Source organism: Candidatus Binatia bacterium (genome assembly GCA_036493895.1).
Taxonomy (GTDB): Bacteria; Desulfobacterota; Binatia; order UBA1149; family CAITLU01; genus DATNBU01.
Genome location: DASXOZ010000009.1, coordinates 1 through 43,085, shown reverse-complemented (window position 1 = coordinate 43,085; position 43,085 = coordinate 1). Strand labels below are relative to the sequence as shown.

At 66.8% G+C, this 43,085-nt stretch carries 32 protein-coding genes; 14 read left to right on the top strand and 18 right to left on the bottom strand.

The window, feature by feature from the left end; translation table 11 throughout:
* Positions 1-167: 167 nt before the first annotated feature.
* Entirely contained in the window at positions 168-842 is a 675-nt protein-coding gene (locus tag VGK20_01390) for a Coq4 family protein (GenBank protein ID HEY2772682.1), read from the bottom strand.
* 275 nt (positions 843-1,117) lie between these two features.
* On the opposite strand from VGK20_01390, the gene VGK20_01385 reads away from it, so the two are divergent.
* The 4 genes from VGK20_01385 (at position 1,118) to VGK20_01370 (ending at position 7,841) form a co-directional block, all read left to right on the top strand.
* Positions 1,118-2,866: a sulfatase gene (locus VGK20_01385; GenBank protein ID HEY2772681.1), complete on the top strand. Its 1,749-nt coding sequence runs from the start codon at positions 1,118-1,120 to the stop codon at positions 2,864-2,866.
* A 231-nt stretch (positions 2,867-3,097) separates the two neighbouring features.
* Positions 3,098-3,847: a hypothetical protein gene (locus VGK20_01380; protein HEY2772680.1), complete on the top strand. Its 750-nt coding sequence runs from the start codon at positions 3,098-3,100 to the stop codon at positions 3,845-3,847.
* 83 nt (positions 3,848-3,930) lie between these two features.
* Positions 3,931-5,463, top strand: a complete 1,533-nt coding sequence (gene lnt, locus VGK20_01375) for an apolipoprotein N-acyltransferase (GenBank protein HEY2772679.1) — start codon at positions 3,931-3,933, stop codon at positions 5,461-5,463.
* Positions 5,464-5,594: 131 nt separating this feature from the next.
* On the top strand, positions 5,595-7,841 hold the full coding sequence (locus VGK20_01370) for a M12 family metallo-peptidase (protein ID HEY2772678.1): 2,247 nt from the start codon (positions 5,595-5,597) through the stop codon (positions 7,839-7,841).
* 41 nt (positions 7,842-7,882) lie between these two features.
* On the opposite strand, the gene VGK20_01365 is transcribed toward VGK20_01370, so the two are convergent.
* Both VGK20_01365 and sodC read right to left on the bottom strand, forming a co-directional pair.
* Positions 7,883-8,875, bottom strand: a complete 993-nt coding sequence (locus VGK20_01365; GenBank protein ID HEY2772677.1) for a nitronate monooxygenase — start codon at positions 8,873-8,875, stop codon at positions 7,883-7,885.
* Positions 8,876-8,998: 123 nt separating this feature from the next.
* Positions 8,999-9,565 (bottom strand): superoxide dismutase [Cu-Zn] SodC, encoded by a 567-nt coding sequence (sodC, locus tag VGK20_01360; GenBank protein HEY2772676.1) that lies wholly within the window; start codon positions 9,563-9,565, stop codon positions 8,999-9,001.
* A gap of 73 nt (positions 9,566-9,638) precedes the next feature.
* Here sodC and VGK20_01355 point away from each other — a divergent pair, with 73 nt between their 5' ends.
* Positions 9,639-11,201, top strand: a complete 1,563-nt coding sequence (locus tag VGK20_01355; protein ID HEY2772675.1) for a glycogen/starch synthase — start codon at positions 9,639-9,641, stop codon at positions 11,199-11,201.
* A 44-nt stretch (positions 11,202-11,245) separates the two neighbouring features.
* Here the strand turns inward: VGK20_01355 and VGK20_01350 are convergent, their stop codons facing one another.
* The gene (locus VGK20_01350) at positions 11,246-12,268 is read right to left on the bottom strand and encodes a medium chain dehydrogenase/reductase family protein (protein ID HEY2772674.1); all 1,023 of its coding nucleotides are present in this window, start codon (positions 12,266-12,268) and stop codon (positions 11,246-11,248) included.
* A 215-nt stretch (positions 12,269-12,483) separates the two neighbouring features.
* On the opposite strand from VGK20_01350, the gene VGK20_01345 reads away from it, so the two are divergent.
* Together VGK20_01345 and VGK20_01340 are read left to right on the top strand one after the other, a co-directional pair.
* Positions 12,484-12,873 (top strand): c-type cytochrome, encoded by a 390-nt coding sequence (locus tag VGK20_01345; protein ID HEY2772673.1) that lies wholly within the window; start codon positions 12,484-12,486, stop codon positions 12,871-12,873.
* Positions 12,874-12,987: 114 nt separating this feature from the next.
* Positions 12,988-14,619 carry an amidohydrolase family protein gene (locus VGK20_01340; GenBank protein ID HEY2772672.1) on the top strand — a complete coding sequence of 544 codons (1,632 nt, stop codon included), beginning with the start codon at positions 12,988-12,990 and terminating at the stop codon, positions 14,617-14,619.
* Positions 14,620-14,666: 47 nt separating this feature from the next.
* On the opposite strand, the gene VGK20_01335 is transcribed toward VGK20_01340, so the two are convergent.
* Together VGK20_01335 and VGK20_01330 are read right to left on the bottom strand one after the other, a co-directional pair.
* Positions 14,667-15,893: an MFS transporter gene (locus tag VGK20_01335; protein ID HEY2772671.1), complete on the bottom strand. Its 1,227-nt coding sequence runs from the start codon at positions 15,891-15,893 to the stop codon at positions 14,667-14,669.
* A gap of 54 nt (positions 15,894-15,947) precedes the next feature.
* Entirely contained in the window at positions 15,948-16,328 is a 381-nt protein-coding gene (locus VGK20_01330; GenBank protein ID HEY2772670.1) for a VOC family protein, read from the bottom strand.
* Between the two features lie 56 nt (positions 16,329-16,384).
* Between VGK20_01330 and VGK20_01325 the strand changes: the two genes are divergently transcribed.
* Complete coding sequence (locus VGK20_01325; GenBank protein ID HEY2772669.1) at positions 16,385-17,557, top strand: DUF1343 domain-containing protein; 1,173 nt, start codon at positions 16,385-16,387, stop codon at positions 17,555-17,557.
* Between the two features lie 141 nt (positions 17,558-17,698).
* Here the strand turns inward: VGK20_01325 and gloA are convergent, their stop codons facing one another.
* The gene (gene gloA / locus VGK20_01320) at positions 17,699-18,076 is read right to left on the bottom strand and encodes a lactoylglutathione lyase (GenBank protein ID HEY2772668.1); all 378 of its coding nucleotides are present in this window, start codon (positions 18,074-18,076) and stop codon (positions 17,699-17,701) included.
* 537 nt (positions 18,077-18,613) lie between these two features.
* Here gloA and VGK20_01315 point away from each other — a divergent pair.
* Positions 18,614-20,860 carry a hypothetical protein gene (locus VGK20_01315; GenBank protein ID HEY2772667.1) on the top strand — a complete coding sequence of 749 codons (2,247 nt, stop codon included), beginning with the start codon at positions 18,614-18,616 and terminating at the stop codon, positions 20,858-20,860.
* A 244-nt stretch (positions 20,861-21,104) separates the two neighbouring features.
* On the opposite strand, the gene VGK20_01310 is transcribed toward VGK20_01315, so the two are convergent.
* Positions 21,105-21,695: a SprT-like domain-containing protein gene (locus tag VGK20_01310; protein HEY2772666.1), complete on the bottom strand. Its 591-nt coding sequence runs from the start codon at positions 21,693-21,695 to the stop codon at positions 21,105-21,107.
* A gap of 249 nt (positions 21,696-21,944) precedes the next feature.
* Entirely contained in the window at positions 21,945-22,592 is a 648-nt protein-coding gene (locus VGK20_01305) for a DedA family protein (GenBank protein ID HEY2772665.1), read from the bottom strand.
* 441 nt (positions 22,593-23,033) lie between these two features.
* Here VGK20_01305 and VGK20_01300 point away from each other — a divergent pair, with 441 nt between their 5' ends.
* A complete protein-coding gene (locus VGK20_01300; protein HEY2772664.1) occupies positions 23,034-23,249 on the top strand; it encodes a hypothetical protein in 216 nt (71 codons plus the stop codon).
* 528 nt (positions 23,250-23,777) lie between these two features.
* Entirely contained in the window at positions 23,778-25,214 is a 1,437-nt protein-coding gene (locus VGK20_01295; protein HEY2772663.1) for a coniferyl aldehyde dehydrogenase, read from the top strand.
* A 105-nt stretch (positions 25,215-25,319) separates the two neighbouring features.
* Here VGK20_01295 and VGK20_01290 read toward each other — a convergent pair whose 3' ends face one another.
* The 8 genes from VGK20_01290 to VGK20_01255 form a co-directional block, all read right to left on the bottom strand.
* Positions 25,320-26,657, bottom strand: a complete 1,338-nt coding sequence (locus VGK20_01290; protein ID HEY2772662.1) for a hypothetical protein — start codon at positions 26,655-26,657, stop codon at positions 25,320-25,322.
* A 456-nt stretch (positions 26,658-27,113) separates the two neighbouring features.
* A complete protein-coding gene (locus VGK20_01285; protein HEY2772661.1) occupies positions 27,114-28,442 on the bottom strand; it encodes an amino acid permease in 1,329 nt (442 codons plus the stop codon).
* A 122-nt stretch (positions 28,443-28,564) separates the two neighbouring features.
* Positions 28,565-32,554 (bottom strand): FG-GAP-like repeat-containing protein, encoded by a 3,990-nt coding sequence (locus tag VGK20_01280; protein HEY2772660.1) that lies wholly within the window; start codon positions 32,552-32,554, stop codon positions 28,565-28,567.
* Between the two features lie 245 nt (positions 32,555-32,799).
* Positions 32,800-33,336, bottom strand: coding sequence for a nucleotidyl transferase AbiEii/AbiGii toxin family protein (locus VGK20_01275; GenBank protein HEY2772659.1), 537 nt, complete (start codon positions 33,334-33,336; stop codon positions 32,800-32,802).
* A complete protein-coding gene (locus VGK20_01270) occupies positions 33,333-33,551 on the bottom strand; it encodes a hypothetical protein (protein HEY2772658.1) in 219 nt (72 codons plus the stop codon). Before VGK20_01270 ends, VGK20_01275 begins: the two co-directional genes overlap by 4 nt.
* Positions 33,552-33,602: 51 nt before the next feature.
* The gene (locus tag VGK20_01265) at positions 33,603-34,757 is read right to left on the bottom strand and encodes an acyl-CoA dehydrogenase family protein (protein ID HEY2772657.1); all 1,155 of its coding nucleotides are present in this window, start codon (positions 34,755-34,757) and stop codon (positions 33,603-33,605) included.
* Between the two features lie 89 nt (positions 34,758-34,846).
* Complete coding sequence (locus VGK20_01260) at positions 34,847-36,034, bottom strand: acyl-CoA dehydrogenase family protein (GenBank protein HEY2772656.1); 1,188 nt, start codon at positions 36,032-36,034, stop codon at positions 34,847-34,849.
* Between the two features lie 242 nt (positions 36,035-36,276).
* Entirely contained in the window at positions 36,277-36,822 is a 546-nt protein-coding gene (locus tag VGK20_01255) for a TetR/AcrR family transcriptional regulator (protein ID HEY2772655.1), read from the bottom strand.
* Positions 36,823-37,009: 187 nt separating this feature from the next.
* Here VGK20_01255 and VGK20_01250 point away from each other — a divergent pair, with 187 nt between their 5' ends.
* The 3 genes from VGK20_01250 to VGK20_01240 all read left to right on the top strand — a co-directional run bounded on the left by VGK20_01250 (position 37,010) and on the right by VGK20_01240 (position 41,838).
* Positions 37,010-39,661: a DUF3604 domain-containing protein gene (locus VGK20_01250; protein HEY2772654.1), complete on the top strand. Its 2,652-nt coding sequence runs from the start codon at positions 37,010-37,012 to the stop codon at positions 39,659-39,661.
* A gap of 193 nt (positions 39,662-39,854) precedes the next feature.
* Positions 39,855-40,820 (top strand): peptidylprolyl isomerase, encoded by a 966-nt coding sequence (locus VGK20_01245; protein ID HEY2772653.1) that lies wholly within the window; start codon positions 39,855-39,857, stop codon positions 40,818-40,820.
* Positions 40,792-41,838, top strand: coding sequence for a HupE/UreJ family protein (locus VGK20_01240; GenBank protein ID HEY2772652.1), 1,047 nt, complete (start codon positions 40,792-40,794; stop codon positions 41,836-41,838). The genes VGK20_01245 and VGK20_01240 overlap by 29 nt, the downstream gene beginning before the upstream one ends.
* A gap of 77 nt (positions 41,839-41,915) precedes the next feature.
* Here VGK20_01240 and menH read toward each other — a convergent pair whose 3' ends face one another.
* Positions 41,916-42,719 carry a 2-succinyl-6-hydroxy-2,4-cyclohexadiene-1-carboxylate synthase gene (gene menH / locus VGK20_01235; protein ID HEY2772651.1) on the bottom strand — a complete coding sequence of 268 codons (804 nt, stop codon included), beginning with the start codon at positions 42,717-42,719 and terminating at the stop codon, positions 41,916-41,918.
* Positions 42,720-43,085 lie beyond the last annotated feature (366 nt).

The window sequence follows — 43,085 nt, the reverse complement described above, 5'->3', positions numbered from 1 at the left end:
GGTGCCTGACCCCATTCCTCTGGTGCCTGACCCCATTACACATCGGAATAACCCGCATCGCGGCCGGGTGAACCGGCCGCGATGCGGCGCCTTCGCACGCGGCAGAGCCCCGCGCGTCGGCGCGACCGCCGCGCGCCGCAGCGGTCAGCGGTTCGAGAGTTCAGCGCTCAGCGGGTGGCCACCGCGGCTTCCGAAAAAAACGGCGAGTAGACCGGCACCTCCGTGATCGAGAGGCAGCGGCGCACGTCCGACAGCGGGAGCTGCAGCAATCCTTCCCAGTCGGCACCGACGAAAGATCCGGCGCGCCGTCCCCGACGCCACGCGCGCCAGACCAGGCGCACTCCGTCGCGGTGACCTTCCATCCACAGCTTGGTCATCGCGGCGAGCACGACGAAGCCGACCCCGTAGTTGCGTGTCTGCGCGAACGTGAACGCGAGCAGCGCAACTTCGCCGAATATGTCGCGATCGTAACCGGTGACGATGTGCCACAGGTCGTGCGTATCGCGCAGGCGGTTGCTCAGCACTTCGGCCCGCCGGTCGAGGAACAGGTTGGGCTCGATGATGCTGCTGGCCTCGACGAGCCCTTCGGCATCGATTCCCTCTCGATCGAGGAAGCGAGCGTATTCGCGTCCGAGGGTGCCGTCGGGAAGCCCGCGCAGGTGCTCGCGTGCCTTCAGCACGTCCAGGATGTCGCGCTTCTCATCGAGAATCCGCGCAGCCTGGGGGTCTCGCAGCGTGCGCTGGTAGAGGCGCTCGTAGCTCTCTCCGGTGAGCGCGCGGATGATCTGGAAGACCAGCGCCGTATCGTCGGGGTTGTCGATCAGGGCGCGCATCGCGCGCATGGCCGTGGAGGGTTGAATCGATCTCGGAGCTACGCCTCGTTCACTCATCATCGTCCTCGTCCTTCCCTCCCCCGGAGGAATGGATTCACCCAGTCGAAAAGGCGCGATTTCCGACTGCCGCCTGCACATTAAGAGCAACCTACAATCATGTCAATAAAAAAAGCGAAGTATTTGCACCCCGACTGCGGTGGTCGCTCGAGGTGAGTGACAACGCGTGCGCGCCTGAGCGCGAACTTGTCTGCGGGCGACACTTCCAGCAGACAGGCGCTCCTGCGATGCGCCGTTACCGTTGCATTCCGACACTCGCCGTCGTCGCGTTGCTGGCGACGTCCTGTGAACGTCCCGCCGCCCTGCCGGCGCCGCCGGTCCGGAAAGGGTTCCCGATCGTCTTCCTGCTGATCGACGCGCTGCGCGCCGATCGCATCGACGACGAGGAGCGGTTGCGCCACGTTGCTCCGTCCCTTGCCGCGCTCTCGCAGGACGGCGTGAGGTTTCGGTCGGCGTTCTCGTCCGCACCGAAGACGATCCCGTCGGTTCCGCAGATCTTCACGTCCAACCTGTTTCCGGACCTGCACCATGATGTCTCGCTGCTCTCGCTGCTGCAGGCCGCCGGCTATTCGCGCACGGGCGCCTTCATCCACAATCCGTACGTCACCAAGTGGCTCGGTCGTCTGAGCCCGACATTCGAGCAGCTCTCGGGAGGAGACTTCGACGCGACGCGCCTGACCGACGACGCGATCGCGTGGCTCGGCAACGCTGCGGCCGATCCGTTTTTTCTCTATGTGCACTATCTCGACGTGCACACGCCGCTCAATCCCCCCGAGGACGTCGCGCGCCGCTTCGTCGATCCCGACTACAAAGGCCCGATCGGCCTTTCGTTCAACGACATGGCCGGCGCTTGGGCGGGAACCTACAACGCCGGCGACCAGCGTCGCATCGGCCAGCTCTACGACGCATCGCTCGCCGCTACCGATGCCTCAATCGGCCGGCTTCTCGGCGCGCTGCGAAGTGCGGGGCTCTACGACAAGGCCCTGATCATCGTGACGGCCGACCATGGCGAGGAGCTCTGGGACCACGGCGGGTTCTTCCACGGCCAGAGCCTGTACGACGAGCTTCTGCACGTGCCGCTGCTCGTCAAGTTCCCCGGCGCCTGGGGCGGCGGCCGTGACGTGGAGACGCTGGTGCGCTCGGTGGACCTGCTGCCGACGGTCGTCGATCTTCTCCAACGGGCGGGCTCCGCTGCAGCGGGCGCGCCCCTGGACGGAGAATCGCTGATCCCCGCCGTCACCGGACAGGCGCCGCCGCGCACCCTGTTCGCGACCGTCGCACGCATCGACGACCGCAGTCCGCCGCTTCACGCGGTGCGCACGGCGAGCGCCAAGCTCATCGTCGACCAGCGCAGCGGCCAGGAGCAGCTCTTCGACTTGGCGCGCGATCCCGGCGAACGCGACAACATCGCCGGGCATGCGGACGCGCATCCGCTCCTCGAAGATCTTCGCGGCCGGCTGGCGCGCTTCCTCGAGCCGCTGCAATCGAGTGGAATCCACGTGCGGCTGGTCAACGGCACCGGCGCCAGGCTCACGTACCGCATCATTCTTCGCTCGCGCCCGGCCGGTCCTTTCGTGAACCTCTCGCGCGTGGACATGGAAGACGGCGACCGGATCGGCCAGAACGCGGGTGCCGACGGAATCCTGATGGAAGGGGCGCTCGCGCCGGGCGACGAAGACGAGATGCGGCTGGACGTGCTCGTGCCCGACGGCATCGTCACGACCGCAATCGAAGTCGATCCTTCGGGCACGCCGGTAGAGACCTGCGCGGGCACGGAGGCGGCGTGCGTGCCGGTGACGTCGCAACGCGTGGCGCTGGAGCCGGCGCGGGTGACGACGAACGCGACGCCGGCTCGCGCTGCGGACTCCTCCTTGCAGGTTCGCGTGTGGCGGATCCCTGCGGCGAGCACGCCGATCCTGCCGAATCTCTCGGCGGCCGACCGCGAGCGGCTTCGTGCGCTCGGCTACGCCGAGTGATGGCGCACTCGACTGCGACAAGCGCTGACCCACCGGGCCGACGAATGTCGTTCCCGGCGTTTTTCGTGCTGCGCCGCGCCGGGACTCGCGATCGTAGTCAACTGACTGCAATGCCGCTTTGTCATCGCGACGCCTCGACGACCACGAGTCGGGTTGCGGCACTGCGAGCGGCGAATTAAGTTGCAGGATCGCATGGCGACGCAGCTGCCACCTTCGCGCCCATCCGCGGGCATGGCCGAGAACGATCCCGACGGAGTGCGCGTGATCGCTACCGGCAGTCGCGGCCGGCGAATCACGCTGGCGCTGCAGGGCGCTGCGCTGTTTCTTGCGTCCGCGTGCGTCGGCTACGTCGTGATGCCGCGAACCGAAGCACCGCCGCCTGCGCCGCCGCCGATGCTGCGCACCAAGAGCTTCGTGCACGAGCCGCAGGCGCCGCCGCCTGCCAGCGGTAGTCAGGCCGCAGCTCCTGCTGCAGCAGGCACCCCGGAGTCGAACGCCGCGCCGGTCGCGGCGCCGGTGGTCACCTCGATGAGAAACCTGACGCCGCGGCGAGTGGGCACCCCGAAGCCGGAAGAGAAAGCTCCGGACCTCGATGACATCGGCGAGCAGCTCCGCAGTTTGCCACCCGACCAGAGACCGACGATGGCCGAAGTGATCAAGGCCGGGCAGGCCCAGGGTAGGACCGATGGCATTTTTGCTTTTGGGATTCCCGGTACCAGTCCGCCGATCGAAGGCCTCGAAGTTCCCGATGACTACGTGCTTCCCGACGGGTACGTGCGTCATTACCAGGCAACGGACGACGGGCAGAGGATCAATCCGATCCTCATGTATTCGCCCGACTACAAATTCTACGACGCCAACGGCAACGAGGTGGAGATTCCGCCGGACCGCGTGGTCACGCCGGACAATGCGCCGCCCGGTTTTCCGATCCACAAGGTCGTGATTCCTCCACCCAGGCCGCCCGGGAATCTGCGCCGCTGAAATCCGGTTTCCGTTTTTCTGCCGCTGCCCCGTTCGCGGCCGGCATCGCGGCTTCCACGCTGATCCTCGGCCTGTGCGGGCAGGTGGAAGGCAACTGGTACCTGCTCGATTTCTTCGGGCTGGTGCCGTGGCTGCTCTCGCTCGACGGCGTCCGCACGCTTCGCGGAACTGCGCTCTGCGGGCTGGCGATGTGCACCGCTTTCGTGCTCGCGATCTTCGCGTGGTTCGGCTTCGCGATCGCCGTGTACTCGGCGGGTGCGGCAGCGGCAGGCATCGTCGTGCTGGCGCTTACGGCACCGCTGCTGCAGCCGCAGTTCATCGTGTTCGCGGTCGTGCGCTTCGTGTCGGGCCGCCACCACGGACCGATACTGCGTGCGCTCGTCGGCGCGGCGGCATGGGTCGCCACCGAATGGGTCTATCCGAAGCTTCTCGCCGATTCGCTGGCGCACGGGTTCTACCCTTCTGCCGTGCTGCGCCAGAGCGCAGACATCGCCGGAACCGCCGGCATCACGTTCGTCATCGTGCTGATCAACGAGAGTCTCGCCTCGGCGGTTGCCGCCGCTCGCACGCGAGGCGCGCGCGCAGCCGCCTTCCCGTTGACGGCGGCCGCCGCGATCACGCTCGCGATGGTCGGCTACGGCCAGTGGCGCCTGTCGGAGCTCGCGCACGCTGCAAGTGACGCCAAACCCGTGCGCGTGGCGATGATCCAGTCGAACATCGCCGCGTACGATCGCCTCAAGCGCGAGCACGGCGCCTACGATGCGGTCCGTTACGTGCTCGACACCCATTTCGAGATGTCTCGCGACGCGGTGGACCACGACCACGTCGATGCGCTGCTGTGGTCCGAGACGGTGTTTCCGACGACGTTCGGCCGTCCGAAGAGCGATACCGGCGCGACGCTGGACCGGGAGATCGAGGATTTCGTCTCCCGTCTCGGAGTTCCGCTCGTGTTCGGCACCTATGACCGCGACGACGACGGCGAGTACAACTCGGCAGTGTTTCTCGAGCCCGGCGCCGTCGGCGCCGACCCGCACTTCGGCGTCTACCGCAAGACGCGGCTGTTCTTCCTCACCGAGTACATCCCGTGGTGGATGGACAATTCCCTGGTGCGCGCGTGGCTGCCATGGGCCGGAACCTGGAAACCGGGCCCCGGCGCGCGCGTACTGCCGCTTCGCGTTTCCGGCGGCCGCAGCATCGCGGTGCTGCCGATGATCTGTCTCGACGACGTCGACGTCGGTTTGGCGGTCGAAGGTGCGCGCCGCGGAGCCCAGGCGATCTTTACGATGTCGAACGACTCGTGGTTCGCCGAGCACGCCGGCGGAGCCCACCTGCACCTCGTGGTCGCCGCTTTCCGCAGCATCGAAACACGTCTCCCCCAGCTGCGCGTCACGAGCACGGGAATTTCGGCCGTCATCGACGCGACCGGGCAAATCGTCGCCAGCGCGGGAGTCGGCGAGCGGCGAGCGCTCGTCGGCGAGATCGATCCGCGCAACCCGCCGAAAACGCTCGTCGTGCTGTGGGGAGACTGGCTCGGACCGTCGAGCCTGGCGTTCGTGCTCCTCGCGTTCGCGGTGCCGATCTGGAACGGGCGCGCCGGTCGTCCGTCCGCTCGTTGACGCGTTTTTCGCTTCTCCTCCCCCGCACGCCCCGCGCGCGCAGCCGGCGGCGAGTCGCTCGCGATTTGCGGCAGACTTCGTCGCGTTTGGCGGCTACAGTGCGCGCGATCACGGGGAGACTGACCATCAGCATGGAAAAACGCCGTTTCGCCCGGCCGCGTCGTGCGGCCTGTGGCGCGATCCTGCTGTCGCTTGTCGCGACGACGTTCGCGCACGCCGCCGCGATCACGTCGGCAGCGGCGCCGGATCTTCCCGAAGTCGCACGATCGGTCGCTCGTGGTGCAGGCATCCGGATCGAAGCGGCCGCACTCGCCGGTTTCTCCGACGCTGCCTCTCTCGACCTCCAGCGTTTCGACGTCGCCGCTGACGGCGCGCGTTTCGTCGCGCAGACCGACCGCGGGCCGGTCGACGTCCATCCCGACCTTCCGGTCTTCCTGCGCGGCAGCGTCGACGGCCTGGCCGATTCCGTCGTCGTGCTGAGCGTGCGCGCATCCGGCGAGATGCGAGGCATCGTCTCCGGCACCGGCGGCACGTGGATGCTCGGACGCAAGGCGGGAGCAGGCCAGGCGCTGCATTCGCGCCACGTCGACCGCGCGATGCTCGCGGCGAGCCCGCATTCTTTCTCCTGCGACGAGATGCCGAATCCGTCGCCGCCTCGCGCTGCTCCGGCCGCTGCCGTGCCGCCGCCCAGCGCATCGCTTCAGTCGGCTGCGCCGTCTTCGTCCGCGGATGTCCGCTCGACGGCGCTCTATACCGCGCAGATCGCCGTCGAGATGGACTACGACTACTACCAGACGTTCGCGCCGGATGCGGACGGTGCGATTCTTTACGCGCTCGACCTCATGGCGTTCACCGGTGTGCTCGGCCAGGCCGAGCTCAACATGAACGTCGAAGTTCCCTTCGTACAGATCTGGACGACCGCGAGCGATCCTTACTCGTCCGGTGGCCAGAACAGGCTCGAAGACCTGCGCACGCGCTGGAACGCGGCAGGGGTGAAGAACTGCGGCGGCCAGGACTGCACGCAGATCCGGCGCTCGACGGTCATCCTGCTGAGCTCCGCGGCAACCGGCGGCATCGCGTACGTGCCCGGCCTTTGCGATTCGTGGCATTCGCCGAACAACGGTTTCTCGTACGCGTATACCGGCTCGATCTCGGGGAGCTTCGACATCAACTCGCCGTCGGCCGTCTGGGACATCGTCGCGAGCTCCCACGAGTTGGGGCACAACTTCGGCTCTGTCCACACGCACTGCTACTCGCCGCCGGTCGACGACTGTTATTCGGGTGAAAGCGGCTGTTATTCCGGTCCCACCTCACTTCCTGCAGGGTGTCCGGGGCCGGGCCAGGGCTGCGGCACGATCATGAGCTACTGCCATCTGCTCGGCGGCGGGATGGAGAACATCTCTCTGACCTACGGTGCGGGACATCCGTACGGCACCGAGCCCGACCGCGTACCCGCCGAGATGATCTCGCGCATCGCCACCGAGGCCGCTGTGGCGCCGGGCTGCCTGACGGCGACTCCCGGCATGATCGAGCTTCGCGTCGACAAGAGCGGAAGCGGCGGCGGCGCCGTGACGAGCTCGCCGGCCGGAATCGATTGCGGCAGTGCCTGCCGCAGCTATTTCAACGGCGGATCGACGGTGACGCTGACGGCGACACCGGATGCGTTCTCGCGCTTTGCCGGCTGGAGCGGAGATGCCGATTGCAGCGACGGCGTCGTCATCCTCGGCGCCGGCGCCCACTGCACGGCGACGTTCGTGGGCACCTGCGGCGCGTCGAACGAAGACTGCGACGACGCCAATCCGTGCACGAGCGACTCCTGCGCGGCCGGTCACTGCGTTCACGCCGAAACGCCGCGCGATCCGTCGACCTGCCTGGCCGCCGGCAGCGCGCACCTGAAGATCCTCGATCAGCCGGGAAGCGATTCGGACCGGCTGTCGTGGCAGTGGGGCGCCGGCGCTGCATTCGCGCAGCCCGATCTCGGGTCTCCGTCTTCCGATACCGGATTCGATCTTTGCGTCTACGACAGCAGCGGCAGCAGCTCTCGTCTCGCGATGCGGCTGGCTCTTCCGCCGGGAGGCTCGGGCTGGCGCAATTTCGCGCCGCGGGGCTGGTCGTGGATCGACGGCGCCGGCTCCCTCGACGGGATCCGCAAGCTCAGTCTCAAGCCCGGAGCCGACGGTCGCAGCAAGACGAGGCTCGGCGCGGGCGGGCCGCTGCTTCCGACTCCGCTGCCGTTCTCGTCGGGCCGTTTCTTCGACGAGGATCCCTCCGTCACCGTGCAGCTGCTTTCGAGCGACGGCATGTGCTGGACGAGCTCGTTCGTCGCGGGTTCGACGTCGGCGAATTCGAGTGCGGGGTTCAACGCGTCGGGGCGGTGAGCCCTGGCCCCGAGCCGGGCTGCATCGCCGGGCCGTTTCGCTCAGCCGCGCGCCGCCGCTCTCGCGCCGGCAAATCTCTCCGCGAGCAGCTCGACCGTCTCGTGGAACTCGCGCACCGTTCTCTCGAAGATCTCCGCCACCGGTTCCACTTTGTCGATGCGGCCGGCGACCTGGCCGCCGAGCCCGATCGCCGCTTCCATGTCGCCGCCGAAATAGAGATCGAGGATGCGGCCGAACTCCGTCATCGGCACGTGCTCGTCGCGCTCCAGCTTCTCGGTGCGACCGGTTCGCAGGGCTCTCAGCCCCGGCCGGCTGTGGCGATTGAGGAACACGGTGTCTGTCTCGGCAGCCGACGTGATCGCGCCCTTGTAGTTCGCGTGCACCGGCGATTCGGCGGCCGACACCATGCGCGTGCCCATCTGCACACCCTCGGCGCCGAGCGCGAACGCGGCGGCCATCGAGCGGCCGTCGGAGATGCCGCCGGCAGCGATCACCGGCACCTCCACTTTCGAGCAGACCAGCGGCAGCAGCACCATTGTCGCGACGTCGCGCGGGTTTTTGAATCCGCCGCCTTCGCCGCCCTCGACCACCAGCCCGTCTACGCCTGCTTCGACCGCCTTCAGCGCGGCCCGAAGAGTGGGCACGACGTGGAAAACCGTCAGGCCGGCGCCTTTCAGCTTCTTCGTGTACTGGTTGGGATCGCCGGCCGATGTCGTCACGAAACGCACGCCCTGATCGACGACGAAATCGGCAATCGACGGGTCGCGCACGAACAACTGGGCGATGTTGACGCCGAAAGGCTTGTCCGTGAGCTCGCGCATTTTCAGGATCTCGCCGCGCACGGCGTCGAGCTCTCCCGAAGACGTCTCGATGATGCCGAGGCCGCCGGCGTTGGAGACGGCCGACGCAAGCTGGGCGCGCGCGATCCAGCCCATCGGCGCCTGCACGATGGGATAGCGAACGCCGAGAAGATCGCTGACGCGGGTGCGGATCGCGGGAAGGGACGGCGATGTGGAAACGGTCGCGGTAGCCATCGCGGCACCGTGGCGAGCCCGCGACGCCGGCGCAACCTCTATAATTGATGTGTAATGGGGTCAGGCACCAGCCGAATGGGGTCAGGCACTATTCCGCTGGTGCCTGACCCCATTACAGCGATGTTATTGTTTCTTTGGGGCGGGGACTACGCCGCAGGCGATGCGGGCGCCGCCGCCGCCGAGCGGTGACGGCTTGTCGGACAGGTTGTCGCCGCCAGCGTGGATCATCAACGAGTGGCCTTCGATGTCCGCGAGCTTGAGGCGCGGCGCCACGACCGTCGTCTCGGCCTTTCCGTCGGCGTCGACGTAGAGCGCCGGAAGATCGCCGAGATGCCCGGTGCCGTACGGTCCTTCGTGACGCGCCGTCTTGGCCGGATCGAGGTGGCCGCCGGCCGCTTGCGCCGGTGCCGGCTGCCCGTCCTTCTCGGCCGGATCGCAGCTCGGGTTCTCGTGCACGTGGAAACCGTGGAGCCCCGGCGGCAAACCGGTGAGCGCCGGCTTGAGCATCAACCCGAAGCCGGACTGGCTCGCGGTGATCGTGCCGATGGACTTGGCCGTTCCCTTCGCATCGACGAGATTGACCTGGATCGTGACCGCATCGGGAGGGGCCGGCTCGGCCGCCGCCGTCCCCGCAAACGATGCCACTGCGAGAAACAATACCGGAGTGATCGCGCTCGTGAGTGTTTTCATGCGCGGAACCCTAGTCCTGCCCTCCGGATCCGGCAAGTTCCACGCGGGGTCGCTCCCGTGATAACGAGCACACGTGACGACGGATCCGCCCGAATCGCAGGCGGCACCCGCTGCAGGCTCGACGGCGCCGCCCGAGGGCGGGGGTAGCGCGGCGCGCAAGCCCCGCATCCTGATCTGCACCCCCGAAATCACGGAGCTGCCCGAGGGCATGGGCAACGCTGCGCACTATTTCCGCGCAAAAGGGGGAGGGCTCGGCGACATTTCGGCCGGCCTGATCCAGCACCTGCACACGGATGCGCGCTTCGAGCTGCACGTGGTGGTGCCGCGCTACGACGCGAAGATCCGCGATCTCGCCCGCATCACCTACCGCGAAATCGACGCCATGGGGCGGGTGCTCGGGCGCCAGGGCGTGCACCTGGTGACCGACAGCGCGTTCTCGTCGCTGACGGACGTCTATGGTGAGCAGGAAGCCAATCCGCGCATCCGCCGGGCCGAGGCGTTCCAGCGCTACATCATCAACGACCTGATGCCGCGCCTGGAGCCCGACGTCGTGCACTGCAACGACTGGATGACAGGGCTGGTGCCGGCCGCAGCGCGCGCAGCGGGAATCAAGAGCCTGTTCACTCTTCACAACGTGTTCACCGAGCACGCGCCGCCCCGCGACGTCGACCACAGCGGAATCGACGTGCGCCGCTACATGGAGTTCCTGTACTTCCAGGATTTCCCGAGCGACACCGCCGAGAACTGGCGCAGCAACAGCATCGACTTCACCGCGACGGGCATTCACGCGGCCGACATCGTCAACACGGTCAGCCCGACCTTCCTCGAAGAAATCGTCTCGGGCCGCTTCGGCAGCATCGTGCCTCCGGGTGTCGCGCACGCGATGCGCGAGAAGCACGCCGCCGGACGCACGCTCGGCATCCTCAACGCGCCCGGCGACTCCGACGATCCCCGCATCAACCCGCACATCATCCCCTACGACATCGCCGACGTCATCGAAGGCAAGCGCGTCAACAAGGAGCGCTTCCAGAAAGAGATGGGACTGCGCGCGGACCCCGATGCGCCGCTGCTGCTGTGGCCGAGCCGCCTGTACTCGCAGAAGGGCCCGGAACTTCTGGCGGCGATTGCGTCCGCGTGCGTGCAGCGTCACGGCGTCCAGATCGCGCTCGTTGCCAACGGCGACCGCGCGGTCGAAGCGGTTTTCCGCCGCCTCGCGGCGACCAGCGATGGTCGCATCGCGCACCGGCCGTTCCGTGAGGACCTGGGCACGCTCGCGCTCGCCGGGGCCGACTTCGTGCTGATGCCGTCACTCTACGAGCCGTGCGGGCTGCCGCAGATGATGGGGCCGCGTTTTGGCACTCCGGCGATCGCGCGCGCGACAGGCGGATTGAAGGACACGGTCCAGCCGCTGGATCTTGCCGCCCACAGCGGCAACGGCTTCGTTTTCGAGGCGCACGCGGCAGCGGCGCTGGCCGGCGCCATCGCTGCGGCGGTGCGGTTCTACCGCGAGCCCGAAGACGTGCGTCGCCACACGCTGCAACGGATCATGCGCGAGAGCCTCGAGCGCTTCTCGCTCGCGAACACCGCGCGCGCCTACATCGACGTCTACGAAAAGCTGATCGCCGAAGGCAGATAATGCTCGCACGTCGCGGCGTGCCGGCCGGCGGGAAAGGTTTGCTGCTACGGCGCGAGCAGCACCTTGCCGATGTTCTTGCGGTCCTGCACGTAATGATGGGCGGCCGCAGCCTCGGTGAACGAGAACACCTTGTCGACGTGGGGACGGATCACGCCGCTTTGCCACAACGCAAGCAGCTCCTGGGCCCAGCCGCGGATGCGCGGCACCTGGTCCCACAGGTGTCCGAGGTTGACGCCGAAAACGCCTTTGTTCGCATTGATCAGCGCCGGCGGATTGAACTGCAGCCACGGCATCGATGCGACCGTCTTCAGCGCCGAGACGATGCTGCGCTCCTTCCCCGTCGCTGCCGCCGACATGCCGAACATCCCGAGGCGGCCAGTCGGCGCGAGCACCCGAAATCCTTTCTTGAACGAGTCTCCGCCGACTGCATCGAGGATCAGCTCCACGCCGCGGCCGCCGGTGATTTCGCGGGTGCGCTTCTCGAAGTCCTCGGTGCGGTAGTCGATCGTGTGGTCCACGCCGATCGAGTGCAGGAAATCGTGCTTGGAGCGCGACGCCGTACCGATCACGGTAGCGCCGATGTGCCTGGCGATCTGCGTCGCTGCGATGCCGACGCCCCCGCCGGCGGAGTGCACGAGCATCGTCTCGCCGGCGCGCAGTCCGCCCATGACGACGACGAGCTGCCACGCGGTGAAATAGTTGACAGGGATCGCGGCGCCCTGCTGCGCGCTCATGTCCGCCGGGCGAACGAAAACCTGGCTTTCCGGCACGCAGATGACGTCGGAGTAACCACCGAAGCGGGTCAGCGCGAAGACGTCCTTGCCGACCCACGTCGGATCGGCGCCGCTCCCGACGGCGTCCACGCGCCCACCCACTTCGTAACCGACGACGACAGGGATGGGCGGAAGATCGGGATAAAGTCCCAGCCGCCCCATGATGTCGGCGAAGTTGACGCCGGTCGCCTCGACGCGGATGCGTAGCTGCCCCGCGGTGGGTGACGGGTCGGGTGCTTCGCGTACTTGCAGAACTTCCGGGGCTCCGGCTTTGGTGATCCATACCTGGCGCATGGCGCGAGTATGGGCGCAGGCACCAGCCGAGTCGAAGCCCGCGGGCCAGGCACCAGGGCCGCGAGCCGGCAAGCGGCGGGACTGCCGCGTGGCCGCGGCGCGAACCGCAAAAACGTTGGAGCGCGCCGGTGCATGCGAGCGACTCCACACGGAGGAACAGAATGGGAACACGACGGCGGGTGGTTGTTTCGGCCTCGACGGGTATCGCCGCAGCCATGCTCCTTTTGTCATTGTCACCATCGCCCATCGGCCCCGGCGTCGCCTCGGCGACCGATCCGGCGGTGGTCGGAGAGGCGGCTACGGTGATCCCGCAAGCGGCGCGAGACGAAGCGGATTCGATCTGGAAGAGCCGCTGCTCGACGTGCCACGGCGATGGCGGCAAGGGCGACGGCGCCGCGGCGGCCGCGCTGACGCCGCACCCTCGCGATTTCACCCAGCAGTCGTGGCAGAGCTCGGTCAGTGACGAGCACATCGAGAAAATCATCGCCGAGGGCGGCCAGGCCGTGGGCCTGAGCATGCTGATGCCGGCCAATCCCGACCTGGTTGCCAAACCGGACGTCATCAAGGCTCTGCGCGCGCACGTCCGCAGCCTCGGCGGCCACTGAAGCTTCCGACTTCGACGGCCGGACGATCGCGGTCACCGTCATCGAGCCGTCCGACGCGGCGGTCCGGCTGTCGTGCATTCGCACCGGACCTGCCGGCGCGCTAAGAGCGGCGCCATGGCGTGTGATCTCAAATTCTCCGGTGGATCGGTCATCGACGGCAGCGGTGCGAAGGCGTTTCTCGCCGATGTCGCCGTGACCTCGGGTGTCATTTCCCACGTCGGCGATCTTGCGGGCCTCGAAGCGGCGCGCACGATCGACGCGACCGGCCGGATCGTCGTGCCCGGTTTCATCGACATCCACAGCCACAGCGATTTTCTCGTTCCGGGTGCCGGCCACGGCTCCCTGCTCGAGCCTTTCCTTCGCCAGGGCATGACGACGCTCGTCGGCGGCAACTGCGGCTTCAGCCCGGCTCCGGTGACGGAAAAAACGCGCGGTCCGGTGACCGAGGCAAGCCGCCTCATCGCCGACGATGCGATCGATCTTCGCTGGGAGACGATGGGAGAATTCCTCGACGCGATCGAGGAAGGTGGAGTGGCGATCAACATCGCCCAGCTCGTCGGCCACGGGGCCGTGCGCGCGGCAGTGTCCGGACACCTGAATGCGGCCGCGCCGAACGCGGACGAGCTTCGCGAAATGGAAACGCTCGCGCGCCAGGCCCTCGACGATGGCTGCGTCGGCATCAGCACCGGGCTCGGCTATCCGCCGGGAATCTTCGCCGGAGAAGACGAGCTCGCTGCGTTCGCGGGATGGGCCGCGGCGGCCGGCAAGATGCTGACGTCGCACCTTCGCGCGTACAGCTGGATGAGCCCCGTCTATCCGGACCGCGACCCGACGGCCGAGCCTCACAACATCGCGGCGATCGACGAGATCCTGCGCGTGGCCGAGCGCGGCGGCAGCCGCGTGCAGATCAGCCATCTCATTTTTGTCGGAAGCGCGACGTGGCCGACTGCAACGCGCGTGATCGAGACGATCGAGAAGGCACGCAAGCGCGGCATCGACGTCGCGTTCGACGCGTTCCCGTACACGGCGGGCAACACGACGGCCAGCGTGCTGTTTCCGCCGGAGATCCTGCCGCATCTGGAGATGGTGCTCGCCAGCCCGGAGAGCATGGAAGGGCTCGTGGCCCTCGGCGAGCACGTCTTCTCGCAGATCGGTCTGCACCTGGAAGACATCCAGATCATGAACGCGAACGCGCCGGCGTTCGATCGCTTCAACGGGACGTTCGTCGGCGATGCGGCGCGCGATGCCGGCATGGGCGTCTGGGAGTTCTACGCGCGCATGGTCGCCGAGAGCCACCGCAACGCACGCGTGCTGATCCACAAGTACAGCGGCGAAGCCGGCGACGAGGGTGCGCTCGAAGCGGTGCTCGCGCATCCGCTGTGCACGATCGAGACGGACACTTTCGTCACGCACTGCGGGCACCAGAATCCCGCGAGCTACGGCACGTTCCCGCGCGTGCTTTCCACCTACGTGCGAAAAGGGCTGTTCACGCTCGAGGAGGCGGTGCGCAAGATGACGGGCGCGCCGGCCGAGCGCCTCGGGTGGAACGACCGCGGGCTGGTGCGCAAAGGCTGCGCGGCCGACCTCGTGCTGCTCGACCCGAAGACGCTCGCCGATACCGCGACGTTCCGCGAGCCGTCGCGCTTCCCGCTGGGAATCGACATCGTGACCGTCGGTGGACGCATCGTCGTCGACGGCGATCGCTACGATGCCGATGCGTACGCGGGAACCGTCATCCGCCGTTAGCTCCAGGGCCCTCGGGGTGCGCGGCGACGTCGCGGGCGTCGGGCCCGTCAGTCGACCGGCGAGCCCGCAACCAGGATCACCGGCGACTCCCGGAACGCGAAACTGAGGGCCGCGATCACTGCGCCCATCGCGACGAAGATCCACAGGGACTGAGCCATTCCGAGGATGTTCATCGCGACGATGAACAGGATTCCGGACATCTGGCCGGAAAGGAGAATCAGGCCCTGGGACACCGATTCCGGCGCGGGGAAGCTGATCTCGGCCGCGTACTGGAAGCCGATCGGCCCGGCGCCGCCGAGCAGGAAGAAGCCGAACACGAACGACGAGAGCAGCAGCGCCCAGTAGTTGCTCGAGGCCGCCAGCCCGGCTAACCCCGGCAGCATCCCCAGCGTGGACAGGATCAGGAACGGCCGCCGGCGGCGCTTCCTGTCCGAGAGTAGCGGGAGCACGACGGCGCCGGCAATGCCGGCGATCAGCATCAAGCCGCCGACGAGTCCGGTCTGATCCACCGACAGACCCTTTTGTTCGCAGATCTGGTCGATGCACGTGCTGATCGCGTTGAACATCCCGAGACCGAGAAGGAAGAAGACCAGCACCTGGATCATCCCGCGGTCGCGAAAGATCAGTCGCAGGCCCTCCCGGAGCTCGACGCGCGGCTCGTCGGGCCCGGGTGGTGACGCGGGACGCTCGCGCAGCAGCCCGAGCACGAGCGTCGCCGCGATCGCGGTGACCACGCCGTAGTCGATGAACAACCGGTGGATGCTTTGCGCGGCCCCACCGCCGTCGATCGCCATCGGCGTGACGATCATGACGACGACGATCCCGACGAACTGCGCCATCGTCGCCAGGCCGATTGCGATCGCGCGCTCGTAGACCGGGAACCACTGGCTCGCCAGCTTTGTCGTCGCGTTGAGCACGAACGGCTGGCCGACGGCCAGACCGATCTGGGCGACCAGTGCCAGCGAGTAGTCGGCGCCGGCCAATCCCTTCATCAGGCCGAACGTCGCCGTCAGGACCGCGCCGATCCCGACACCGACGCGCAGCCCGAACCTCTCGATGACGTAAGAGGCCGGGAACGCCACGACGACAAAGACTGCCATGAACACGAGCGACAGAAGGTCGACCTCCCAGGCGCTCGCGGAGTAGACCCGGCGTACATCACGGGCGATGGGAGCGAACGTGAGCCACTGCAGCTGGAGGACGGCGTTCAGCAGCGCGAAGGTCGCAAGCACCACCCATCGGTAACCGGTGCGGTGGAAGCCGGAATCGGACATCGAATTGCCTCTCCAATGCTCGCGGCGTCGACGAATTGCCGGGCGGCCGGACCGTCACCGGCTCGAACGGCCGAGATCGAACGTCGAGACGCCGATGCGACGCCCGTCGGGGTCGCGCAAGTAGACGGTGAAGTCCGTCTCGCCGTCGTAGAAGCCGTTCGAACGCGCCATCTCCCGGATCCGCTTCCTTTCGTCGTCGGTGGCCGAAAACGCGACAAGCTCCATCGACAAACGGTCCGTTACGGGTTCTCCGGGTGTTCGAGGCTCGATCATCAGGACCGACGCGTCATCGAGACGGAGCCACAGCGACCCGGCCGCTGTCTCGCGGACGACCGCGAGAGCGAACACCTCGCGATAGAAATCGCCGAGCGCGCGCACGTCGCCGGTACGCAGCGCGAGATGATGAAGGCGCAGGATCATCGCGGGCAGGATCATCGCAGGTAGGATGCGATCGTCTCGGAATGTTGTACACGTCCGGGTATCATCGGTCCATGCAGACAGGACTCGAGCGACTCGTCTCCGATCCGCGCCGCTGGCTGGGCAGCGCGCGCGTGGGCCTGGTCGCCAATCCGACCACCGTCGACCGCCTTTTCCGCCACGCGATCGACCTCCTCCATTCCCATCGCGACGTGAACCTTGCGCTGCTGTTCGGGCCCGAGCACGGGATCCGCGGCGCTGCCCAGGACATGATCCACATCGGCGATGCTCATGATCCGGGGACTCATCTTCCGGAAGTCAGCCTGTACGGGCCGACGTTCGAGTCGCTTACCCCGAAAGCTGAAGACCTCGCGCGCATCGACGTGCTGGTGTTCGACATCCAGGACGTCGGCGCGCGTTACTATACGTACGCGGCGACCATGGCTTTGTGCATGCAGGCGGCCGCCCGCGCCGGCGTCAAGGTCGTCGTGCTGGACCGGCCGAACCCGATCGGCGGCATCGCCGTCGAAGGCGGTGGCCTCGCGCCCGGACTGGAGAACTTCTGCGCGCTGTATCCGGTGCCCCAGCGTCACGGCATGACGATCGGCGAGCTTGCGCGGCTGTACAACACGACGTTCTCGATCGGATGCGAGCTCGACGTGGTCGCTTGCGACGGTTGGACGCGGGGAACCTGGTACGACCACACGGGGCTCCCGTGGGTAATGCCGTCGCCGAACATGCCGACGCTCGATACCGCGAGCGTCTATCCCGGCATGTGCCTGCTGGAGGCGACCAACCTTTCCGAAGGACGCGGCACGACGCGGCCCTTCGAGCTGTTCGGTGCGCCGTTCATCGACGGGCGCCGCCTGGCCGACGAGCTCGAGCGATACGGCATCGAGGGGGCCGTGCTTCGCCCCTGCATGATCGAGCCGACTTTCCACAAGCACGCGCGCCGGCCTTGCGGTGCCCTGCAGATCCACGTGACCGACCGCGGGCGCTTCAACTCGTACCGGACGGGCCTTGCGGTCCTGGCAGCCGTCCGCCGCCTGTGGCCCGAGGATTTCGCGTGGAGGACCGAGGCCTACGAGTTCCGCGACGACGTTCCCGCCATCGACCTTCTGACCGGACAGCCGTCGGTGCGAGAGGCGATCGATGAGGGACTGGCCTTCGACGAAGTCGAGCGCCGGGCGCTGGCCGGGACCGAAGCTTACGACTCCGGGCGCGACGCTGCGCTTCTCTACGACTGAGGGTCGCCCTCCGTCGGCCGGCGCGCAGCGGGCCGCGGGTCGTGGCTCGAGCCAAAAGTCATGGCAGCCGCGACGCGGCCGTTTACCCGCACCCCCGCGCCGGCCACCGCGCAAGCCGCTGATTTTGGTGAAAAAGCCGGCTCAGCGCTGGATCAGCTCGACCGGATAACCCGTCGGATCGTGGATGAAGGCGATCACGGTTGTGCCGTGCTTCATCGGTCCCGGCTCACGCGTGATCGGCACTCCGGCACTGCGAAGGCGCTCGCAGACCTCGTAAATGTCCTCGACTGCCAGGGCGACGTGGCCGTAGGCGGTCCCGATCTCGTAGTCGCGGCCGTCCCAGTTCCACGTCAGCTCGATTTCGTGAGCGTTCTCACCGTGATAGCCGACGAACGCCAGCGTGAACTGGCCGCCGGGATAGTCGCTGCGGCGTTTCAGCGTCATGCCGAGCTGCCCGCAATAGAATGCGAGCGATTCGTCGAGATTCTTGACGCGCAGCATCGTGTGGAGAATTCGCATCGGCAGCTCCCGGCGAGACGTGTGGAGGCTCGCCCTTCGGCCGTCTAGCCGGGGCTGAGGGCGGGCGCGAGCCATTGTCGGCGCGCCCCGGCGTTCCGGATTGTCGGGCGCGGGCATCGGGGCCGGACCGTTACCGGGTCCGCGGGCGGTCTTCGGAAGCCAGGGTGCCCCGGATCCCGGGCTGGACCCGGGGCCAGATCGGAGAACAGCCCCCCGCCTTTCCTGTGTCCTGCGTCACCGGACAGGGCCGGCCTGTGCCCGGCTGACGGTCGCTTCGTCCGGCCAAACCGCTTGCAGAATGGGGGCTTCGGCTTGTAACGTCTTGGGCGCTGAAGCATTTAGTAGCTCGTCAGCCGGGTAACGGGCGCTCGCGACAGCCGATCTGCGTAGGGGAACCGGGGACGCGACGGCGCGCTGCGCGCGATATGCTGCCTGGCGAGTGGAGCGGAAACAGGGGGACGCGGCGCCGCTGAGGACGAAGGCGCCAAACAGGAGCCGGGGCCAGACCGGCTCGTCCAAGGAAAGGAGAGGATACGTATGAACATTTCAAAGGTTTCGATTTTCGGCCGCGGCTCGGCCGGCGGCCTGGTTGCGGGAACGCTCGCAGCGGTCCTGGCCGGCACGATCGGCTGGAGCGGCCAGGCATTCGCTCTCAATTGCATGGGTGATGTCGCCGGCAACACCGGACTGCAGTGCACCGCGAACGACCTCGGCGTCGCGTCCGTGACCGTCACGAACGTCATCTCGAACAACTGCACCGGTGCCGGCGGAACGTTCACGTTCGACGGGACCCTCAACGTCGACGCCAACTCGACGACGCGCTACGACCTCGGGTTCTACATCGGTGCGGACAGCACGCAGGCGCTCACCGGGACCTGCAGCGTCTTCGACGTTCCCACCAACCTCGACGTTCCCACTGCCGGTGCGGAGCAGATCGACAGCGACAACTGCGGCGACAAGCCGAAGAACCAGGCCCTCGCCGTTCCGGTGAACAACGTCACCGTCACCTGCAGGGACGCGGACGGAAACGGCTTCTTCGATCTCGCGATCTGCGCGAGCTACGACAACAACGCCCAGGTCAACTGCTCGACCAATGCGGATCTGATTCCCGGAACCGGCTCGAAGTGCCAGTGCGCGCAGATCCCGACCAACCTGGCGGCGCCGCGTTGCGTCACCAACGCGGACTGCAGCACGAACGCCGACGACGGCAACCCCTGCACGGACGAAGTCTGCCACCCGGCGGTCGGCTCCGGCGGCGACTTGTTCGGTTGCAGCCACGACCCGAACACCGCGCCCTGCGACGACGGCATTTTCTGCAACGGCACCGACATCTGCGCGAGCGGCAGCTGCGGGCACTCGGGTGATCCGTGCACGAACGGCGGCACCTGCGCCAACGTTTGCAACGAGGCGGCCGACAACTGCTTCGTCACCGGCGGCACGCTTTGCCGTGCTTCGGCTGGCGTCTGCGATACCGCGGAGACCTGCACCGGCACCTCGGCCGGCTGCCCCGCCGACCAGTTCCTGTCGAGCGTGTGCCGCCCGGCCCTCGGCGTCTGCGACGTCGCCGAAAGCTGCACTGGCACCTCGGCCAATTGTCCGGGCGACAGCGTTGCCGGCTCCTCGGTGGTCTGCCGCGCCAGCGCCGGCGAGTGTGACGTCGCCGAGCACTGCACCGGCGCCTCGGGCAGCTGCCCCGCCGACGGCTTCGCGCCCTCCAGCCAGACGTGCACGCCGGACACCAACGTCTGCACCGACGACCACTGCGACGGCAGCGGCGCGTGCATCCACCCGGACAACACGGCCTCGTGCAACGACGGCCTGTTCTGCACCATCAATGACGTCTGCGCCGGCGGCGAGTGCCACGGGACGACGCGCGACTGCTCGGACCCGATCGCCTGCACGGACGACTCGTGCGACGAGGCCGGCCAGCAGTGCGTGCACACCGAGAACAACGCGAACTGCGACGACCAGAACGCGTGCACGGACGACGTCTGCTCGATTGCCGACGGCGGCTGCGTGAGCACGTTCATCTGTACGCAGGACATCTGCCGCAGCCCGGGATTCTGGGCCACGCACAGCGGCTTCGAGCACACGGGCTCCACGAACATCGGCCAGACGATCATCGACCTGAACGGCCCGTTCTCGGTGTGCGGCGAAACGATCTCGGCGACCAGCAACGCGTCGAGCCCGTTCCTGGAGGGTCTCGGCCTGACCTCCGACCTGGAGGGCCTGTGCATGCGCACCAAGGGCGTGCACCAGAGGCAGCTCTACCGCCAGCTCGTCGCGGCCGAGCTCAACTGCGCGATCAGCGGTCATCCGACCGACTGCGACGCGGTGGTGCTCAAGTACATCACCGACAAGTTCAGCGACTGCAGCGCCCTGTGTGCCGGCACGCCGGTGCAGAACGGCCCGACGCTCGGGGACTGCGTCTCCCAGCTCGACTGCTTCAACAACGGCGGGCACATCGTCGACGGCGGGTGCGCGACGGGTACCTGCGAGGTCAACACCGACACGAACTGCGGCGGCGACCTCGGGTCCTGCCCGAGCCTGCCTCAGGCCTGCACGCAGGGCGGCACCTGCGAGGTCGACACGCAGACCGCCTGCGACATCAACACGCCGTGCCCGAACGTCCCGCAGACCTGCGTGCCGTTCGAGGGCAACTGCCACGCGGCGGAGATGTGCAACGAGGGCATCGGGTTCTGTCCGAAGAACACGCCGGCCTCGAGCCCGCACGCCTGCCAGGAAGCGCGCTTCGACGACTGCACGATCGATTCGTGCCCGTGATCTGAGGCGCAAGCGCTTCGCATCATCGTGATGCGAAAAAGAAGGGCGGGGCCGCTACAGCGGTCCCGCCCTTCGCATTTGTGGTCACCGCAGGCGTGGTGGTGAGCCGGGCCAGGCCAGGATCGTCACGCCGCATCCGCGGAGGAGCGCTTCGGGATGGCACGCAGCTTCCGCGGCGTTTTCGCGCCTTGGTGTCGCGCGCAATCGACGCACGGATCCCGGTCCGGGGTTTCCCCGCAGCCGGCTAGCCGCGGCGCTTGCTCGAGATGACCGATCTGCGCTTGCGGTGCTTCCCGATCGCGGCTGCCTGCCGTTCGCGGCGCGGGCGCTGCGATCCGCGCTGGATCACGAGCCGTCCGTCGCGCCCCGATGTTGCGCAGGCACGGCAGCGCCAGTGTCGCATCGGTCGCGATGCGCTGCGCGCGCGGTCGCAGACCGGGCACCGGTGCAGGTACAACGCGCGCGATCCATCGCGCCCCCGGACAGTGCGTACGACGACGGGAATGCGCACTCGGGGCTCGAACCCCGCGACTCGCATCAACTCTTCCCACTGCTCGCCGTGGGGGCGCGCGGCGTCGCCGTGCAGCTCGTAGACGGCGGCGTGGGCCGCCTCGTGGCAGAGGATCTCCTCGAACAGGTGGCTTTGGCTGTCGCGCAGCGATGCGGTCAGCCGGATGATTTTCTGTTGCTGGTAGCAGCGTCCGAACGCGCGCCGCAGTCGCGGCGAGAATTCGACCTTGAGCGCGCCGACAAGGGAGTCGGCGCCCCAGTGACGAAGCCAGCGGTCGAGCTGCCTCCTGGCAGCGGGAGTGAGAGCGTCATCGGCGGGCGGCATGGGGCGGGACGCTAGCATGGGGTAACGGCGGCTTCCCGTCGCGGCCGAAGCACCTGCGGGCTCGCGCGATTTGCATCGCGCGCAAAAATCCGCCTGCGCGTCCGCGGCTGCCGAAACGACGGCGAAAGGTCGTGCCGCGCTTCACTTGAGCATCAAAATCTTTGCCGAGCGGCGCAACAGCGTGGGCGCCGCTGCCGCGTCGCGCCGTCTTCGAGATTTTTTTTCGGTGGGAGGTCGGCGTCGCCCCGATCAGACCACGCGCGCCTGGCGGCGAAGGCGCCGCCCGAGCAGCTCGACGAGCACGTAGGCAGCCAGGAACGCGACGGCCGCGCCGATGAACCACATCAGCTTCTGCTTGAGCACCATTCGCAGCGCGTCCGGATCGCCGAGCAGGTTGGGCTGGCTCGAAAGCACCTCGGCTCCGAACCATGCCAGCACGAGGCTCCACAGGAAGGAGCCGGCGAGCGTCATCGTCGAGAAGGTCGCGTACGGGACGCGTGTTGCGCCGGCAGGAAGGGAAATGAGGTGACGCACGACGGGCAGCAGGCGCGCGAAGAAGATGCCGGCTGCCGAGTAGGCCTGCACCCATTGCTCGGCGAGCAGCCATTTCTTTTCGGGAACGAAGACGTACTTGCCGTAGCGCAGGATCAGCGGGCGGCCGACGGCCTTGGCGACGAAGTACGAGATCGTCGAGCCGAACCACGAACCAAGCGTGCCGGCCACCACGATCGACCAGAAGCTGAACTCGCCCTGCTGGGCCCAGTACGCAGCCGGCGGGAGCACGACTTCGCTCGGAATGGGAAACACCGTCGATTCGAGCGCCATCAGCAGGAAGACGCCGGTGTAGCCCCACTCCCGCGAAAGCTGGAACCACTGGACGAAAAACGAATGCAGCATGGAGGCGGAACATACACGCGCAGGCGGGGGCGCGAAAGCGACCATCGGTCGCATGACCTGGCGGACGCCGGCGAAGCTGCGGGCCGGCGGACGAAGCCCGCGCCGGCGCATCGCGTCAGGCACGGCACCGTTTTTTCGCGGCGCCGATCCCGTCTCCCGGCTCGGAACGTGGACAAAATTGCGCGAGTTGGATCACGACGAATCTCGCATGCGCGCAAGGATCTGCGTCGTGAAAATGAGAATTCGGTCAGGACCGGCGAGATGCTCGAATACCTGTTGCAGCCCGACGTCGGAACACGCTAACCAACACTGGAGACCGACCGGCCCGGCCGGAGTGTTCGGAGAGTGTTCGGAGGGAAATCAGCGATGCGGGCATCACACCTTACTTCGATCCCGGAGATGGATCCGGCCGCAGCACGACGTCGACAGCTCCGGACCGTCGTGGCCCGTCGCATCGCAGGTCGCGACCGTCTGGTGACGGCCGCTGCGCGTCCGGCGGCGATTTCTCCGCTGCACTCGCTCGAGGGCCTCGCATCGGCCTTTTTCGTGGCTTCGATCGCTGCGGGATGGATTGCGGTCGCAACGACGACCACGGCTCCGCTGCTTGCGGCCAGGGAGCTTCTGGGAAGGGCTGCGAAGGTTTTCGAAAAGCTCTGATCTATCGCTTTGAGCGCGTAACGTGCGCTTTCATTGCGCATCTGTTGCGGTCTGCCGCGCGTCTCCAGCAACCGATCGGCTTTTCAGCCGGTCGCCGCCTCTCCTCAGCGAACCTCATCCGCGTCCACCTCGCGAGGCGGCGACCGTCCAGCATAGGACCATCATCGACTCGCCGACCGAAGCAGCGACCCGTGCGTTTCTCATGGAAACGCACGCACCTGCGCTCGCATGCGAACGCCGCTATGCAGTGGCGACAAAGCCGTGTGTCCCGCGCTGGTCGGATCTCGGCAGCCTGGCGAGTTGAGGGCCACTCGCACGGCGTCGTCTTCACCCTCGGAGCGGGGTCGTGACGGCGACATCTGCCCGCTCGCTGCGACGCAGTTTCGGCGTATTTTCCCTGCGAAACGGGGGCCGATGGATTCGCCTTGTCTCGGCAGCCTGCAGCGGCAACGATCCCTCACCCCCGGCTGTCGCGAACCCTTTTACCGGGAACACGGACGCGGCCCGAAATTCGAGGAGGCATTCATCATGGCGCAGACCGCCCAGCTTCGAATCGTTCACTCGGTCGAAAACGAGTGTGACAGAGTCTTCCAGCTTCAGAGGGAGGCCTGGCTCAAGCATCCCTTTCCGAGTCTCGACGAGCGCAAGGCCAATCTTGCCAAGCTCGAGAACATCCTGGTCCAGAACGTCGATCGCATCGCGGAGATGATCGGCAAGGACTTCGGCCACCGCTGCGCCGAGGAGACCAAGCTGCTCGAGATCTTCACCAGCATCGACGGCATCCGCGACGCAAAGAAAAAAGTCGCCAAGTGGATGGCACCCGAACGGCGCCACGTCTCGATCCTGTTCGCGACCGCCAAGAACCGGCTGATTCCCCAGCCCAAGGGTGTCGTCGGGATCGTCGTTCCGTGGAACTACCCGCTGTTCCTGCTGATCGGGCCGCTGACGAGCGCGCTGGCCGCCGGCAACCGCTGCATGGTCAAGATGGCGGCCAACTCGACGAACCTGTGCCGCTTCCTTGCCCAGAAGTTCGCCGAGGTGTTCCCCGAGGACACGGTGGCGATCCTGCCCGGCGTCAAGGGCAGCGACTTCTCGAGCCTTCCGTTCGATCACCTGCTGTTCACGGGTTCGGCCGACGCCGGCCGCAACGTGATGCGCGCCGCAGCCGAGAACCTGACGCCGGTCACGCTGGAGCTCGGCGGCAAGTCGCCGACGGTCGTCTGCGACGACTTCGACATCGAGACGGCGGCCTCGCGCATCCTGTATGCGAAGTACGTCAACGCGGGCCAGACCTGCCTGGCGCCCGACTACGTGATGGTGCCCGCTTCCAGGCGCGACGCCTTCGTTGCCGCGTGCAGGAAGATCCTGCCCCAGCGCTACAGCAACGTCTCCGACTCGAGCTACACCTCGCTGATCGATGAAAAGGCCTACAAGCGGCTGAAGATGACCCTGGACGACGCGGCGGCGCGCGGTGCCGAGATCGTTCCCCTGATCCCGGGAGCCACGTTCGACGACAACCTGCGCAAGTTCCCGCCGCATCTCGTGCTCAACCCCACCGACGAGATGATCGTGATGCGCGAGGAGATCTTCGGGCCGCTGCTGCCGGTCAAGACCTACCAGAGCCTGGACGAAGTGCTCGCGTACGTGAACTCGAAGGACCGCCCGCTCGGCTTCTACTTCTTCACCAACGACAAGGAGAAGGAGAACAAGCTGATCTACGGGACGATCTCCGGCGGCGTCACGATCAACAACTGCGTGATGCACGTGGCCCAGCACGACCTGCCGTTCGGCGGCGTCGGCAGCAGCGGCATGGGCCATTACCACGGGCGCGAAGGCTTCGTCGAAATGAGCAAGCTGCGCCCCGTGCACACCAACCCGAAGCTGCCGGGCGTCGAGCAGTTCTACCCGCCGTACGGCAAGAAGCACTCGCTGCTGTTCAACCTGCTGCTGAAGTACAAGCGCTGATTTTTCGGGGACAGGTACGCATGACGCGCGGAAGCACTCCGCGTCATGCGTGCCTGTCCCGCATGCCGCGTCGTCGCCGGCGCTTCATGGGCACCGATCGTTCCGTCAGTTTCCGAAACAGAACGGTGCGCCGTCGACGCTGTTGCAGCGCACCAGCAGCGACGGGCCGGTGAGCACGGCGTTGCCGGAGCGGTCGAGGAAGCGCGCGTTGATCACCTGCGCGCTGAAACTTTGCGGGCCGGACAACCCGTTGAGGTCGGCGAATGGATGGGGATCGGCGACGGTGGCGCTGCCGCCCGTGATCTGGACGACGGAGTGCAGCAGCGGCCCGTCCACCAGCGTGCACACACCGCCCGAGCATCCCGCGTCGCGCACGGTGGTGCGGAACTGCGCATCCACCTGCAACGGGCCGCTGTAGCCGGCCGAGCTGCAATCGAGAAGGTTTCGCAGGTACCCCTGGACGACCATCGTTTCGTCGCCGGGCAGCGCGATGTCGATCTTGCCGCGTCCCTTGGTATCCGAATCGAAATTGCCGCTGTCGGGGACGACCGGGATCACCGCGTTGACCGGATCGGCGGAGCAGTCGGAATACGCCACCGCGACGCAAGCCGCCTGTCCGTCGCCCGTCGTCGTGTCGGTGTCTGCGGGAAGGCACGGCGCGAACGAGCGGATGTAGCGGGCGATGAGATCGGACGAAGGGCCGGCGCCGTTGGCGCCGTACGCTTCGGCATCGGGCGGAGCGATCGCCGCAAACATCGAATCGAGCCAGCGCGGCTGCTTCGCGGACGCGATCACCGGCAGGACGTCGTCCCCCGAGCTGAGCCCCGTTGCGAGGAACGGCTTTCCCGCAAGATCGAGCACCTCCAGCGCGACGACTTCGGCCGTGTAGCCGTGGTCCACGGGCAGCGGAGGAATTCCTTCCATCGCGAAGGCCTGGCTGGCATCGGCGTGCATCTTGCAGAATCCGCCAGTCCCGCACGTCAGCGACTCGTCGAAGGAGATGTCCGGCAGCGTGCACATGCCGGTGCTGCACGCGGGGTCCTGGCTGTGGACGCGAAGGATCGTGCGCACGTCGAGCTGGCCCTTGTACGACTCGCCGCTGCAGTCCTGGACGTCGCGCAGCAGCACCCGCGTTTCCAGCGTCGGGTTGCCGTCGTAGATGCGCGTGCGGCGGCGCCCCGAGACCTGCATCAGGAACGACGTGGCGCCGCTCGACCCGAGCCTCAGCGCCGTCGTCGGGCTGGTCGCGCAGTCGGAAACGGGAACGGGCGGAGAGCAGGCCGCAACGCCGTCGGACGTCGAGGTGTTGGCGCTGCCGGGCAGGCACGGGGCGTAGTCCGTGACGAGGTGGCCGCGGTTGTAGTGGTGGGCCTGCGCGGTCTGGCTGAGCGCAAGAGCTGCGACGACGACGCAATTCGCGAGAACGCGGGGACTCCGCTTCATGCCCGCGGGAGCTATTCCCCGTCCACCCCCGACGCAAGCCCGCGGAACTTATAGCGGGGATGTAATGGGGTCAGGCACCAGAGGAATGGTGCCTGACCCCATCTATTCCTGGCCGTAGACGCGCTGGTGGGCGAAGCGGAAGAAGCCGGACGCCTCTTCGGAGCGCTCGACGTCGGCCTCGGCGCCGAAGCTGCTGGAGGAGGCGTTCCAGCTCCGCCCCCTGGTAGCGGCCGACGAGGTCGGCGCGCTGCTGCATGCACTTCTCGCCGTCGCTCCAGCTCTGGGTAGATCAGGCCAGTGGTACTCAGAGTGCGGACACAAGGGCAGATCCGAAGAATGGTTGCGGGGCCATCCGGCACGGCAAGAAGCGTGAGCGGCGTCGCGCATGCGCGTGCTCTGCCGTCCCGGCGCGCCGGGTAGCGCACGAGACCGATTTCATGGAATCGCTCGAGCCCCTCAGCGCCGGCGCGTAAAAAACGCATAAGCCGGAAGCGCGGTAGCGGTGACTGCCAGCGCCGCCGCGCACTCGAGCGGACGTCCCCACAGCATCGCGATCGCGATGCCGCCGTTGGCAACGAGGTACAGCGCAGGCACCACCGGATAACCCCACGCGCGGTACGGCCGCGTACGGTCGGGCTGGCGCCGGCGCAGCGCATAGAGCGCGGCGGTGTCGGCCATCGTCGCGAGCACGATCGCGAACGTCGTGTAGTCGAGGACGCTCGGGAAACGCTTGAGCAGCAGGATCAGCGTGATCGCAAACACGGCCTGCACGACGATCGCGATGTGCGGCGTTCGATAGCGGTGGTGAACGCCCTGGACCGCGAGCGGAAAGAGCCCGTCCAGCGCCATGGCGTACGCGATGCGGGGGCCGACGAGAATGGTGGCGTTGAGGCAGCTCAGCACGGACGCGAGAATGAGAAACCCCGCGACCGTTGCGCCCTGTTCGCCGAAGAACACGCGCGCAGCCGCCTCGCCGACGTGCAGCTCGCCGCGCAGCGCATCGATCGGCAGCGCGCAGAGGTAATAGACGTTGACCAGCAGGTAGATGACCGTCGAGATCGCAAGCCCGAGGAACAGCGAGAGCGGTACGTTGCGGGCGGGGCGATGGATTTCGCTCGCGACGTAAACGGACGCATTCCATCCGAGATAGCTGAACAGCACCGGAGAGAGCGCAAGCGCGAACCCGAGCAGCGTGACGTCGCCGGGAATGGGCGGCGTGGCCGGCGGCGGTAGAGGATTGGCCGGGGTGACGATCAGGCCCGCGAGGCCAAGCGCGACGAGCGCGAGGATCTTGAACCCGCCCGTCACGTTGTTGACCCACGCGGCAAGGCGCACGCCGCGATAGTGGACCGCCGAGGTGCCGATCGTGATCGCGATCGCGACGGCGGTGCGCGCGCCGTCACCCAGGATCACGAAGTTGCCGAGGCCTTCGGCGAAGCCGACGGCGAGCGTGGCGACGGTGCCGGCGTAAATGACGAAGAACGACAGCCAGCCGACGAGGAAGCCCGCCAGCGGATGCCACGCTTCGCGAAGGTAGACGTAGTCGCCGCCCGCGCGGGGATACATCGCGCCGAGCTCGGCATTGGCCAGTGCTCCGGCCAGCGACAGCAGACCACCGAAAATCCACGCCGCCAGGAAAGCCGACGTGCGCGGCAGGTCGTCGGCGACCGTGCCGGGTGTAAGAAAGATGCCGACGCCGATGACCGAAGAGACAACCAGCAGTGTCGCGTCGAGTAGCGTCAGCTCCGGCCGCAGCCGGTCGAGCGGATGGCGATCGTCACTCATCGGGAATCCGGAACAGGTACAGAATACAGGCCGCTCACGGCCGGTGAAATACGTACCTGTCCCGGACTACACGAAGTGCAAAAATGCGTGACCGGCCGGTGCTCTCGTGATTGTCCCGGTTTCTACATCGGGGGCACGCACTTGAGAGCGTCGCCCTTGGTGTTGGGGACGCAGGAGCGCGACCGCTCGAAACAGACGCCGCCTACCCTCACTCTGGCGAACACGCGCTCATCCGACGGCGTCGCATCGACGTCGCTGCCCTTGAGCTGCCAGCGCCAGAACCCGTTCTTGAGCTGCAGCTTCACCTTGGTGACGCCCGGCGCCTTGGCCGAGTACGAGAAGGTCGTGCCGGTTGCGTTGGCCTTGAAGCTGCCGTGCGGGATCACGACGTCGAGCTGCGCGGCATCGGGACCGCCGACGGTCACTTCGACGTCGTTTGCCACCGGGTCGAGCGTGCGTCCGGTCATGTTGACGAAGCCCGAGACGAGGAACTTGTCGTTGGCCGCGCCGTCCGGGTGCTTGAGCGAGACTTTCTGGATCACCGAGCGGTACTCGGAGCTGCAGCCGCCGGGCGACGGCGAAGTGGCGACGCCCGAGTTGATGTTTCCGCTGCGCTGCACGTCGTGCGACGCCGTTGCCCACTGCACGCTCTTGGCGCCCGTTCGCTCGTAGTCGGCGCCGGTGCCCCAGGCATACAGGTTGCCCTCGCGCGTGATCGCGACGACGTCGATCTTGCCGTCGCCGTTGATGTCGCCGGCCGTAGCCGAGCCGACCATCCAGCCTCCGGTGAACTTCGGCCATCCCGTCGGCTCTCCGCCGTTGGCGCCGAATGCATGCAGGTAATAGCCGCCGCTTCCCTGGAGAATTTCGGCCACGCCGTCACCGTCGACGTCGGCAATCGCCGGCGAGGACAGGAACTGGAGATCTTCGTTTCGCGCGGGGAACGCCGGCAGCGACTTTCCGTCGGCCGACCACGCCATCATCTGGTGATCGCCCGGACCTTGCAGCGCCGGGCCCTGCGCGTCGAGAAGCTGGTGACCACCGACGCTCGGCAGCGCGAAATCCATGACGCCGCTCGAGAAGAAATCACCGGCGGCGCCGCCGCCGAGCAGCCCGAAGGTCAGCGGGAAATCGTTGCTCGAAGCATCCGGATTGTTTCCGGCCGTGAGCACCGGGCTCATGACCTTGTACTTGCCGCCGGATGCGCCGAACACGGACGTGCCGTCGCCCTGCAGCAGGTAGGCCGGACCGTTGTTGCCGTTGATGAAGACTTCGTCGTCGCCGTCATCGTCGATGTCGGCCAGCACCGGCGCCGCGGTGACGCCGTGGCCGACGGTCGGCAGCAGGTCGGAGATCAGAAGCCCGATTTTGACCGGCCAGCCGGGTAGGAAAGGCCCGGACGGATTGGACGCGACTGCCGGATCGAGATTGCCGAGGTGAGAGATCGCGTAGACGCGGCCGTTCGGCAGGTCGAGCCCCGTCATCAGCCCGTTGAATACAGAATTGTTGATGAAGAAGTTCGCGGTCTCGCCGCGCACGTACTCCTCGTTGGATCCGATCACGATGTCGGGCTTGCCGTCGCCGTCGATATCGCCGACCGACGGCGAGCTGAGCAGCTTGGTTCCGATCGAGCCGACGCTCTGGCCGGAGATCGTCTTCCACACCACCTGCCCATTGTCCGCGTTGACGCTGGACATCTCGCTCTGGTCGACGACGAGCACCGGGAATCCCGTGTGCTGGGTACCGTCGTTGTTGAACACGTAGAGGTGGCGATCCATCGCGGCGACGAGGATCTCGAGCTTTCCGTCGCCGTCCAGGTCCGCGAGGGTCGGCGAAGCGATGACGCCGTAATCGAGGCGATTGGCCTGGTTGCGGAGCGAGGGCGCCGAGAACGCGGGATTGAGCGTCGCCGGAAAGCCGGAAACCGTCGTGCCATCGCGGTGGAACGCGTAGACCGAGCCGTCCATGTCCGCGGCGATGACTTCGTCATTGCCGTCCTGGTCGATGTCGCCGATCGCGATGCCGGCGAGCACGGCCGAATGGTAATCGGTGCCGAGGTCACCGAACGAAACCGTCGAAGGAAGCGCCAGCGCGTGGGTCTGCACGGGCCAGCCGCTGAGCTCGGTGCCGTCGGAGTGCAGCGCGTGGATCTTGCCGTCGGAAGCTCCGAAGACGATGTCCTGGGCGCCGTCCTTGTCGAGGTCGTGAAGCAGCGGCGGCGAGTCGCCGGACACGCTGACGCTGATCGGGAAGCCAGGCAGCAGGCCCGCGTCCTGGTGCAGCGTCACGTTGCGGCGCGCCTGGCCGACATTGCCGAGGCTGTCCTGGACGGTGACGCGGATCGTGATCGCATAGGATTCGTCGAAATCGTCCTCGTTGGTACGCGGCAGCGTGATGCCCGCAAAGCCGCAGGCGGCGGCAGTGGAGGCAGTATCGAGGCTCGCCAGGGGCCCGTCCTCGATCGCAGTGCCGCCAAGATTGCCCGAGCCGATCGTGTGGGTCGCGAATTCACTCTCGAGAGGAGCGACGCCGCAAGCCCAGTCGACGACGTAGCTCGCATTGTTGGAATCGCGGTAGGCAGCGACCGTTCCGTGGATGGGCAGCGAGGCCGTGACCGACGGGTCGAAGTTCGTGAACCAGCCGGGCGACGTAATGTCGGCTTCGGGCGGAATCGTCCCGGCGGCGATGCGGTCGAGCGCGTGGCGCACGTTGGCGCGGCCGTAGCCGAAGAATTTGTCGAAGCCCGCGTGCGACGGGAAGCGCTCGTCGGTCAGGTTAGGGAAAATGCTGAGCAGCGCGGAATTCGGCGTGAGCGTGTTCGGTGCGGTCGACGAGAAGTCGATGTCGTCGGCCGTCATCTTCATGAGCTGGTAGATTTCCAGCGGCGACAGCGGCTTGCCCGTGTGCGGGTCCGCCGTGATCGCTCCGCGCTCGATCTGGTTCTTCGCCTGCGAGAGCATCAGCGAGAAGATGCCGGCCGAGCGGCCGGTGGCCTCCGACGAGCACGAGTTGGACGCAATCGCGACATCGGCGCGTCCGCTGAAGTTCGTGCAGCCGTTCAGCAGCAGGTTGGACTTGTTCGTGACGAGGAAATTGTCGTCCGGCCGCACGGAGTTCGCCCAGAATCCGTGGGCGTACACCGCCGGAAAATTGTGGTGGTAGCTCTGCTCGTCGGCGGCCGAGAGCACCATCGGCACGCCGCGCTGGAAGGCGTACTCGACTGCATCCTGCGCGAGCTTGGTATTGTTCAGCGCCCCGAGAGCTTCGGAGATCACGCTGACGCCGCGATCCAGCGCGTAGGCGACACCTTTGCCGAAATCGTTGCCGTCGGCGACGAAGCTGTCGGCGACCTTGATCGGCACGAACATCCCGTTGGGCGACACGCCCCAGGATCCTCCGTTGTTCGCTTCGCCGCTGGAGTCCTTGGATTCGCCGGTGCCGTGGCCGTAGCCGGCGTCATCGAACGGGTCATTGTCGTTCTCGTGAACGTCCCAGCCGCAGATGTCGTCGACGTAGCCGTTATGGTCCGTGTCGACGCCGTCGCTGAAGATCAGGATGAGATCGCGCGGATCGATGATGCCGTTGCCGTCCGCATCGTGGACGCGCGAGTCCTGGTAGGGGTGCGACGGATCGGTCGAGAAGTAGTCCTCGATGTTGAACACGCCGTCGCCGTTGCGGTCGTAGACGGCACTTCCCTCCGGAAGCGGAAGCTCGCCGGCGTTGAGCGCCGCCTTGCGCACGTTGTCGCTGTCGTAGCGGATGCCGGAGTCCAGGTGGGCGACGAGCACGTCCGGGCGACCGGTCGTCAGTTGCCACGCCGTGTCGATGCTCATGCCAGCGACGCCGCTGAGCTCCTCGGCGGAATTCGGCAACGACGGATCGACAAGGGAGGACGCGCGGAAGTCGTACTGCCCGACTTCGTTCGGGAGCGCGGGCGGATTGGTCACCACCGTGTGCATGTAGGCCTTGTAGTCGCTGGTGTCGGGGCAGCCGTTGCATGGCGGCCACGGAAACTCGGCGACGGCCAGGCGGGGCAGGGCGAGCAGCAAGAGGGCGGCAAAAACGGCGGCGCGGCGCGCCGCAGGCGCGAAAGTGGAACGACGATCGGTCATGAGCTGGTCCTCCCGGGGACGGTCCGAAGCGGCCTGATACGACGGCTCCGGCTGCGGCCAAAGCCGCTGCCGTGTCAGCGTGGACCCGCGCTGGAACTGATGCAATCCGGAAATTCCCGTAAGCTCGGCGTTCGGGCAGCGGGTGGCCGGGAAGCGCGTACGGTCGGCAGGCGGCAGGCCCGCACGCTGGCAGTTGTGGCGAACATACCGGCGTCCACGCCGGGTCGTAAGGAACCCGCGCCTCGTCAGTTGCGCGATTCGACGATGCTCTGCCAGATTCCCGCGCACTCGGCGGGCAGGTCCGTGAGCTCCTGCTCGACCTGGCCGACGAGCCGAGGGTCGGAAGACTCGTCGATCAGCCGCGCGATGTCCCAGCGATCCTGCGGCGAGCCGGCATAGAGCTTGAGAAGAATCAGGTCGTAACGCGTCGCGACGGGCGCCGAGGTGCCGTGGATCTTCTGCCGCACTGCCCGCTCGACGATTCGCCGCTGCCACGGGTGGTTTCCGATGACGACGTCGATCGGGGATTCGCCGTCGCGACGAATGCGGATGACGCCGGTAAGCGGGTCGTCGACCTCTCCGCGGCGGATCTCGACCTGTGCGCCCCCTGCGCGGAGGTCCTCCCATACATGCGGCTTCAGTGCTTCGACCTCGGCCAGCAGCAGATCGACATCCGTCGTTGCGCGCGCCACACCGTGGGCGGCCATCGCCGTGGCGCCGATGACGGCTACCTGCATGCCGCGCGCAGCCAGCGCGGCGACCACGTCGGCAAGCAGGTTCATCCGTCGTAGCCGGCCGATTTCGACGGGCGGCGCCCGATCTGATTGTTGCGGCGAAAGATTTCGCGAGCTTCGTCGCGGCTGATGCCGCTGGCGCTTGCGAGCGTATCGATTGCTTCCTGTCCGAGCCGCAGCGCGAGCTCGACTCGCTGCTCGGGCGACATCCGGGCTACTTCTGCGTCGAGCTCGCGTCGCATGGTGTCGGCGACCGACTTCACCGAGCGAGTCTAGCGCGAGCGGGGACGGCGCCCAAGCGTATCACGACAATGTCATCTCGCCGCCCCATCAAACCCCGGCAGCGACGCATATCGCCCAAGGTGCCAATCGGCATCGCCGAACAGCGCCTGCAGCACGCGGATCCTCTTGAAGTACAGCCCCACGTCCTGCTCGTCGGTGATCGCGATGCCGCCGAAGAGCTGGATCGAGTTTTCCTGCACGTACCAGCCGCCCTGCTGGAGCTGCACCTTGGCCGCGGAGATCGCTGCGCGCCGCTCGTTCGCATCCGCCGAGTCCACGCGGATCGCGGAGAGGATCATCATGCCCTTGCACAGCTCGACCTCGGCGAACATGTCGCTGGCGCGGTGCTGGAGGGCCTGGAAAGAGCCGATTGCGCGCCCGAACTGCTTGCGCTGCTTTAAGTAGTCCACGGTCATCGTGAACAGCGACGCGAGCTGTCCCTGCGCTTCGGCTACTGCCGCCGCGGCGCCGCGGTCGAGCGCCCACTCGACCGCCTCGGATGCTTTGCCTTCCTTTCCGAGCAGGCGATCGGCGCCGACTTCGACTCCGTCCAAACGCAGAAGCGCGGTCGAGTGACCGTCCATTCCGTGCACGCGGGTGCGCTGGAGACCCGGCGCGTCGCCATCGACGACGAACAGCGAAAGCCCGTCGGCATCGCGCGAGCCGCCGGACGTGCGCGCGGCGACGACGATCGCGTCGGCGGCGTGGCCGTTCAGAACCCAGACTTTTTCGCCGCGGATCGTATAGCCGCTGCCGGATTTTGTCGCCGTGGTCTCGCAGTCGGTCGCGTCGTAGCGGCTCTGCTTCTCGGCGTACGCGAACGCGAGCGTCGTGCGTCCTTCGAGCATCGGCGCAAGAAACTTCTCGATCTGCATGTCGTTGCCAAGGCGCGAAAGAAGCCCGCCGGCGAGCACGACCGATGCGATGTACGGCTCGGGCACCAGCCCGCGGCCGAACTGTTCCAGAATGAGCGACGTATCGACGAAGCTGCCGCCGTAGCCGCCGTGCGCTTCCGGAAACGCGACGGCCAGCCAGCCGTTGTCGGCCATCGTCTTCCAGACCTTCGGCTCGTAGCCGACGTCCGTCGTGCGCATCTGGCGAAAGCGCGTGACAGGAGAGTCCTTGTCGACGAAGCGGCGTACCGCGTCGACCATCATTTTCTGTTCTTCACTAAGCTCGAAATTCATTCGTCGTCCATTATTACAGAGTAGTGATGGGGTCAGGCACCAGAGGAATGGTGCCTGACCCCATTCCTCTGGTGCCTGACCCCAACGCTTCAGCTCGGCGGCAGCCCCAGGATCATCTTCGAGATGATGTTCTTCTGGATCTCGTTGCTGCCGCCGTAGATCGTCGAGGCGCGCAGGTAGTTGAAGTTGGACGCCATCCAGAGCTGGTACTCGGGCATCGCATCGGTGGGCGAATCGTACCAGCCCATCGCGTTGTGGCCCATCGCGTCCATCGCCAGCTCCGTGATCTCCTGCTGCACCTCGGTGCCGGCGATCTTGAGAATCGAGCTCTCCGGCCCCGGCGCATGGCCGAGCTGCGCGGAAGCAAGCGTGCGAAGGTTGGCCATGCCGACGGTGCGAAGGCGGATCTCGAGCCGGGCAAGGCGCCGGCGAAACGTCGCGTCTTCCATCAGCGTCTTGCCGCCGACACGCGTGTCGCGCGCGATGCGGCGCACCATGTTCAGCAGGCGGCTCGATTCGGCCACTCCGCCGATCGACGTGCGCTCGTGGCCGAGCAGCGCCTTGGCCATCGTCCATCCCTGGTTCTCGGGACCGACGCGGTTGGCCTGCGGCACTCGCGCATTGTCGAACCACGTTTCCGAGAACGCCAGCGTGCCGCCGATCGTCATGAACGGCTTCACTTCGACGCCCGGCGTGTTCTTGAGATCGGCCAGCAGGAACGAGATGCCTTCCTGCTGCTTGCCGGCGGCGCTGGTGCGCGCGAGCACGAAGATCCAGTCGGCGTACTGCGCGTGGCTGGTCCAGGTCTTCTGGCCGTTCAGGATGTAGTCGTCGCCTTCTTTTTCGGCGCGAAGCTGGAGGCTTGCCAGATCGGAGCCGGAGTTCGGCTCGCTGTAGCCCTGGCACCAGACTTCTTCACCGGAGAGGATCTTCGGCAGAAAGCGCTGTTTCTGCTCGTCGGTGCCGAACTGGATGATCAGCGGGCCGACCATCGTAAGACCGAACGGCGACAGGCTCGGTGCGTTGGCCCGAACCATTTCTTCGCTGAAGATGTGGCGCTGCGCCGAATCCCAGCCGGCGCCGCCCACTTCCTTCGGCCAGTGCGGCGCGGACCAGCCTTTCTGGTGCAGGATGCGATGCCACTGCATCGTCTCGGCGTGCTCGTAGTGACCGCCGTTTTCGGCCTTGTGCCGGATCTCGGGAGGCATCGCCCCCGCGATGAAGCGACGCACCTCGTCGCGAAACGCGATCTGCTCGGGCGTGTACGACATGTCCATCTGGGTTGCTCCTGCTCGATAGGCTCGATGGCTCGATGGGCTCGATGGCTCGATGGTGCTTGCTGGACGGTTCTCTTTGGATGGCGCTTGGCAGCGGCTGTGCCGACTGCGGCGGAAATACGTAGCGAGCACGGGCCCGCAAGTAAACATCCCTCAGATGAGCTGGCGCACCGCGGCCGGTCGCGTGAAAACGCGCGGGCACCGGCCGCAAATGCGATTTCGGGCGAGGTCGAGCCGGCGACTCAGGCGACTGCCGGAGCGAACATGCACACCAGCATCGACGTCACGGTTTCCCTTGCCGCGTCGATGTCGAGCTGCTGGCGCTGGCGGATCTCGCTCCACGTTTCCCACGCTACGCAGACGGCCAGCGCCGCGACCTTTCGGCGCCGCGCCTCTTGGCTCATGGCGTCGAGCTCGGGAAGAAACGTCTGTTCGATCTCGGTGCTGGCGATCCCGCGTATCCATGCAAGGCGTCGTGCGACCTCGGGAGCGAAAGGCTCGTGGAGCAGCGCCACGCGTCGCACCGGGGTGACTCGCTCGTTGAGCGCGCACCAGCGGATCGCGAGCTGGGATGCCCTTTCCACCAAGCGGCCGGATGTCGGCGCGGGATCGGGGATCTCGCGCGAGACGCGCTGGATCTGCAGCGCAGCGGCCTCGCTGTGAAGCGTCTCCATGTCCTGGAAGTGGCGAAAGACTGCGCGCTCGGAGACACCGGCCTCGGCGGCGATGGCCTTGGCAGTGGGGCGCAGGTCGCCTCCGTCGAGGAGGTTGAGGTAGGCCTCGGCCACCGAAAGTCGGGTGTTGGCGGACCGGAGGGTCCGACCATCCTCCTTTCGGGGGATCAAGGGAGGCGCAGGGGTGGATTTCTCGGGGGTGACCACGACCCGGACGAATATCAATTGTCACCCCTCCTGCCAACTGTTAAAAGGCATCCGCCGGCGGATTTTTCATTTTCGCGGCGGGAGGACTCCACACATGGGCGGGACCATCAAGACCGGGCCGGTCGGCCGCAGGGCGCTTGTCACTTTCGGGGCAGTGACGGTGATGTTCGGGGCGGCCGCGTCCTCGGCGTTCGCCGATCCGCCTCCTCCGCCCGCCAAGGACTGGACGCGCACCGAGGCCCACGCCGACTGCGACAACTACTACCCGCTGCGCCACCCGTTCTTCGGCGACACCCACGTCCACACCAAGTACTCGGCCGATGCGGTGCTCGCGCGCACGCGCAACACTCCGTACGACGCCTACAATTTCGCGCTCGGGACTCAGGTGGGACTGCCGCCCTACGACGCGTCGAACAACCCCGGGCGCTTCGCGACGATCGAAACTCCGCTCGACTTCACCGCGATCACCGATCACTCCGAGGGTTTCGGCGAAGCCAAGATCTGTCTCAACCCCGGGTACGACGGCTACAACGCGCAAACCTGCCAGGACCTGCGCGCGACGTTTTCTCGCGACTACCATCCGACCAATCCGTTGCCGAAAGCCTTCGTCACCTTCTTCACGGCGCTGACGACGGAGTTTCCCTCGCGCGACCCGAACATCTGCGGAGCGGCTCCGGACTACCAGGACTGCCGTACCGAGGCGACGAACGTCTGGGGCGACATCCAGACGGCGGCCGAGCAGTTCTACGATCGCAGCAACGCGTGCTCGTTCACGACCTTCGTCGCCTACGAGTGGAGCGGCAACACCTTCGGCAACAACCTCCACCGCAACGTGATCTTCCGCAACGCCGAAGTGCCTGTCCTGCCGACCAGCTACTACGAGCAGAACACCGCCGAAGGCCTGTGGACGCAGCTCCAGTTGCAGTGCAAGGATTCGTCGACCAACTGCGACGTGCTCGCCATTCCGCACAACTCGAACATCGCCAATGACCAGATGTTCTCGAAGTTCGACGTGACGGGAATGACGAAGATCACGGCGCAGCAAGCGGCGCTGCGTGCATCGATGGAGCCGATCATGGAGCTGACCCAGGTCAAGGGCGACTCCGAGTGCCGTGACGGCGTCGTCGGCACGACCGACGAGCTCTGCAACTTCGAGAAGCTTTCCCGCCAGCAGCTCACGACGGAGGTGCCGACCTGGGATCCGACCAAATTCAAGTCCACCGCCTATGCGCGCGGTGCACTGAAGCTCGGACTGCAGATCGAAGCGTCGCTCGGCGTCAATCCGTTCGCGCTCGGTTTCATCGGGGCTACCGACACGCACAACGGCGTTCCCGGCGCGACGAGCGAGATCGACTACGGCAAGATCGGTTTCAGCGGCGTCGCCGATTCGGAGCCGGCCTTCATCCTCGCCGAAGCGACCCCTCCTTCGAAGATCCAGGCCAACGGCGGTGGACTTTCGGTGGTATGGGCCGAAGAAAATTCCCGTGACGCGATCTTCGCGGCGATGAAGCGCAAGGAGACGTACTCGACGAGCGGCACGCGACCGATCGTGCGCTCATTCGCCGGTCGCTATCCGCTCGACATGTGCGGCAATGCCGATTTCGTCGCCAACGGCTACGACAAGGGTGTGCCGATGGGCGGCGACATCGGGCCGGTACGCGGCAAGCTGTCGCCGCGCTTTGCAATCATGGCCAACATGGATCCGGGCGCGACGGCGAGGCCGGGAACCCCGCTGCAGCATGCGCAGATCATCAAGGGGTGGATCGACAGCGCGACCGAGCAGACCTCCGAGAAGGTCTACGAAGTCGCCGGCGACCCGAGCAACGGTGCGGACGTCGATCTCGCGACCTGCAACGAAACCAACGCGAACAAGGGTTTCGCCACGCTGTGCTCGGTGTGGGAAGACCCCGACTTCGATGCGACGCAGAATGCGTTCTACTACCTGCGCGTGCTCGAGGATCCGGTCTGCCGCTGGAGCCACCGGCTGTGCACCGAGCTGAAGACCTGCTCGGTGCTGCTGCAATCCTGCCACGCCGACCCGACTCGCACCTGCGCGACGAACGACGACTGCGTGCGCGAAGATCCGAACAACAACTATGCGGATGTCCCGGTTGGTCCCTGCGACACGGCGTATCCGGCGCTGTGTGAAATCAACGCAGACTGTACTGCCAAATCCGCCGGCACCTGCGGTACGACACCGGCGGTCGACTGCTCCAATCCGTCGTCGGTTCCGCCGGGCGCCACCGAGTGCTGCGATCCGCAGATCCCGCAGACGATCCAGGAACGCGCCGTTGCTTCCCCGATCTGGTACCACCCGGGCCGCGTCGGCATGACCAAGGGCCGCGTCCAGTTCGGCAAGACCGCGGGAGAGGACAAGCTGCAGATCACGGCGATCATTCCGAAGTCGCCGCCCGAGCTCGACCCGGCAACCAACGCGCTGACGCTGACGATCAGCGACGACACCACGGCGTGGACGGTGACGCTGCCGGCCGCAACGATGACAGTGAAGAAGCCGGGCGCGTCGTACTCGTACAAGGACAAGACCGGCGCGAACTCGGGCCTGACGGGCCTGTCGATCAAGATCTCGAAGGGCTTCGCGACACTGAAGATCAAGGGACTGACCGACCTTTCGTCGATCGCCAAGGCGAGCCAGGCATTGACGTTCGAGCTGACGTCGGGCACTTACGATTCGTCGGTCAAATCGGACTGGACCTTTGCCGATCCGAAGCTGTCGCTGACGTTCTGAGACCGCCGGTTGGTCCGGCACTCGTGCTGCGGGAGAATCGTCGCCGCCGATGCCGGACCTCCAGCTCTCGGGCTCGCCTTCGGGCGAGCCGTCCGTTTCCCGTACAGGGACACTCGCGGTTCCGTCTTCCGCAGGGGCTACGCGGCGCTCCAGGCTGCGCCGCCTCCTTGCGGCTCCGGCGTTTCATTTTGCCGTGGCCGGATCGGCGTTTTTCGCGCTGTCCCAGTGGCTCGGCGGCAATGCGGCATCGGCCCCTCCTGCGGCAGCCCGCCAGATCGACGTCAACGCGGCGCGCATTCACGGAATGGTGCGCGACTACACGCTGGCCAACCACGCCAGCGTCAGCGAAGCGGACATTCGCGCGCTGATCCGCAACTTCGTCGATGAGGAGATCCTGTTTCGCGAGGCCGTCGCCAGCGGTTTCGAGCAGGCGGATCGCTCGATCGCCTACCGCCTCGAGCAGAAGATGCGTTTTCTCGGCGAGGACCGCGGCGAGAGCGACGACGAGCTGTATCGTCGCGCGCTCGCGATGGGACTGCACCTGACCGACCCGATCGTGCGCAACATCCTGATCGAAAAGATCCGCCTCGTCGTCGGTCGCGCGACGCCGCCGCCGACCGATGCCGAGCTCGAGTCGTGGTATCAGGCCCATCTCGGTTTATACCAGCAAGCCGGCCGCATCAGCCTGAGGCAGGTGTTCTTCGACCGCGGACGTCGCGGCGCCGACGGTGCCCGCGACGCAGCGGAGAAGGCGGCGGCGCTGGCGCAAGGGCACGGCGAGGAGGTGGCGTCGTCGCTCGGCGGGGATCCGTTCGTGATGGGCTCTTCGCTCGACGCGCAGAGGCGCGACGACCTGACCAAGTATTTCGGCGCCGCGTTTGCCGACGCGGCGCTCGCGCTGCCTGCCGACGCATGGTCGGAGCCGATCGCGTCGCCGTACGGCTGGCACGTCGTGTTCATCCGCAAGCGCTTCGATGCGCGCACGCCCGAGCTCGCCGAAGTGCGCTCGCGTGCGGAAACCGCCTGCCAGACCGAAAGACGCGAGCAGAGGGTCGTCGCGTACCTCGACAAATTGCGCAGCCAGTACACCGTTCGCATCGACGAGGACGCCGTGCGGCGAGAGGTGGGCCATGGCCCCGATGACATCGGCCGAAGCTGAGCGGCGCGTTCGTCCGCTGCGGCTACGCGGCATCGCTTCCTGGTGCGTGTGCGCGATGCTTGCGCTGCGCGTGCTCGCGCCCTTGCCGTCGCTGGCCCATGCGCTCGACCCCGTGCTGTTCGAGCTGACCGAGCGGGAAGACGGCAAGATCGACGTCCGCTGGAAAGCGCCGAGCGCGAAGATGCCGGGCATGCATCTGGTCGCCGACCTGCCGCCCCAGTGCCATCGCGACGGCGATGCGTCCGAAGACGACTTAGGGGACGCGACCGTTTCGCGATGGGTCATGGTCTGCGACGGAGGGCTGGTCGGCAAGACGATCGGGATCGAGGGTCTGGAGACCACCGACGCCCTGGTACGCATCACGCTGCGCGACGGCTCGGTGGACCGGCGCGTGCTCGGCGCCGGCCATCCCACGGTCACCGTCGTGCCGGCACCGACCCGCAGCGACGTCTTTCGCGACTACGCGCGCCTCGGCATGGAGCACATCGCCAGCGGCATCGACCACCTGCTGTTCGTCTTCGGCCTGCTTCTGCTGACCGGGGGAACGCGGCAGCTGTTCGCCACGATCACGGCGTTCACGATCGGACACTCGGTGACGCTGGCGCTGTCGGCGCTGCAGATCATCTCGGTGCCGCAGGGGCCCGCCGAAGTGGTCATCGCGTTCACGATCTACGTTCTTGCGGTCGAGCTGGCTCGCGATGCGGCGCCGGATTCGACGCTGCTTCGACGGCGACCGTGGGCGATGGCGTTCTCGTTCGGGTTGCTGCACGGCCTGAGCTTTGCGGGAGCGCTCAAGGCGGCGGGACTGCCGGACAACGACGTGCCGATGGCGCTGCTGTCGTTCAACGTCGGCATCGAGATCGGGCAGGTCATCTTCGTCGTCCTGGTGCTGGCGGCATGGGCCTCGCTCGACACAGTCACCAGGAGCCTGCCGCGCTGGTCGCAGCGCATTCCCGTCTACGCGATGGGCACGGCGGCGTGCTTCTGGGTGCTGTCGAGGGCGGCGGCGCTGATCTGACGCCGGGACACCGCCGCACATCCACTGTACGCCGGCTTCCGTTTCATGCGCGCTGGCGTGGAGTGGAGACCACCGCTTCAGTGGTGGTGCGCACCCGCGTGATGCCCGAGGAACTCGTCGACGATTGCAACGAACTCCTGCGGCTTTTCCAGGTGCACGTCGTGACCGGCACCGGGGACGATCTCCAGGTGCGCGTGCGGCAGCCCGTGCTTGAGCTCGCGTGCGAGCGCGACGTGCTCGCTGTCGCGTGCACCGGCGATCAGCAGCACCGGCGCGTCGATCTTCGCGAGGTGCTCGCCGAGCCACGGATGCGCGGCAGCTCCCGCGTCACGAAGGCTTCTCGCGATCGCCTCGCCGTCGCCGCGAAGGCGCCGCGCGCGCTGCGCCGCGAGAACGTCGGCGGGAAGGGTTTTCTGCGTCGCCAGCAGCGCGAGCGTCTCCCACTCGTCGACGAACGCCTCGAGTCCTCGCGACAGCAGCGTTCGCATCCTCTCTTCGTCGGCGCGGCGCTGCGCGTCGCGACCGGCACCGTCGGGTAATCCGGCCGAGGCACTTTCGAGCACCAGCGATGCGACGCACCCCGGCCGCGTCGCCGCGAAGTACAACGCGGCGCGCGCGCCGAGAGAATGGCCGATCAGGTGGCCCTGCGGCGCCTCGAGCGCCTCGAGCACCGCCTCGATGCGATGGGCAGTCGCGTCCATGCTGCAGTCGCCGTCCTCGCGCGCATCGGCCGCCTGCCCATGGCCGGGAAGGTCGAAGGCGGCCACGCGGCGCCCGGTCTGCAGCGAAGTCGCGACCTCGTGCCAGTCGTCCTTGCAGCCGAGAAATCCGTGGAGAAGCAGCAGGGGGACGTCCGAGGGGGGTGCGGGATTGGTTGTCATAGTGCCTTGGTGTCGTTGCACGGCGCCGCGCAAGTCGGCCCGGGATCGGGCCTTTTTGTCCGGACGAACCGCAGAGTCGATCGGGCCGGGTGTCCGGGCAATCCCACGGCCAACGACCGATCGCGGACCGAAAAAGGTGACCGTGACCACATGGAGAGGCCGCAAACCCACCCCGCCGAGGACTATTTACATTTTTTTCAATAGTGGCTGTTGATGCTGACATCGGAGTAAGTATACCGTCCTTCCCAGAAGAAACGTGCCGGAGGGCCCTCGAATGTCAGTGATTGGTGTCCGCTGCCTCGCACTGGCGGCGATAGGTCTGATCGGATTCACGGATGCTTCGAAAGTTTCGGCCCAGGCCCCCCC

Coding starts and splice junctions, on each gene's coding strand:
- VGK20_01305 (HEY2772665.1), bottom strand. CDS start 22,592: ATGCTGCATTCGTTTTTCGTCCAGTGGTTCCAGCTTTCGCGGGAGTGG.
- VGK20_01285 (HEY2772661.1), bottom strand. CDS start 28,442: ATGAGTGACGATCGCCATCCGCTCGACCGGCTGCGGCCGGAGCTGACG.
- VGK20_01390 (HEY2772682.1), bottom strand. CDS start 842: ATGCGCGCGATGCGCGCCCTGATCGACAACCCCGACGATACGGCGCTG.
- sodC (HEY2772676.1), bottom strand. CDS start 9,565: ATGAAAACACTCACGAGCGCGATCACTCCGGTATTGTTTCTCGCAGTG.
- VGK20_01345 (HEY2772673.1), top strand. CDS start 12,484: ATGCTCCTTTTGTCATTGTCACCATCGCCCATCGGCCCCGGCGTCGCC.
- gloA (HEY2772668.1), bottom strand. CDS start 18,076: ATGCGAATTCTCCACACGATGCTGCGCGTCAAGAATCTCGACGAATCG.
- VGK20_01380 (HEY2772680.1), top strand. CDS start 3,098: ATGGCCGAGAACGATCCCGACGGAGTGCGCGTGATCGCTACCGGCAGT.
- VGK20_01240 (HEY2772652.1), top strand. CDS start 40,792: ATGGCCCCGATGACATCGGCCGAAGCTGAGCGGCGCGTTCGTCCGCTG.
- VGK20_01325 (HEY2772669.1), top strand. CDS start 16,385: ATGCAGACAGGACTCGAGCGACTCGTCTCCGATCCGCGCCGCTGGCTG.
- VGK20_01315 (HEY2772667.1), top strand. CDS start 18,614: ATGAACATTTCAAAGGTTTCGATTTTCGGCCGCGGCTCGGCCGGCGGC.
- VGK20_01340 (HEY2772672.1), top strand. CDS start 12,988: ATGGCGTGTGATCTCAAATTCTCCGGTGGATCGGTCATCGACGGCAGC.
- VGK20_01260 (HEY2772656.1), bottom strand. CDS start 36,034: ATGGACATGTCGTACACGCCCGAGCAGATCGCGTTTCGCGACGAGGTG.
- VGK20_01275 (HEY2772659.1), bottom strand. CDS start 33,336: ATGAACCTGCTTGCCGACGTGGTCGCCGCGCTGGCTGCGCGCGGCATG.
- VGK20_01310 (HEY2772666.1), bottom strand. CDS start 21,695: ATGCCGCCCGCCGATGACGCTCTCACTCCCGCTGCCAGGAGGCAGCTC.
- VGK20_01290 (HEY2772662.1), bottom strand. CDS start 26,657: ATGAAGCGGAGTCCCCGCGTTCTCGCGAATTGCGTCGTCGTCGCAGCT.
- VGK20_01350 (HEY2772674.1), bottom strand. CDS start 12,268: ATGCGCCAGGTATGGATCACCAAAGCCGGAGCCCCGGAAGTTCTGCAA.
- VGK20_01335 (HEY2772671.1), bottom strand. CDS start 15,893: ATGTCCGATTCCGGCTTCCACCGCACCGGTTACCGATGGGTGGTGCTT.
- VGK20_01385 (HEY2772681.1), top strand. CDS start 1,118: ATGCGCCGTTACCGTTGCATTCCGACACTCGCCGTCGTCGCGTTGCTG.
- VGK20_01365 (HEY2772677.1), bottom strand. CDS start 8,875: ATGGCTACCGCGACCGTTTCCACATCGCCGTCCCTTCCCGCGATCCGC.
- menH (HEY2772651.1), bottom strand. CDS start 42,719: ATGACAACCAATCCCGCACCCCCCTCGGACGTCCCCCTGCTGCTTCTC.
- VGK20_01370 (HEY2772678.1), top strand. CDS start 5,595: ATGGAAAAACGCCGTTTCGCCCGGCCGCGTCGTGCGGCCTGTGGCGCG.
- VGK20_01265 (HEY2772657.1), bottom strand. CDS start 34,757: ATGAATTTCGAGCTTAGTGAAGAACAGAAAATGATGGTCGACGCGGTA.
- VGK20_01295 (HEY2772663.1), top strand. CDS start 23,778: ATGGCGCAGACCGCCCAGCTTCGAATCGTTCACTCGGTCGAAAACGAG.
- VGK20_01250 (HEY2772654.1), top strand. CDS start 37,010: ATGGGCGGGACCATCAAGACCGGGCCGGTCGGCCGCAGGGCGCTTGTC.
- VGK20_01280 (HEY2772660.1), bottom strand. CDS start 32,554: ATGACCGATCGTCGTTCCACTTTCGCGCCTGCGGCGCGCCGCGCCGCC.
- VGK20_01330 (HEY2772670.1), bottom strand. CDS start 16,328: ATGATCCTGCCCGCGATGATCCTGCGCCTTCATCATCTCGCGCTGCGT.